This window comes from Melioribacteraceae bacterium 4301-Me (assembly GCA_041538185.1).
Taxonomy (GTDB): domain Bacteria; phylum Bacteroidota; class Ignavibacteria; order Ignavibacteriales; family Melioribacteraceae; genus Pyranulibacter; species Pyranulibacter aquaticus.
The window spans coordinates 1-50,472 of the sequence record JBGORM010000012.1 but is presented as its reverse complement, the minus strand read 5'-3'; the positions used below and the strand labels follow the sequence as shown (position 1 = coordinate 50,472).

The 50,472-nt window shown below is 34.4% G+C and carries 39 protein-coding genes; 12 read left to right on the top strand and 27 right to left on the bottom strand.

The features are described 5' to 3' along the window. Positions 1-135: 135 nt before the first annotated feature. From ABRY23_14045 to ABRY23_14000, 10 genes are all read right to left on the bottom strand, one after another. Entirely contained in the window at positions 136-1,599 is a 1,464-nt protein-coding gene (locus ABRY23_14045; protein MFA3784177.1) for a kelch repeat-containing protein, read from the bottom strand. Positions 1,600-2,013: 414 nt separating this feature from the next. Further along, complete coding sequence (locus ABRY23_14040) at positions 2,014-4,002, bottom strand: T9SS type A sorting domain-containing protein (GenBank protein MFA3784176.1); 1,989 nt, start codon at positions 4,000-4,002, stop codon at positions 2,014-2,016. 12 nt (positions 4,003-4,014) lie between these two features. Further along, positions 4,015-4,986 carry a T9SS type A sorting domain-containing protein gene (locus ABRY23_14035; protein ID MFA3784175.1) on the bottom strand — a complete coding sequence of 324 codons (972 nt, stop codon included), beginning with the start codon at positions 4,984-4,986 and terminating at the stop codon, positions 4,015-4,017. A gap of 686 nt (positions 4,987-5,672) precedes the next feature. Continuing rightward, positions 5,673-5,954: a T9SS type A sorting domain-containing protein gene (locus tag ABRY23_14030; GenBank protein MFA3784174.1), complete on the bottom strand. Its 282-nt coding sequence runs from the start codon at positions 5,952-5,954 to the stop codon at positions 5,673-5,675. Continuing rightward, positions 5,863-6,723, bottom strand: a complete 861-nt coding sequence (locus ABRY23_14025; protein ID MFA3784173.1) for a hypothetical protein — start codon at positions 6,721-6,723, stop codon at positions 5,863-5,865. Before ABRY23_14025 ends, ABRY23_14030 begins: the two co-directional genes overlap by 92 nt. Beyond that, positions 6,692-6,955, bottom strand: coding sequence for a hypothetical protein (locus tag ABRY23_14020; protein ID MFA3784172.1), 264 nt, complete (start codon positions 6,953-6,955; stop codon positions 6,692-6,694). Before ABRY23_14020 ends, ABRY23_14025 begins: the two co-directional genes overlap by 32 nt. Positions 6,956-7,032: 77 nt before the next feature. After that, positions 7,033-7,656: a hypothetical protein gene (locus tag ABRY23_14015; GenBank protein ID MFA3784171.1), complete on the bottom strand. Its 624-nt coding sequence runs from the start codon at positions 7,654-7,656 to the stop codon at positions 7,033-7,035. A gap of 12 nt (positions 7,657-7,668) precedes the next feature. Then, positions 7,669-8,649: a T9SS type A sorting domain-containing protein gene (locus ABRY23_14010; GenBank protein MFA3784170.1), complete on the bottom strand. Its 981-nt coding sequence runs from the start codon at positions 8,647-8,649 to the stop codon at positions 7,669-7,671. 14 nt (positions 8,650-8,663) lie between these two features. Continuing rightward, positions 8,664-8,972 (bottom strand): hypothetical protein, encoded by a 309-nt coding sequence (locus tag ABRY23_14005; protein ID MFA3784169.1) that lies wholly within the window; start codon positions 8,970-8,972, stop codon positions 8,664-8,666. 38 nt (positions 8,973-9,010) lie between these two features. Beyond that, the gene (locus tag ABRY23_14000; protein MFA3784168.1) at positions 9,011-9,913 is read right to left on the bottom strand and encodes a T9SS type A sorting domain-containing protein; all 903 of its coding nucleotides are present in this window, start codon (positions 9,911-9,913) and stop codon (positions 9,011-9,013) included. Between the two features lie 358 nt (positions 9,914-10,271). Here ABRY23_14000 and ABRY23_13995 point away from each other — a divergent pair, with 358 nt between their 5' ends. The 6 genes from ABRY23_13995 (at position 10,272) to ABRY23_13970 (ending at position 18,599) form a co-directional block, all read left to right on the top strand. Next, positions 10,272-11,009 carry an AAA family ATPase gene (locus ABRY23_13995; protein ID MFA3784167.1) on the top strand — a complete coding sequence of 246 codons (738 nt, stop codon included), beginning with the start codon at positions 10,272-10,274 and terminating at the stop codon, positions 11,007-11,009. 18 nt (positions 11,010-11,027) lie between these two features. Next, complete coding sequence (locus ABRY23_13990) at positions 11,028-11,576, top strand: YbhB/YbcL family Raf kinase inhibitor-like protein (protein ID MFA3784166.1); 549 nt, start codon at positions 11,028-11,030, stop codon at positions 11,574-11,576. A 303-nt stretch (positions 11,577-11,879) separates the two neighbouring features. After that, positions 11,880-12,002, top strand: coding sequence for a hypothetical protein (locus ABRY23_13985; protein MFA3784165.1), 123 nt, complete (start codon positions 11,880-11,882; stop codon positions 12,000-12,002). A gap of 246 nt (positions 12,003-12,248) precedes the next feature. Beyond that, complete coding sequence (locus ABRY23_13980; GenBank protein MFA3784164.1) at positions 12,249-13,313, top strand: efflux RND transporter periplasmic adaptor subunit; 1,065 nt, start codon at positions 12,249-12,251, stop codon at positions 13,311-13,313. A 36-nt stretch (positions 13,314-13,349) separates the two neighbouring features. Beyond that, positions 13,350-16,457, top strand: a complete 3,108-nt coding sequence (locus ABRY23_13975) for an efflux RND transporter permease subunit (protein MFA3784163.1) — start codon at positions 13,350-13,352, stop codon at positions 16,455-16,457. Positions 16,458-16,820: 363 nt separating this feature from the next. Further along, entirely contained in the window at positions 16,821-18,599 is a 1,779-nt protein-coding gene (locus tag ABRY23_13970) for a peptidase (GenBank protein ID MFA3784162.1), read from the top strand. A 425-nt stretch (positions 18,600-19,024) separates the two neighbouring features. Here the strand turns inward: ABRY23_13970 and ABRY23_13965 are convergent, their stop codons facing one another. The 8 genes from ABRY23_13965 to ABRY23_13930 form a co-directional block, all read right to left on the bottom strand. Continuing rightward, positions 19,025-19,852 (bottom strand): M23 family metallopeptidase, encoded by an 828-nt coding sequence (locus ABRY23_13965; GenBank protein ID MFA3784161.1) that lies wholly within the window; start codon positions 19,850-19,852, stop codon positions 19,025-19,027. A 30-nt stretch (positions 19,853-19,882) separates the two neighbouring features. Next, positions 19,883-22,783, bottom strand: coding sequence for a tetratricopeptide repeat protein (locus ABRY23_13960; GenBank protein MFA3784160.1), 2,901 nt, complete (start codon positions 22,781-22,783; stop codon positions 19,883-19,885). A gap of 167 nt (positions 22,784-22,950) precedes the next feature. Next, on the bottom strand, positions 22,951-24,453 hold the full coding sequence (locus tag ABRY23_13955; GenBank protein MFA3784159.1) for an MBOAT family protein: 1,503 nt from the start codon (positions 24,451-24,453) through the stop codon (positions 22,951-22,953). Then, complete coding sequence (locus ABRY23_13950) at positions 24,450-24,686, bottom strand: acyl carrier protein (GenBank protein MFA3784158.1); 237 nt, start codon at positions 24,684-24,686, stop codon at positions 24,450-24,452. The genes ABRY23_13955 and ABRY23_13950 overlap by 4 nt, the downstream gene beginning before the upstream one ends. Next, positions 24,687-26,408: an AMP-binding protein gene (locus tag ABRY23_13945; protein MFA3784157.1), complete on the bottom strand. Its 1,722-nt coding sequence runs from the start codon at positions 26,406-26,408 to the stop codon at positions 24,687-24,689. 7 nt (positions 26,409-26,415) lie between these two features. Continuing rightward, positions 26,416-27,870, bottom strand: coding sequence for a hypothetical protein (locus tag ABRY23_13940; GenBank protein MFA3784156.1), 1,455 nt, complete (start codon positions 27,868-27,870; stop codon positions 26,416-26,418). A gap of 26 nt (positions 27,871-27,896) precedes the next feature. Next, positions 27,897-28,625, bottom strand: a complete 729-nt coding sequence (locus tag ABRY23_13935) for a GDSL-type esterase/lipase family protein (protein MFA3784155.1) — start codon at positions 28,623-28,625, stop codon at positions 27,897-27,899. A 53-nt stretch (positions 28,626-28,678) separates the two neighbouring features. Further along, positions 28,679-30,376 (bottom strand): hypothetical protein, encoded by a 1,698-nt coding sequence (locus ABRY23_13930; GenBank protein ID MFA3784154.1) that lies wholly within the window; start codon positions 30,374-30,376, stop codon positions 28,679-28,681. Between the two features lie 576 nt (positions 30,377-30,952). Between ABRY23_13930 and ABRY23_13925 the strand changes: the two genes are divergently transcribed. After that, entirely contained in the window at positions 30,953-31,366 is a 414-nt protein-coding gene (locus ABRY23_13925; GenBank protein MFA3784153.1) for a nucleotidyltransferase domain-containing protein, read from the top strand. 1 nt (position 31,367) lies between these two features. Further along, on the top strand, positions 31,368-31,787 hold the full coding sequence (locus tag ABRY23_13920; GenBank protein MFA3784152.1) for a DUF86 domain-containing protein: 420 nt from the start codon (positions 31,368-31,370) through the stop codon (positions 31,785-31,787). Positions 31,788-31,966: 179 nt separating this feature from the next. Here ABRY23_13920 and rfbA read toward each other — a convergent pair whose 3' ends face one another. After that, positions 31,967-32,830, bottom strand: a complete 864-nt coding sequence (gene rfbA, locus ABRY23_13915; GenBank protein ID MFA3784151.1) for a glucose-1-phosphate thymidylyltransferase RfbA — start codon at positions 32,828-32,830, stop codon at positions 31,967-31,969. A 12-nt stretch (positions 32,831-32,842) separates the two neighbouring features. Continuing rightward, complete coding sequence (locus ABRY23_13910) at positions 32,843-33,610, bottom strand: hypothetical protein (GenBank protein MFA3784150.1); 768 nt, start codon at positions 33,608-33,610, stop codon at positions 32,843-32,845. A gap of 224 nt (positions 33,611-33,834) precedes the next feature. On the opposite strand from ABRY23_13910, the gene ABRY23_13905 reads away from it, so the two are divergent. Then, the gene (locus ABRY23_13905; protein ID MFA3784149.1) at positions 33,835-35,109 is read left to right on the top strand and encodes a DNA polymerase; all 1,275 of its coding nucleotides are present in this window, start codon (positions 33,835-33,837) and stop codon (positions 35,107-35,109) included. Positions 35,110-35,323: 214 nt separating this feature from the next. Here the strand turns inward: ABRY23_13905 and ABRY23_13900 are convergent, their stop codons facing one another. The 4 genes from ABRY23_13900 to ABRY23_13885 all read right to left on the bottom strand — a co-directional run bounded on the left by ABRY23_13900 (position 35,324) and on the right by ABRY23_13885 (position 42,849). After that, positions 35,324-36,553: a T9SS type A sorting domain-containing protein gene (locus tag ABRY23_13900; GenBank protein MFA3784148.1), complete on the bottom strand. Its 1,230-nt coding sequence runs from the start codon at positions 36,551-36,553 to the stop codon at positions 35,324-35,326. A 113-nt stretch (positions 36,554-36,666) separates the two neighbouring features. Further along, positions 36,667-37,980, bottom strand: a complete 1,314-nt coding sequence (locus ABRY23_13895) for a T9SS type A sorting domain-containing protein (protein ID MFA3784147.1) — start codon at positions 37,978-37,980, stop codon at positions 36,667-36,669. Positions 37,981-37,982: 2 nt separating this feature from the next. Then, positions 37,983-40,649 carry a glycoside hydrolase family 9 protein gene (locus ABRY23_13890; GenBank protein MFA3784146.1) on the bottom strand — a complete coding sequence of 889 codons (2,667 nt, stop codon included), beginning with the start codon at positions 40,647-40,649 and terminating at the stop codon, positions 37,983-37,985. A gap of 70 nt (positions 40,650-40,719) precedes the next feature. Beyond that, entirely contained in the window at positions 40,720-42,849 is a 2,130-nt protein-coding gene (locus tag ABRY23_13885) for a T9SS type A sorting domain-containing protein (GenBank protein MFA3784145.1), read from the bottom strand. Positions 42,850-43,120: 271 nt separating this feature from the next. On the opposite strand from ABRY23_13885, the gene ABRY23_13880 reads away from it, so the two are divergent. Further along, positions 43,121-43,612 (top strand): DUF6790 family protein, encoded by a 492-nt coding sequence (locus ABRY23_13880; GenBank protein MFA3784144.1) that lies wholly within the window; start codon positions 43,121-43,123, stop codon positions 43,610-43,612. Between the two features lie 144 nt (positions 43,613-43,756). On the opposite strand, the gene ABRY23_13875 is transcribed toward ABRY23_13880, so the two are convergent. From ABRY23_13875 to ABRY23_13865, 3 genes are all read right to left on the bottom strand, one after another. Beyond that, positions 43,757-47,014: a PDZ domain-containing protein gene (locus tag ABRY23_13875; protein ID MFA3784143.1), complete on the bottom strand. Its 3,258-nt coding sequence runs from the start codon at positions 47,012-47,014 to the stop codon at positions 43,757-43,759. 302 nt (positions 47,015-47,316) lie between these two features. Beyond that, positions 47,317-48,273 carry a thioredoxin-disulfide reductase gene (gene trxB / locus ABRY23_13870; protein MFA3784142.1) on the bottom strand — a complete coding sequence of 319 codons (957 nt, stop codon included), beginning with the start codon at positions 48,271-48,273 and terminating at the stop codon, positions 47,317-47,319. Between the two features lie 81 nt (positions 48,274-48,354). After that, positions 48,355-48,723: a thioredoxin family protein gene (locus ABRY23_13865; GenBank protein MFA3784141.1), complete on the bottom strand. Its 369-nt coding sequence runs from the start codon at positions 48,721-48,723 to the stop codon at positions 48,355-48,357. A 201-nt stretch (positions 48,724-48,924) separates the two neighbouring features. On the opposite strand from ABRY23_13865, the gene ABRY23_13860 reads away from it, so the two are divergent. Next, positions 48,925-49,422 carry a cupin domain-containing protein gene (locus ABRY23_13860; GenBank protein ID MFA3784140.1) on the top strand — a complete coding sequence of 166 codons (498 nt, stop codon included), beginning with the start codon at positions 48,925-48,927 and terminating at the stop codon, positions 49,420-49,422. 100 nt (positions 49,423-49,522) lie between these two features. Further along, positions 49,523-49,987, top strand: coding sequence for a hypothetical protein (locus tag ABRY23_13855; GenBank protein ID MFA3784139.1), 465 nt, complete (start codon positions 49,523-49,525; stop codon positions 49,985-49,987). The last annotated feature ends 485 nt before the right edge of the window (positions 49,988-50,472 follow it).

Below are 50,472 nucleotides of genomic sequence, written 5' to 3'. Positions count from 1 at the left end.
CCCGGCGTTGATGTTTGTTGAGTATTCACCACTTCGTGGACAGTCTTAATTTTTCAAAGAACGTTTATCTGAACTGTTTGTGAATAACTTAATCTTTTATCTCTAAATTTTTCGCTTGACTCTTTATAGGATGTCTTATTTTATTAACAACATTTTTTTTACATCAATATAATTACCTGAAACTATTTTGTAAAAGTATATGCCGCTTGACAGACTTGCGATACCTCTATCAAAGGAGGATACATCTTCAGCGGAAAATTCAACTTCATGATATCCCCGGTTTTCAAATTCATCCACCAACACCCGGACTATTCGACCGAGAACATCATATACCTCTATTCGTACACCAGCGTCTTGAGGCAGATAATATCTAATAGTAGTTATTGGGTTAAAAGGATTCGGGTAATTCTGGTATAATACATAATCTTGAGAGATTGGCGACTGGTTCTCCACAGAAGTAACTATATCAAATATATAGCAACTTTTTGACGGCCTTGTAGTAGGAATATTATCAACTATATCAAAATCTTCCCCACCTATAAGAACTATCCTTCCATCGCTTAATCTTCTTGAATTTTTTTCATAAAGTTTTTTTATTGGAAATATTCCTTTTTCGATTGGCAATAAGTTAACGGCGTCGTATGTTTCCCACGTATCTTCTACTGTACTCTGAAATGCAGCACCTCCAAATACCAATAGTTGATTTGATTGATAAAGATAGTAGATGTCATGACCTGAACGTCTATCTATCATGTCCGCAACGTACCTCCATTTTCCATCAGTTACATTATATACTTCAGCACTCCTTTTTACCGGAATAATTCCCACACCAACCGAATCGCCACCAGAAACAAATACATTCCCGTTTTGTAACAATACGGATGCTGGATCAGACCTAGACTCATTCATTGAGGCAATAACAGACCAGCTATTTTCTACAGGGTCATAGATTTCACTAGAACGTGTTGTACCAACTGTCTCAGCAGTACCTCCAGCAACTAGAACCCTACCATCATTTAACAAAACAGCGGTATGATCGTATCTTCCTCTATTAAGCTGTGCAGCCGTTTCCCATTTTTCAATATCCGGGTCATAAATTTCACAATTTCTTAAATATTCAAAATTCGACAAATTATCTGTAACTCTATAACCACCCGCAACAAGTATATTTCCATTATTAAGTAATGTTACAGTTTGTCCGTCAAAACGAAATGTTGGAATAGAATCTGTCATAGTCCAAGTTTCTTCTTCTGGATCAAAAATTTCACAGCTTCTTTCTTTATATCCACCTATCGCAAGCACTTTGCCTGTTTTCATTAATACCAAATCATGACTTACTCGTGGTACATTCATTGGTGTTGTATAGCGCCATTTGCCGGTATTTAACTCATAAATTTCACTACTTATTTTTATGCTATTTTCATACCCACCTTCACCACCACTTACAAGAATATTCCCGTTCGGTAAAACAACCACTGCATGGCCGGTTCTTGCTTCTTTTAACGAATCAATCTGCTGCCATGGCGAATTGTTTTGTGCATTGGCAGAAGAATTGGTAACTATTATAAATAGGATTAACATTACACTGATACTTTTCATTTCCCGCCTCATTATTAAGTTTGATTTCTACTCTACTATATTTTAATATAAAATAAATTAGTAGGAATTAAAATGATTTTGGTATACTTTTTTGTTATCTCATATCAACCTCTCTTTTGTTTTTATTCTTTCCCCCAAGTAACTGCTTCTATTCAGACCTCGGGTATTTTGTTATGAACATTCTGCTCGGTTTTGAGAGACAAAATAGTAGCAGGGGCTTTAAAACACAATGGTACAAGTGACATTTCTGCATGTCATTTGTACTATATTTTTACTCACAGGCTTAAAATTGCTCTATTTGAGGAAGAATTATGAGAAATCATTGGGGAAAGTCTGATTCAGTTGTTTTATCTTTTATTTCCAAAGCAAGTTTCATAAGTAGAGTGGGGGTTACCTCGACCCTGTTACAAAAGCTCACTTAATTAGTAACATCTTTCTTACGGAACTCATTTTCCCCACTGTAAGTTTATAGACGTACATTCCGCTCGATAATTTACTCCCGTTGAACAGTACCCTGTAATCTCCTTTCTCTTTATAGTCTTTTATCAGCTCTTCTACTTCATTCCCTAAAATGTCGTAGACTTTTAAAGTAACAAATGATTTCTCCGGTATGCTGAATGAAATGTTGGTCGTTGGGTTAAAAGGGTTTGGATAATTACCGATTAATTCAAAATTGTAAGAGGGCTCTTCATAAATAGTTGCGGTAGAATTATCATTTGAAATAATTAACGGCGGCACATTCATCTGACCTGTTGTTTCGACCTGGTTGCTTGGGACAGATTCTTTAACTGTGTTGTCTACTGCTGTAACATAATATATTACAGATTTTTCCCAAATTGGTTTTGTGTAGTCAACCCAGGTATCGACATATGTGTTGTTGGGGTGGGAAACAGTTGCAGCATAATAAAAAGGAGAATTATCATAGCTGCGGTAAACCTTATAAGAATAAATATCTGGCTCGGTGTTCAAATCCCATTGAAGTGTAGGATGATTATTAACCGGAGTAATAAGATGAAGATTTTGGGGTTTGGAAGGAGAACCAGCAAATTCGTCGCCATTTCCATCACCATCAAAATAAAAAGTAATTTGATCTGTACCCGTAACTTCAATACTGAACTCTAATGAAGATGTATTACGCGGATTGCTGGCTGGTGAAAATACGTTATTAAACACTTGATCAAATGCATCTTCTGCATCTCCCCATGCTGAATTTTCGTTATAAACTGGTGTGTAACATGCGTATGTTATTCCATTTATATTTCGATAGAAACTCATTTCATCTTCACCATTTACATTGGGGTTTGTTCTGGTAAGCGTTTGTGTTGAAGTATTAATACTAAAATCCCAATTACCGTCAGCACATAAAACATCAATGGCTGGTGGAAATGATGTTGCATTTGTAACTCTGTAGAAATAAAAACCTATATCCCCTGCTTTATCATGAGGACTTAATTTTTTTCTGTTTTCAATAAGAAAATACTCAGAATTACTTACAGGAATACGGTATACATCATCCTGTGTTATATAATCATACATTGTAACTGTACCATCTGTTGTTTTATCTGTGTAGCTTATCCATCCTAATTTTTGTCTTTCCCAAGAACACATACCACGACTTGCGTTCCAAACCGGGCCGCCAGTCATCAATGCTAAATTAGACACTCCGTTAATATGACCTCCACCAAATAAGTAATGTCCCATTTCATGGGCTGATACATATAATGTATAATCCCTTCCGTTATATCCACCTCTTTGTTGTACACCTGAACCGATACCGCTTAAACCAGACCCCCCGCTAACAATTTGAACACCATCAGTGTTTATCGTACTGCTTAACTCTATATGAGCAATTGCTGTGTAACTATATCCACCGTAGCTAAATAAAGAAGAAGCAGAGTTCCTATAAATTATATATATAAAATCAACTTTCCCGTCAGTTCCTGGACTACTGCCATTCAAATTGTCATACTCAGCAAAATTTACATATGGATCAACTTTCAGTATTACCTCTCTGTTAACCTGCCCAATGCTTGAATAATAGCTTTCATTATTATCAGTAATAACTAATGAATCATAAACATCCCCTATAACCTGAAATGTCCCATTCGACATTTCATTAAAATAGTGAGATAAATTATACCATGGATAGCTTTCCCCAGTTGAAGCATTTACAAATGTATTCGCCCAATTGGGATAACTGTTTCTTGCCCAGCCATAATTATCTGTATTTAGATCGTCTTTGAATTGAGCAAAGATAACAAACACTTTTATTGTACCACTTGTCGGTATATAGGGTGCAGAACTACCGGAATTAGTTCCACAAACTCCTTCGCTACTTGCTACTAACACAGAGTTAAATAAAAGGAAAAGTGTTACTAATGAAAAAATAGCCCTCATTTTCATTTTTTTACCTCCTTATTTAATTAAAACCATTGATTTTGTAATTATTGTAGAACCTGAGATTAATGAGTAGTAGTAAACACCGCTGGGAAGACCTTTTGCATTAAAAACTACACTGTAGTTACCGGATGGTTTAGCCTCGTTAACTAGAAGAGCAACTTCTCTTCCGAGAGGATCATAAACTATCAGTCTTACATGGAAATATGAATTACCGTTTTTGTTTTGAGGAACGGAATAATTAATAGTAGTTGTGGGATTAAACGGATTTGGATAATTATTTTCAAGAATAAATTCACTAGGCATAGAAAACTCAATATCATTATTCTCAACACTTACTATTGTCCCGTATTTCTTTCCGCCGATGATTGCCCCAGTTAAGCATATAAGTGGTGATTCTGTTTGATAACATATTAAACCGTAATTATCTGCAATAATCTCGGTTGTAAATACATCCAAATATTCTACTGTTCTAAACAAAACAGTATCTTCACTTACTTTTATCCAGCCGGTATCTTTTATAAGAGCTGTAACTACAGGATATCCCCATGATTCAAAAAAAAATTTATAAGATTGGTATCTTGAAAAAACTCCTGCATCAAGACTATCAACTAAAAATTCTTCACTTTTATTACCGTCATTATCATAATCATATATATCAAATGTATATGTACTTTTTGTTAAAGTATCATATCTTTCCCATAAAAGTAAACTATCTTTTGGAAGTCCAGTGTCTATCAAGTTAATCCTTAGAAAATATCTTCTATTGCTAATAAGTGTATCACTTACTATCATCTGAGTTGCATAACGTTTATCCTCGGAGATATAGTACTGCCAAACATTTCCAACTTGCAACGGATTGCAAATACGTTTTTGGCTGTAATACTTTTCCTTAAATTCTGCCGATACATCATTGAGGTATTCTATATTAATTTGTGCAAGGCAGATGTTGCTAAGAAAAAGTAATATCATCATGCTTATCGTTTTCATAATAACTCCACTAAAAATTCCTGATGGACATGTAACTTCATTTTGCTCTCACTTTAAGTTCAAGTGGAATATCCCTCCAAGTTACTGTATACGGCTTACCAGCCGTAATTAAACATTCATAAACTCTCATCCTTATTTGATTAATATCATGGATTTTATTATTAAACTGGAGTAAAAGATTAATGAGTAATAACAGATCTCAAACCTGTAACAATTTATTCGTTCGAACTTTTTAATTAATGGATACCTTCTGTTTTTTAAGCTCTCGAGAAAAGTCATTTTAGCCCTCTAATTTAAAAACAACTTTTTCTTTGGGAGGAAGATAATAAATGGGGGGGGGGGTATGTCAAGAAAAAATTTCTAAATTAAAAAAATTTGGGTGATTATTTTTAGATTCCTGCTTTCGCGGGAATGACACTATTCTCAGTTGTGCAACACTTTCCGGGCATCTCGCAGAATTCGGCAAAAAAGTCAGTTGAGTGTTATGTTATCCGCTTTCATTAATAATTTTTACTCATAATAACTCATCAGTTCGTGTCCTAAAAATTTTACCACGGCTGTAATTACTCATAGATAACTAAACTTTAAATACATATTAAATATGCTTGGATAAAATAAAGCCGGAAAGCATCATTAAAAATTTTGTCTTGCTCTCCGGCTATTTCTTATTAATCAATAGTCAATCTTTATTTCATCAATGTCATTTTGCCGACTGCGGAATATTTACCTGTGGTTAGTTTGTAAATATATGTACCGCTCGGCAAATTACTTCCGTTAAATTCAACTTCATATTCTCCCGATGGTTTAACTTCATTTATTAATTCTTTTACTTCTCTGCCAAGTATATCGTATACTTTTAATGTAACAAAATCTGCCTCAGGTAATGTAAATCTGATTTTTTGTAGTAGGATTAAATGGATTTGGATAATTTTTATACAAACTAAAATTATACTTCTTACTATGCTCATTAAAATAATTATTCGCAATTAACTTCGGTAATGGATCCTGCATAATACCTGCGGTTTCAACCTGATTACTTGGCACTGATGTTAAATTAGTATTATCCACTGCTACAACATAATATTTGACTGATTTTTCCCATATCGGCTTTGTATAACTTATTTCATAATCAATAAATGTGTTTGTGGGATGAGATACTACACCAGCTAAATAAAAAGATGAATTATCATAACTTCGGTAAATTTTATAACTTGATATGTCTGGTTCTGTATTTAAATCCCAGGCTAACGATGGATGGTAGGGATTTGAGTATGTTAAGTGTAAATTTTGTGGTTTTGAAGGCGAACCTGCAAATTCGTCACCGTTTCCATCCCCATCAAAATAGAAAGTAATTTGATCTGTGCCTATAACTTCAATACTGAACTGTAACGAAGAAGTATTACGCGGATTGCTGGCTGGTGAAAATACGTTATTAAACACTTGATCAAATGCATCTTCTGCATCTCCCCATGCTGAATTTTCGTTATAAACTGGTGTGTAACATGCGTATGTTATTCCATTTATATTTCGATAGAAACTCATTTCATCTTCACCATTTACATTTGGTGTTGTTCTGATAAGCGTTTGTGTTGAAGTGTTAATACTAAAATCCCAATTACCGTCAGCACATAAAACATCAATGGCTGGTGGAAATGATGTTGCATTTGTAACTCTGTAGAAATAAAAACCTATATCCCCTGCTTTATCATGAGGACTTAATTTTTTTTCTGTTTTCAATAAGAAAATACTCAGAATTACTTACAGGAATACGGTATACATCATCCTGTGTTATATAATCATACATTGTAACTGTACCATCTGTTGTTTTATCTGTGTAGCTAATCCATCCTAATTTTTGTCTTTCCCATAAATGCATACCGCGACTTGCATTCCAAACCGGACCGCCAGTCATCAATGCTAAATTAGACACTCCATCAATATGACCTCCACCAAATAAGTAATGTCCCATTTCATGGGCTGATACATATAATGTATAATCCCTTCCGTTATATCCACCTCTTTGTTGTACACCTGAACCGATACCGCTTAAACCAGACCCCCCGCTAACAATTTGAACACATCAGTGTTTATCGTACTGCTTAACTCTATATGAGCAATTGCTGTGTAACTATATCCACCGTAGCTAAATAAAGAAGAAGCAGAGTTCCTATAAATTATATATATAAAATCAACTTTCCCGTCAGTTCCAGGGCTACTGCCATTTAAATTATCATATTCAGAAAAATCTACATAAGGATCAACTTCCAAAATAATCTCTCTATTTACTTCACCTATTGTAGAATAATGACTTTCATCATAATCTGTAATTACTAAATCATCATAAACGTCTCCTATAACCTGAAATGTCCCATTCGACATTTCATTAAAATAGTGGGATAAATTATACCAGGGATAGTTTTCTCCAGTTGAAGCATTTACAAATGTATTCGCCCAATCGGGATAACTGTTTCTTGCCCAGCCATAATTATCTGTATTTAGATCGTCTTTGAATTGAGCAAAGATAACAAACACTTTTATTGTACCGCTTGTTGGTATATAGGGTGCAGAGCTACCGGAATTAGTTCCACAAACTCCTTCGCTACTTGCTACTAACACAGAGTTAAATAAAAGGAAAAGTGTTACTAATGAAAAAATAACTTTCGTTTTCATTTTTTTACCTCCTTATTTAATTAAAACCATTGATTTTGTAATTATTGTAGTGCTTGAAATTAATGAGTAGTAGTAAACTCCACTGGGAAGATTCTGTGCATTAAATACAACACTGTAGTTACCGGGTGGTTTTGATTCATTAACCAAGACAGCAACTTCTCTTCCGAGAGGATCATAAACTATCAGCCTTACATGTAAATATGAATTACCGTGTTTGTTTTGAGGAACGGAATAATTAATAGTAGTTCTTGGATTAAATGGGTTAGGATAATTATTACTCAGATAAAATTCTGAAAGCAGAGATTGATTTTTATTATCCTCAACGCTTACAATCGTTCCATATTTACGCCCATTAATAATAGCTCCGGTACAGTAGCTAAGCGGAGATTCAAGACTAAAAGAAAATATCCCGAAACTCTCTATTATTTCTTCCCACCAGAATAACTCCAGTATTTCAAATCTACGGCTAATCACTGTATCTCCCTCTAATATTACCCAATTTGTATCTTTAACAAGTGTAGATTTTTGACCAGGGTAAAATGAGAAAGGGTTCGGAACGGTAAACGAGTATTTGTAAGTTATATAACGTGACCAGAAGGGATTTTCCAGACTATCAACGGGTAATTCTTCGAGATAATCCCCGTTCCCATTTACATCCTCAAAATCGAGCATAAAGGTTACACCACTTACAGTGTCATTTCTCTCCCAGCAGACAAGGTCGTTATTTCGCGGACTAATTTTATAGTATATTTTCTTAAAATATCTTCTACCATTAATTATGCTATCCTCCACTACACACGTTGTTATATAACTCTTGTCTTCAGGAGCATAATACTGCCAAACATTTCCAACTTGCAACGGATTGTAATTACGTTTTTGGCTGTAATACTTTTCTTTGAATTCTGCCGGGACATCATTAAGATATTCTATATGTATTTGTGCAATGCATGTATTGCTAAGTAGAAAAAACAATATAATTATGATATTTTTCATAATTACCAGTTGAATCAAAATACATTAAAGTAATGAGTAAGCGAACCTTGAGTTGGATTTGATGACCATGTTTGGTCCACCCAATTGTTCATATTCTGCGGGGCACTGCCTTTTACCCATCTTGAATTGTAAATATCATAATTATCATCGGAAAATTCTGCAAAAACGATCAGCACATTTATTGTGCCTTCCGAAGGGAGCCATCTGCCTCTTGATTGTGCTGGCACTTCTTGAATCGATGCCGTTATACAATTAAATTCTTGCCCAAAAAGCTGAAAAGAAATAACCATAGAAAATATCACAAAGTACTTTAGAGTTTTCATTTGTAGCTCCATTTTTATTTAACAATATTTTTTTGATGTTACTTCTGTAAGAGCATCTTCATTGTTTTTGTTGTTTTGTCTGTTATTAACTGATAGAAGTATATTCCGCTAGGAAGATTACCGGCATTGAATTCTACTGAATGTTTGCCGGCAATGAAATAATCACTTACTATTTTTTTGACTTCTCTGCCAAGAATATCAAACACTTTGATAACCACGTAAGAATACTCGGGTAATGAAAAAGATGTTGTGGTAGACGGATTAAATGGATTTGGATAGTTTTGATAAAGTACATATTCCGAAGGAATAATTGGGTTTTCTTCTACACCTACTAAAGTTCCATAATTAACACCGTTTATTCTGCAGCCAACTAAGTAATCGGGTTCTTCTGCTCCATTTTCCCAGGAAAGCACCCCAAAGCCGTATGCTAACCTCTCCCAATAGTCTGATATTGAATATTCTGTAATTACTGTATCTCCGCGTGTGAGTATATAATAATCAATAGTCTTTATCGTGGTTAACTTTCCGAAGACATACCCGGGAGAAATATCCCGTACTTTGGCTGCTATATTAGAATATTCAGGATTTAATCTCCATGAGTCGCCAACCTTAGCATCTAATTTGTACATAAGCCACCCCCCTCCATCATTAGGAGCGAAAAAAACATTATAGTTTTTGTCTATTTTGTAATATGCGCCATCAGGGGAAGGATTAATGTACCTGCTGCTATCTTGCAAATCGATTGAATCTTTACTAACTGACCAACTACCCAGCCCATGATTACCCCCTTCATATACCCAGCGGTTACCTACGTAAGCCGGAAAGTACTGGTAAGGATCTATATTTGTAGTATCTTGTGCATATAATTTTAAGCCTAAAGGCAAGACAGTCAATTCTAATAAACACAATATTGCTGCTACAGTTAATAATATCTTCTTCATAACCGCTTCTCTTTTTTTAATAAAATGCTATTAATTGTAATACTTCTTAAATAAATTTCTTTTCGAAAAAATATCAGCAACAATTATACCTCTTCAGTAAACTGCAATTTCGGTGGAAAAATCCAACATTAGTAAGAAGCAATAAGCAAAAAAGAAAACAGCACCGTAACAATTGCATGTATAAGATAACAGATATATTATCTTAAACACACTATGTGTTGTACAAAATAATTTTTCAGAATAATAAATTCCAAACAATTTGAGAATTCACCCGCTTGATAATTCCAAAATGTTACTTTAGTTTACGATTGAGTCCTTTCCCCATTTTATTAATAATAAACATTCAGGGGAGGCTGTGATGAAAATCCTCAGCGCATACGAAAAAGCTCGCATTTATATTGAGCAGCATACTCAAGAAACAGACCCTACTAAAAAAAGAAAAGGCGGACCAATAATAACTTTATCTAGAGAAACAGGGATAGGCGCTTCATCAATTTGTCAGTCATTAGTTGAATATCTTAACTCTCATGCTATAGAGGAATATTCCGATTGGGCTTATTTCGATAGAGAGTTGATAGAAAAAATTATGGAGGACCCAAAGCTTCCTCAGCATTTCAGAAACATGATTGATGAAGATAAACCCATGAAAATGGATTCTTGGTTTTCGGAATTACTCGGGTTAAGTCCTTCTAAGCTTTCATTAATAAAACGTATTTCAAAGACAATTATGAGTTTAGCCGAGATTGGAAATTTAATAATTGTAGGAAGAGGTGCAAATATTATAACTGCTAATCTTAAAAATACTTTTCATCTGAGGTTAATAGCACCATTAGATTTTAGAATTGAAAACGCCATGAAATTATACAAGCTTGATAGAAAAAAAGCGGAGGCCTTCATAAAAAAAGAAGATGAAGCGAGAAGAAATTTCATCAAGACTTATTTTCACAAAAACATTGAAGACCCATTTCTTTATCATGCAATAATCAATACAAACCTATTAAAGTCAGATGAAATTGCTGAAATGATTGGGCATTGCGTTATTAAAAGGTTCCCTGAATATTTTAAAACTCATTTTTCTCATCAATTTAAAAACTAACTTAAAGGATGATACATAATGAAAAAATATTTTCTCTTTGTTTTATCAATTATAATAATTTCTCAAGACTGCATTGCACAACAAATAAAAAAGGAAAAGAAAATGAAATTTCAAATCACAAGTACAGCTTTTAAATACGGAGAATTAATTCCGGTTAAGTACACATGCGATGGAATTAATATTTCTCCGCCCCTTAAATGGGAAGGTGTTCCTACAGGAACAAAATCGTTAGCATTAATTTGTGATGACCCGGATGCACCAATCGGCGATTGGGTCCATTGGGTTATTTATTTTATCTCACCAACCTTAACTGAACTAAGAGAAGGTATTCCAAAAGGTAAAGAACCCATCGAAGGTATAAAGCAAGGCACCACTGATTTTCATTATGTTGGATATGGTGGTCCATGTCCACCTTCCGGTACTCATCGTTACTTCTTTAAATTGTACGCTCTGGATACAATTCTTAATTTAGATTCATCTACCACAAAAAAAACTCTATTGGAAGCAATGAAAAACCACATTATAGACAAAGCAGAACTAATGGGTACATACAAAAGGACAAAATAAGCCATTTTACAAGGCATAGTTCTAATCATATTTATATTATTTTGAACTTATCGGTAAAGTACCCCTATCTTTTTTGTTAATGGAAGATGTTAGGAAACTTTTTGTGTTTCTACAAAAAAAATGTTTATGTTAATTTACAAAACTCACTTTGAGTTTTATTTAGACCCACCATTAACTGTAAACCGTTTAGCATATAAAAATGTTTGAATGTAACTTCTCTTTTAGCTATGTTCACTCAATTTAATTTTAGCACTTGTTTTCGTCATAAACAATAAGGTCATAATAAATATGAAGGAGAATAACTTGAACACTGGCGGATATATTTTTATGGGCGTTGCTTGGACTGCAATAATAGGCTTAACTTTTTATTGCATGTTCAAAATATTTACAATAGAAAAGAAAGACTCCAATGGAACACAAGATTAATTTCACATCTAAATTGACTTTTTCTATTCACCCACCGCCAAACAAAAAATTACTACCTACTAATTCTACTTTATAAAAAAACTTAGGTGTTGAACGGTTAATTTATTTTCTCTTAACCAAATAAAACAGCTTTCAATTTGTAGCTAAATTTCAGGACAGGGCAATTAAACCAATTTATTTTAATTTTGTCTAAAGAGTTATAATATTAGTTGCCAAAGAACTTAGCTATTAACTAAAAGGAACCCCATGAAAAATAAAAAAAGAATTGTCATTTACACCTTATTTTTAATTATTATTCTAATATTACTGCTTCCTAAATTGAACCTGTTGAACAGCAATAAAAAAACAACATCGGACCCTGCTGAAATTTCAGCTGTTCCTGTAGAAGTGCAAGTCTTAAAACCTAAACCTGTCGATGATAAGATATATACAAATGGCACTATTATTGGTAACGAAGAAGTTGAGTTAAGAAGTGAGATATCAGGTAAAATAACCCAAATTTTATTTGAAGAAGGAAAAAGAGTAAAAAAGGGTGAATTACTTATTAAAATTAACGATGCAGATTTACAGGCAACACTTGCAAAAAATAATTCCAGATTAGATTTGGCAAAAGACAAAGAATTTCGTCTTCGTCAAATGCTCGAAAAAAATCTTACCAGTCAACAAGAATATGATGCTGCTTTAAGCGAACTAAAAGGCGTCCAAGCAGATATAGATTACACAAAAGCATTAATTGACAAAACAGAAATTAAAGCCCCATTTGACGGAATAATAGGTTTGCGCTCAGTTAGTATTGGCAGTTATATTTCACCGCAGACAAAAATTGCGTCCATCCAAAGTCTTAATCCAATAAAAATTGAATTCTCCGTCCCACAGAAATATTATTCAGAAATAAAAGAAGGTAAATTAATTGAATTCAAGCTGCAGACTACAGGTAAAAGTTATACGGGGAAAATTTATGCTATTGAACCTAAAATTGACCAGAACACTCGCACTCTTTTAGTACGAGCCGTTGCCAATAACAATGATTATGAACTACTGCCAGGTGCTTACGTTGAAGTGACTGTCATACTTAATCAAATAAAAAATGCTTTAATGATACCTACCCAAGCTTTAGTTCCTGACATTCAAGGTGAAAAAGTATATCTCTATAAAAACGGTAAAGCTCTGTCACACACAGTTACAAGTGGTATCAGAACCGATAAAGAAGTTCAACTTATAAGCGGTGTTTCTGCAGGAGATACCGTGATTACTTCCGGTATAATTCAATTACGCCCCGAAATTCCTGTTAAAATAACTGCAATAAATTAATTAGAGAATTTAAGTAGTAGAAAAAAGAGGGTTTTTATGAGTTTATCATCAATAAGCATAAGGCGACCAGTACTCGCAATTGTAATGTCGCTTGCAATAATATTATTTGGTGCTATAGGCTTCACATTTCTGGGCGTAAGAGAATATCCAAGCATAGACCCGCCTATCATTACTGTATCGACAAATTATACTGGCGCCAATGCCGATGTGATAGAATCTCAAATTACCGAACCATTAGAAGAACAAATAAACGGAATTGCTGGCATCAGGTCATTAACTTCTGTAAGTAGAGACGGCAGAAGTACAATCACAGTTGAATTTGATGTTTCAGTAGACCTTGAAGCAGCAGCCAATGATGTAAGGGACCGTGTTTCAAGAGCTGGTTCTAATTTGCCTCCCGATGCCGACCCGCCTGTTGTTTCTAAAGCAGATGCAGATGCCGTGCCAATAATTTTTCTTAACGTCAAAAGCGGGAAAAGAGATTTACTCGCTTTAACTGACATTGCCAATAATATTTTTAAAGAACGACTTCAAACAATACCCGGTGTGAGTCAAATACAGATCTGGGGCGAACGAAAATATTCAATGCGAATTTGGATGGACCCCAACAAATTAGGCGCATATAAAATTACTCCTTTAGATATACGAAATGCTCTAAACAGAGAAAATGTTGAACTGCCTTCTGGAAGAATCGAAGGGAAAAATACAGAGCTAACTGTAAGAACAATGGGAAGGTTGACTACAGTCGATGATTTTAACAACCTGATTATTAAAGAAGCTAACGGTTCTTTAGTAAGAGTAAAGGATATAGGCTATGCTGAACTTTATCCGGAAAACGATAAGACTATTCTAAAACGAGATGGCGTACCTATGGTTGGTGTTACAATAATTCCCCAACCAGGCGCAAATTACATTAAAATTGCTGATGAGTTCTACAGACGAATTGACCAAATAAAAAAAGATTTACCTCCTGATATTGGATTAGGAATAGGATTTGATGTGACCAAGTACATACGCCAATCAATTGCTGAAGTCGAAGAAACAATTCTTCTTGCTTTCGCATTGGTTATTTTAATAATTTTCTTCTTCTTAAGAGACTGGCGAACAACATTCATACCCATCATTGTAATTCCTATTTGTCTAATTGGTGCTTTCTTTATAATGTATATTGTAAACTTTTCCATCAACGTGCTTACTTTACTTGGACTCGTATTAGCCATCGGGATTGTAGTTGACGATGCAATTGTAGTCTTAGAAAACATTTTTAAGAAAATTGAAGCTGGCATGAATTCTTTTGAAGCAAGTATTAAAGGGACTTCTGAAATTTTCTTTGCTGTTATTTCCACTACAATTACATTAGCTGCCGTTTTCCTGCCGCTTATGTTCTTAAAAGGAATTACAGGACGTTTATTTGTAGAATTTGGAGTTGTAATTGCGGGCGCAGTCCTAATATCTGCATTCGTTGCTTTAACACTTACTCCAATGCTGGCATCTAAAATTTTACGAAAAAAAGAAAAACACGGCAAGCTTTATATTCTAACTGAACCTTTTTTTAAATGGCTGGAATCGTATTATAGAAATAAACTAAACGCCTTTATGTCGAAACGGTGGCTGGCTTTTACTATAATGGGCATTGCATTTATTTTGATAATTGTTTTTGGTTTAATTTTACCTCAAGAACTTGCACCTTTAGAAGATAGAAGTCAAATAAGAATTTCTTCTACAGCGCCTGAAGGTTCTTCCTACGATTTTATGGATAGTTATATGAACAACTTAATTAAAGTATTGCAAGATTCAGTAAAAGGAACTGATGCATTAATTTCTGTTACTTCACCCGGCTATGGGTCTTCAAGTTCTACCAACACGGGCTTTGTAAGAGTAATATTAAAAGACCCAGACCAAAGGTCAGAAACTCAACAACAAATTGCAGACCATATAACAAAACTTGTTCATAGATTAAGTGACGCTAAAACATTCGTTGTACAGGACCAATCAATTGGAACGAGAAGAGGTGGACTACCAGTTCAATATGTAATTCAAGCGCCAAATTTTGAAAAACTAAGAGACATAATTCCAAAATTTTTAGACGAAGCAAGAAAAGACCCAACATTCGCATTAGTAGATGTTAATCTAAAATTTAACAAGCCCGAACTATTAGTACAAATAAATAGAACCAAAGCAAGAGACCTTGGCGTTTCTACTCTCGATATCGCACAAACTCTGCAACTCGCCTACAGCGGTCAACGATTCGGTTTCTTTATTATGAATGGTAAACAATATCAGGTAATTGGACAAGTATTAAAACAAAATAGAAATAAACCGATTGATCTTGCCTCTCTTTTCGTTAGAAATAATAAAGGGGACTTAATTCAGCTTGATAATTTGATTACATTAAAAGAAAGAAGCACACCTCCACAACTTTACAGGTTCAATAGATACGTTAGCGCTACTGTTTCAGCAACACTTGCACCAGGAAAAACTATAGGCGATGGAATTAAAGCTATGGATAATATAGCCGCTAAAGTATTAGATGATACTTTTACTACGGCATTAGATGGCGCTTCTAAAGATTTTGTTGAAAGCTCATCAAGTTTACTTTTCACTTTCTTGCTCGCCCTCGTTTTGATATACTTAACTCTGGCAGCACAATTTGAAAGTTTTCGCGATCCATTCATCATAATGTTCACTGTGCCATTAGCTATTGCTGGTGCGTTATTCTCACTTTGGTACTTCAACCAAACAATAAACATATTTAGTCAAATAGGAATGATTATGTTAATTGGTCTCGTTACAAAAAATGGCATACTTATAGTTGAATTTGCTAACCAGAAAAAAGCACAGGGATTAAAAATAATTGATGCAGTCAAGGAAGCTGCTGTTTTAAGATTTAGACCGATTTTAATGACAAGTCTTTCCACTATCCTCGGTACACTCCCTATTGCACTTGCAATAGGTGCAGGCTCACAAAGCCGCGTTTCAATGGGTATTGCTGTGATAGGGGGATTAATTTTTTCTACATTGCTTACCCTTTTTGTAATTCCAGTTGTTTATTCTGTGTTCTCAGATAAAAAGAAAGAAGTAAGTAATGTAACATTAGGCGAAACCGAAAAAGAAATACTCCATGAAACTGCTGTATCTAAATAAAATTATTTAGAGAGATTATTACAAAATTTCTCCAATTGCCTTTGGACAGTATTAATTAAAGCAAGGTTATATTTCTAAGTTAAAATTAAGATTGCCTGTTGTCGAGTATGTTGCAGAACTTTGGATTCGTGCTCTTGGCGAAATAAAGAAATTTACCGTAGAATAAGAAATTACTATTATTACAAGAGTGCCCTTGAGTTTTTCATAAAGACAACCGATGTATCTCTACTACAACTCATTACTATCATGCTCCCTTTTATAAAAATAAACCGAAAATTTGGGATTAATAAATTCTATATATATTTTATACAACATGGTGAAAAATAATACGTCTAAACTTCTGATAAAAATAAAGGTGTTGCAATGAAAAATTTTAAAAGAATATTTTACACACCATTGATTCTAATACTTCTCACCCTATCTCAAGTTTTAGCTCAACATAAATTCATAATCAATCTTAACGACCGTAGTGAAAAAGTTTTTAATGTAATTCTTTATCCCAAAGATTTAAAAGCCAACAACAGCATCTTCCAATTTGCTTCAACTGCACCGGGCACTTATCAAACAATGGATATAGGAAGATTTGTAAAATCATTTAATGCATATGACAAAAACGGCAAAGAAATTCCGGTTAAAAATATTTCGACAAATCAATGGGAAATTGAAAAACCAGAAAATGTAAAGAAAATAACTTACAAAATAGCAGATACTTGGCATACTAAAGTTAGTACACATCCTGTTTATGCGATGAGCGGAACAACAATAGAGGATGATAATGTTGTTATAAACGGTCAATGCGTTTTTGGATATTTTCATGGAATGCAAGACTACCCGATTTATGTTAAACTTGAGTACCCTAATAATTGGTCAATTGGTACAGCACTACAAAAAAATGACGAGGGTTATTATTATGCACCAACTTATGATTACATTGTAGATTCGCCAATTATGCTTGGAAATTTAACCCAGGCGCAAACTACAGTTGAAAAAACCAATGTAAAAATTTACACTTACTCTAAAACTGGATTAATAAAATCCGAAAACCTGCTTAATTTACTCCAAGACATGCTGTATGCAACAAATGAATTTTTAAAAGGATTGCCTGTAGACCATTACACTTTTTTATTTCATTTTTCGGATTTTTCCGCTGGTGCATGGGAACATTCCTATAGTTCATTTTACGTTTATAAAGAAGATACATTGAATGAAAAATATGCTGAGAGTTTACTTTCTACTTCAGCACATGAATTTTTTCACATTGTTACTCCATTGAACATTCACAGCGAGCTAGTAGAAAACTTTAATTACGAGAAGCCCACCATGTCCCAACATTTATGGTTGTACGAAGGAATTACTGAATGGGCAGCAAATATCCTCCAATTAAGAAATGGATTAATGACACTCGATAAATACTTAGATATTACCTCAAACAAACTAAATATTAATGACAATTTTAATCCCACTATCTCCCTTACTACACTTGGTAAAGAAGCTACTGAGCTGCCCGACCAATATTACAATATTTACAATAAAGGGGCAGTATTAGGGACCTTATTGGATATCAAATTATTGGAGCTTTCTGGAGGCAAAAAGGGTTTAAGAGAGTTAATAATAGATTTAATACATGATTATGGTAAATCAAAGCCGTTTAGCGAGGAACATTTTTTTGACGAACTAGTTAATCGAACTTATCCACAGATTAAAGAGTTTATTGACAAGTACATTAAAGGCACTGAACCTTTTCCTGTAAAAGATTATTTCGAAAAACTCGGTATTAATTATCAAGAAACTGCCGGAATAGACAGCACCAAACCATCTATTGGAATGGGCATTAGTATAAAAGATACTAATTTAATAATTACAAGGGTCGACCCAGAACTTCAAAAGAAAGGCATAATGGTCGGTGATATTCTTTATAAACTAGATAATACTCCTGTAAGCTTATCGAACATTCAGGCTGTTGCACCAAAATTTATGTCAATAAAAGTCGGCGACGTGTTTAATATTACACTCAAACGCGGTGAAAAAGAAATACCATTGCAGTTAATTATTAAACCCAAAGAAGTTAGGCATAAGTTTGAAGTAATGAAAAACCCAACAAATGAACAATTGAAGCTACGTCAAGCGTGGCTAAAAAATTAAACCCAAATTTTTCGCCAACCTGCTGGCAGGCTAAAAAAATTGCCATCAGGCCGACAAGCTGTAACTAATGTAGATTAAACAAGTAATTTAAAAAGTTAAGCCTTCTATTAGTAATTATAAATTTAATGTCATGTAAAACATGTTTAGCTTGTCTGGATTAACCTTGATAGCCTCACAACAGTGTCATATTAGGCTGCAGCAGCAGGCCAGTCATACTTGCTGTGCTAAAGGATTTTGAAGCCGTGTTTTTGTGCGACAAAAAAACTCAATAACAGAATAAGAAACTGCTGTTACCGTTCCCCCGCAATGATAGTATTTAAGTTGTGCAACAGGCTACTTCTAACCACAACGTGGTGAATTCACATAAATTTTTTAAGTTAAATACTGAGTTACTTCTCCCAAATGGAGATTTTATGCTGCACAAATTATTGTAGAAACCCTAAATTCAATAAATTCATTGGATCGATTCTTTTATTGAACCATTGAGCACCCCAGTGTAGGTGCGGACCCGTAGCCCTGCCGGTTGAGCCAACCAAACCAATTACTTGCCCTTTTTTTACTCTATCATCTGTCTTAACATTTAGCTTACTCATATGCAAATACACAGTACTTAAACCCTGTCCATGGTCAAGTAAAACAAAATTTCCATTGAAATAAAAATTATCACCTGCAATTGCTACTATGCCGTCAGCAGCCGCGTGGACAGGTGTACCCTCATCTGCTGCAAAGTCTATTCCATTGTGCGGTTTTTTAGGAATACCATTCAAAATTCTTTGGCTACCGAACACACTACTTATACTTGCATTTTCAACTGGACTAATAAATCCACTAACATAAAAAGCACTATCTATTAAACCAATTTTTTCCCTTGCTTCTTTCATCATTGTCATCTCTTCTTCAATTCTCGATAATTCTGAATCAGGAGGCACTACATACTTCTCTGCTAATTTTAATCTCTGAACAATGTATTTACGTTTGGGTAGTTTAATTTTTTTGATCTCGGATTTCCCATTCTTAAAAATAGCTTTAATTGTATGAGTTCCCTTCGCATCCCTGTCAAAACCTATTAGAAAATAACCACGTTCGTCAAAACCGATTTTATGACCATCAAATAAAACAGTTTTAATATTTTTTGCCTCGCCTATCAGAACCCCGCCAGGTTCTGCTTTACCAATCAGCTTGATTTTTTGAGAATAAACCAAGGAAAAAGTTAAAAAGAATAAAATGTACAGGAATGAAAATTTATATTTCATGAATGCATTATTGTTTTGTTTACAAAATTATTAAAAGATTGTCCAATAAGCGCTAAACTGTCCAGAAAAATATCTGTAACTAGAATCATACCTTGAAGTACTTCCTATACCAATTCTCCCGCTAAAAGTAAGGTTTCTAATCGGTTGATAAAATGCTTCCACATGTCCTTCTAAAGCAACAAAGTTATTTTGTGGAATAAATCCTAACTTGCCACCTATTGTTACTCTCAGCTCTTTTCTCTTTTCCAATTCGTTATCTACAAAAATACTATGTGATTCAAAATTTCTTGGAGAATAGTAAAAAGACGACTTAAATTTATAATTAGTGTAGTAGTATTCGTAGCCAATAATCAAGTTCTTATAAAAATATCTACCAATTCTCAAGTAAAAATCGTTGCCCTCGTTATTATCGGTAACGGAGATATATTGAAACGACCCTTCTAATTTTAGTCCTTCTCTGTGAATAAAATAACCAGCAACTCTATACAAAGTTGCATAATAACGCACATCAGTTAAATAAGGAGAATAGAGGATTAAAGCGCCATCCGAGTTTTGATAGTTAAAAGTAAGTGAGGCAGTATCTTTTTTTTCGAATCTAAAAAAAGCATCTTTATCGTCTCGCAGAATAAACCCTTCTGAATTTGCCGTTCCAACTCCAACACCAGCTGTGATATAAGAAGAAAATTTGAAGAATATATGCCCCTTGAATGTGTTAAAACGTCTATTGCCGGTATAAACAATTGAGCTAATTACGTTTTGATCTAGTACATCAGGGTTTGCTTTAATATAGGTCTTTATAAACGAAACTCCTAATGATATAAAATTCGTTAAGCCGAGTTCCAATCTTCCGCCAAAGTTATTCAGTCGCAGACTTTCATTATCAGCGTAAGTTTGTGAAATTGGAGCAAAGCCGACGTAATTTGGGAAAGTATCGAAAATTGCTGCCAAGCCAGTTACTGGAAGCCAGCCTTTGCGAAGAGTAATCATTTTAACTTGAGTGGAGTCTAGTTTCCAAGTATCGAGCATATTATTGTAAATTGTTCTTGCTGAATCATATTCACCTGCTTTCGCATACGAATCAGCTAAATAAAGATTAGCATCGAAGTTGGATGAATCTTCTTTTACTAAGTTTTTGAATTCACGTACAGCATTTAGCGAGTCGCCCATTGCATAATATAATTTAGCGCGCTGCATCGCTGCATCGAAATTATATCCTTGTGAAAGAACATTATTATAAACATCGAGAGCTTTTTTATATTGTTTAGCACAGAAAAGAACGTCGCCATATTCTTTCTGAATTAAAACATTTGGTTCTGCTTTTGAGAGATATTCTTCGTAATAAGGAAGAGCTGCTTCACAATTATGGTCTAAAACTTTTCTCCTCCCTTCTTCCAAAATTGAATAAAGTTTTTCTTCTTCAGCACGTAATTTTTGCCAATCTATATTGGATTGCAGCTTAGCAACATCATTATTGTTAGGTGCTATTGCTTTTGCTTTATTTGCATAATCTTGTGCAGCGTTAAAATCTCTTTGAATAAGTTTCAAAGAACCCATAGCGATAAGTGCATCCAAGTTATTTGGCTGTTTTTTTATTATTTCGGATAATAGTTTGTTTGCAAGATCTATATCTTGACCTGTCCAAACAGAAACTTGAGCGCGAAGCAACTGATAATCTGCATTTGTAGGGTAATCTTGCAAAAGCTTATCAATTACTTTAAGCGATTCATCGAAATCTCGGTTCCACGCTAATACTCTTGCATACCTATATCTAAGCTCAGGATCTTTTTCATCGGGGTATTTTTCAAAGTATTTGTTCAAATAATTCAGTGCATCCTCATATTGCTGAAGTTCGTCATAATATATTGCTATTTGGTTTAAAGCTTTTTTATCATCAGGATTTTCCTGCAATATTTTTTTGTATTCATTTATCTTATCTTGAATATACTGATTACGAAGTTTAGTCACTTTCTCATAGGTCTCTTGATATTTGGGGTCATTGCTATTAGTAATTCCTATCAGATTAATTTGCTGATATGCTTCTTGCAGTCTGTTCGCTTTAATAAGTTCATCAATCAGTTTGTACCTAATCTTTATATCATCTGGTTTCTTTTTTAAAATGCTATAGTAACGGTCAATAGGATAAACTTTTTCGAAGGAACGAGGATTTTGAAGTGTTACATAAGCTTCTCTATTTACAATATCTAATCCATCTTGTGCTTCTTGAAAAAAAGGCTTAAAACTCAGTGCAGTCTCAAACGCTTTTTTTGCAATCTGATACTTAGCCAACCAAAGTGTAAAATAACCGTACCTGCTCCACAGTCTCCAATCATCAGGATATTTTTCTACATACTGTTTTAAAATTTTCTCACCTTTTTGGATGTGGCCAGTTTTAGCTAAAATTTCGGTGTAACGAATGATTTCATCTGGAGAAGCATTATTATCTTTTTCCAAATATTTATCATACCATTCTTCTGCTTTATCCCATACTTCCATATTTCTGTAAGCTTTGCCTATTTCGAGGTAATTAAACGGATTGTTTGGATTTATAGCGATTTCGCGAAGGTATCCCTCAATCTTTTTTTGTAAAAGTGAATACCAGACTTCTTGAACGCGGCGAAGATTATTCTCGTATTCAGATTTTCTACCGGCTTCGGTAGAAAGTGCAATAGCTCTTCTATAATCCAGCACAGCATTTTCATATTGTGATCTTTTTTCATAGCATTGCGCTCTTAAATTATATCCTTCAGCCTCACGAGGTCTGGCAGAAATATATTTATTTAATTGGTCAATTGCCTCGCCATATCTTCCCGCCTGCATGTGCTGCAAAGCATTTTTTTTAAAGCCTTCTATTTCACTTTGCTGCTGCGCAAAAGAGACTGAAAATAGAAAAAGTAAGATGAGTAATTGCAGACCCAAAAGAATTTTTGACATTATGTTTAACTATTTTTTCAAGAAAATAAAACAGCTTTTAAAATTTATTTTAGATGAACGCAAATCTTATTACTATACTTTTTCAACGAGCGGTTTCAATTTATTAAAAATTCATCAAAAAATAACTGTATTAGCACTAAAGTTTTATAATGAAAACTGATTCCTTTTTAAAATTGGAAGTAGATAAATGGTTGAATATCAGCCGACTTAAATTGTGCTGCAATCCAAATGACAACTGCTAAAATTAAAGCTTTTCCGAACCATGGAGTTACAGCAATAAGTTTCTTTATCTTATTTTCAAGCGAGAGAGGAATAAAGTGGAATAAGTAACCAACTAAGATGAGAGTGAAAATTAATGGCAGCTTTTCAATAAATTGAGTAATAATTTCACCATGAAAGAAGGTAAATATTTGCGAAATAACCTGTCCAACTAAGGAAATATTATTAGCTCGAAAAACAAGAAATGAAAACGCAACGAGATGAAATGTTATGATAACTTGGAAGAACTTTAAAAACCTTGTATTCTTGATACGGAGTTTAGTATAAAAAGCATTTTTAGGTTTTTGAATTAGCAGAGCAAAGGACATAAAGAATCCATGCAGAGCACCCCAAAGAATAAAATTCCAGCCGGCACCGTGCCAAAGTCCACACAATAAAAAAGTTATAAATAATGCTATCATATTTCCGTAAAGATGGAGATTCCTGAATTTAAATTGGATTGGTCTGAAAAGATAATCGAGAAGCCATTTTGAAAGAGAAATATGCCAGCGTCTCCAAAAATCAGCAATACTGGTAGCTTTAAAAGGAGAATTAAAGTTATCCATTAATTTAAAACCGAGCAAAATAGCAATGCCAATTGCCATATCGGAGTAGCCTGAAAAATCACAATAAATTTGCAGTGCATATCCATATACTGCAATTAAATTTTCCAGTCCAGTATAACGAATTGGAAAATCAAATATGCGGTCAACATAGTTTAGGCTAATGTAATCTGCAATAACCACCTTTTTTAACAATCCGGCTGATATCAAAAAGATTGCTTTTCCTAAATCCTCTTTTGAGATAAATGGTTCTTTATCTATCTGCGGTAGAAATTCGGAAGCTCTATCTATTGGACCAGCCAATAGATTTGGAAAGAAAAATAAGAACACACAAAAATCGCTTAAATTTTTTGCTGGCTTTAAAGTATCAAGATATACATCAAAAACATAATTAAGTGCCTTAAAAGTATAAAATGAAATACCAATTGGAAGAAAGATAGCAAGCGGTTCAATATTTTTATTAGCAACATCGTTAATTATCTGCAGTATAAAATTAGTGTATTTGAAATATGCAAGAATTGCTAAGTTTAATACAATAATAAGGATAAGAACCCATCTTCTCTTCGTAAAATTCTCATAAGTACTCATCCATTTGGTGAGATAGAAATTTATAACCGCTGAAACAATAAGAATGATGAAGTAAAAGCCAACTACTTTATAATAAAAATAAAGCGAGAAAATTATAAGGAGAAATACTCTTATGTTCTTGTTCTTAGAAAAAAGATTATAAAAAATGAGTACAATAAAGAAGAAAAAGAGGAAAAGGATAGTTGAGAAAATAAGCGGGTCGTTCTGATTATACTTTAAGAGGTCCAGTATTTTATCGAGACTTAAATTTATGAGCATCATTTCTTGCCGGTTTTTGAGTCAACAAGTTTTTGAAGGTCACCGACGTTTTTAAGCCTAAGCACCTCATAGCTTTTAAACTTAATTTTAAAATACTCTTCAACAGCTAAAATTATATTTATGTGATTTAAGGAATCCCAACCCGGTACTTCTGGAGCGGTAGTCTCATCTTTAAGGTCAAAATCGTCTAAGTTGAGTTCCTTTAATATAACTTTTTTAAGTTCTGGTGAAATCATTTATCTACTCCAAACTTGTTTATCTTTACCTTCTGCTAATCTTTCTTTATTTGCTTTTCTGCTTGGTTTACCAGCAGAACTTTTTATAAGCCATCGAGGCGGTACAAGATACACTTTATGAATGTTTACGTCTATAGACATGCCTGCTTTTAATATTGCAAGTCGAATTTTATTTTTTTCTTCTTCAGTTTCAGCTTTGGTTTCAGCCACAATACTTACTTGTTCAGTACCAAGCGATTCATCTTCTTCTCCAAAGGCTATAACTCTACCAGGGATAACTCCATCAACTTGATTAACTGTATCCTCAACATCCTCTGGATAAATATTTTTGCCTGCAACAATAATAATATCTTTTTTTCTGCCAATAATAAAATATTCACCATCGTATTCAAAGCCGTAATCTCCAGAAAAATACCACCCATCTTCTACAACTTCTGCAGTTTTTTCTGGATAATTTCTGTAACCGTCAAACATAGAAACAGATTTTACAGCAACTTCACCAACAAACCCGAAGGGCAAATCTTTCCTTTTTTCATCAACAATTCGAATCTCACAACCGGGTATTAACTTGCCCGAAGAAACACAAACTCTTTTCACCACATTATCATCGGCTAATTTAACAATTCCTTTTGACAGTTCATTCCTATCGACTACTACTTCCTTAATTGGCTTACCTGGTTCAGTCTGAACAACTGCTAATGTCATTTCAGCCATTCCATACATTCCAGAGAGCGCGTTTGGATTTAATCCATAGTTCTTGTACTTATTTATAAATTTCAAATGACTATCGTGTCTAATAGGTTCACTTGCATTAATAAGAATGCGTAGACTTTCCAATGAAATATCTTTAAGCTCATCATCATGTATTTTATCTGCAAATATGTTATAAGCAAAATTAGGCAGAAAAGTCATTGTGGCTTTTTCTTTAGTAATAACTTCAAGCAGAATTATAGGAGCCAGAACCCACTGAAAAGGATCAATTTGAATTGAGGGAATTCCATAAGCTAAAGGAATGTGATAAGCACCAATTAATCCCATGTCATGATACAATGGAAGCCAAGAAGCTACTTTATCGTTTTCTGTAACCTTTAATGCAGAGCCATAATTGACTACATGTTGTAAAACTGCTTTATGGGAAAGCACAACAGGTTTTTGTAAGCCAGTGGTTCCAGACGAATGTTGAAGCAAAAAAGGTTCTTCTGGTTTAATAGTACTCTGTTCTTTTTCAATCTGCTCATCAATTTTTTCATCATACTCTTTTTCTACATCCCACTCAAGTGGAAAGTAAACGGCTTTAATTGTACTGCCAGGTTTCTCAATTAAAGGACGAATTATTGGTTCGAGTTCCCTTTCTGTTAAAATATAATCCAAGCCGGATCTTTGAGACATTCCCTCGAGACCCTGTCTAAATTTATCAGGATGTAATCTAGGATTTGGATAAGCCAAAACAGCAGGCAAAGCAGTAGCACGAGATATACCGAGATATAATGGATAAAAATTTTTATTATGTCTAATTATAATAGCACAAACATCGCCTTTTCGAATACCTACTTTTTTTAGTATAACAGAATATTTTTTAGCTGCTTCTATCAGGCTTTTAAATGTCCATCTATACGGTTCTTCACCCGCATTCCAATGAATTATAGCTTTTCTATCGGGGGTTCTCTCTGCATTAAATTTCCATCGTTCCCAAAGTGTAGTTGAGGTATTTATATTAATCATAGAATTACTATCTAAATTTATTATATTCTTTTATAAGTGCATCTGTTAATAATGTTGCTACCTTTTTAGCGCCTTGTTCGTTAAAATGAATATAATCTTTAAATGCCATAGGCGGATTAGCATTTACCCAGGCAGACATGGAATTTTCGCCGCCCATTGCTTCAAAGAGGCTCCAGTATGCTATGTTTGTTTCTTTAGCAATATTTTTTTGTGCGTCTAATAATCTTAAAATAGTTGGGTCGGTTACAAAAGATGAGCCTTTTTTCATTGCTTTATCATGAACGCCAATTAATAAGAAACTTGCCTGTGGAAAGGCAGTTTTGAAATTATTAATTACCTTGACCATTTCCCTGTTATACCAAGAATAATCTGTTCTGCTGGTCCCGGCTATATTCATCCCAAATTCAAAAATGATTAATTTATAATCCAAGTATTTCCCAAATTGTTTAAGAACATTAACATCAATTTTTTGAAGATCAACTCCAGAATTTCCTCTCAAAGGAAAATTATCTACGTAAACTCCAGGATTATTTTCCAAGCTTACACCGTATAAGTAAGCCTGGTCTTTAATAGGAAATTCAAATTTAACTAAGTGTGCATTTCTTTCTGGCTTAAGAATTAATTGCTGAATATCATCGCCAGGTTTAAGAACAGCTGTTTGTTTTGGTCCATTATCGAAAGAGTAATATATTTGTGAATTTTTTGCATGAGAATAAAAAAGTCTAACTTGATTAAAATCCTTCAAATTTCTTCTAAATCGAGTGGTTTCGTAACTAACCCAAGCATTACCTTTGGGTATATTACATTCTCCACTAATTCCTAATGGGAGTCCAAGTGGATTAGAAGTGTATAATGATGCCGATTCCCAATTATCAGAAAAGGTATGTTTAGTTGTCATTCTAAACGAAACATCTTGAGAAACAATTCCAAGCCAGCCGACAGCAGAACCTCCGAATTTACTTTGCAAAATCTCGCGTATATCGGCTGTTATTAAATCACCTTCTATAGCAGAATCACCAAAATGTGCAACTCGAACAATTTGACTATTTGAATTTTTTAACGCTCGGAAAAAATTGCTTAATTGTTGAACATTGCCGGTAATATCCTCTTCTTTGCCTTGAGGGTTATAAGAAATAAATAAAGCGTCTGTCTTTGTTTCAGGCGAGAAAAAATTAAATGCTGCATAGTTTATATTGTTGTTCAATGATTGGTCAATTTTGTTCGATGCTAACAAATCTTTCGCAAGTTTATTATTTTCTGGTGGTGAATTTAATTTATTTTGGAAATCGATTTGGGGTTCTTCCCACGAAGTGGTCAATTCCGATTTTATATCGGAAAAAATATCTACATTTTTAAGCTGAATTCCCCAAAATTGAAAATCAATTTTTATAAAAGAAGCTAAGTACAATAAAATTATAGTTAGTGCTAATATGTAAATTGGCTCTCTAAATTTATTTTCCATAATCACCTTTCAATATTTTTTTAAAATTACAAATTGTATTTTTCTAGAACCCTTTCAACCTCATTTCCCCAAATCTTAAAACCCTCAGCGTTAAAGTGGACGCCATCCCATGTTAATTCGGGTCTTAAAAAATGGTCGCTTGTCGACATTTTAGAGTTGAGGTCAATATAATCAATATTATTTTTACGAGCATATTCCAATAGAAGATTGTTAAGTTTATCAACTTCTAAATTTCTATTTCGATTATTTTCTGGCGTTAGACCCCAATCCTTTCCCCAATTTTTACCTGCATAGACTGTTGATTGAATGACAGGTTTTATGCCAGCTTTTTTAAGTCCATTTATAATCCTAACATAGTTAAAATAAATCCTTTCAACAGGAGTCCAATTATAAATATCATTAATGCCTCCCAAAATGAAACAAATTTTTGGTTTCAGTCTATAAATGTAACTCATTCTTGCTAAAAAACCATCTAGTACGTCGCTTGGAATTCCTCTTTCGACAACGTTAGACCGGCCTAATAATTCATTCCAATTTACACCATGTGTAAGGGAGTTTCCCAACATAACAATATCTGCCTGCTTTGTTTTATAAATGTCATATAACCGAAGTTGCAATTGATAATTAGGATTGAGCTTATAGCGAGTTGAATCTACTTGAACTTGCGTTTTGCTTTGATTCTGTGTTTTGAGTGATAAAGAAAAACTGCTTATAGCAATAACTGAAACGAGAATTATCGTAAATTTATTTTTCATAATTGTTTTTTATTTAGTGTAGAATTAATTTTTTATGTGATAAATAAGAATCATTATTTAGCATCTTTATTTTTACTTTCAACTTTATTTTGCTTATCACCAGTCTGGCTTAATTTGTGCTCCAAAGTTGAGATACTGTTTTTCAAGTTTTTTTCTATGGTGATTAACTCTGACAGCTTTGCGGTATGCTCTTCTTTTTCTTTTTCTGCATTTGCAATTTCAAGACGGAGATTACGCAAACTATTCTGGGCATCAGTTATTTGATTAGATAACTCTTCCAATTTTTTATTCTTCTCAATAATCTCATTAGCTGCTATTTGCTTTCTTTCTTCTAATTCAGAAAAGTTGTTGCCAATCTGTAAGATAAGCTGTTTCAATTCTTTTTCAAGAAGTGATTTTTTTACATCGAGGTTTTCTGTTTGAGTTTTAGTATCGTGAAGATATAATTTCTGTTTATACAAACTGTCTTTTAATGCAGATACTGCATCATTAAGTTCACGTTGTTCCTCTTTTAGGTTAGAAATTATTTGTTCTATTACATTACGCTCTTTCTGCAAAATTTTTGTTAGGCCTGTATACTCGGCAATTTGTGCTGCTTTCTCATTTAGTTGTTTTTCCTTAAGAGCAAGTTCTTTTTCCTTTTCGAGTATTTCACTTTTGATTGCAGTAACTTTCTCTTTTGCAGCGTTCAGTTCATCTGTATATTTTTTTATTGAATCTGAAAAGGTCTTTTCCAAAGATAAATGGCTTTCTTCAATTTCAAATTTTCTCTTCTGAAGAGCTTCAAGTGCTTCTTCTTGTAATCGAATATTTTCCAAAAGGTGTTCTTCTTCCTTTTTCAAACTCAAAACCTTAGTTTGTAGCCCGTCTTTAACACTCTCAAATTTTCTAATTTCGTCATCTAAATCATTTTTCTTTTCATTCAAAGCATTTACTTCTGCCTCTAATTTTTGTAACGATTCTTTCTCAAAATTAAACTTAGCAGAAAGTTCATCGTAATTTTTTTGCATGTTTCTAATCGATTCTAAAATAGATTCTTTATCTGCAGCGTATTCAGTATATGCTCTTTCTTTTTCGGCAATTTGATTAATTAGCACGGCTACTGCTGACTCAAGATTTGCTTTGATTTCTTCGCTAAGAGAAATTTTCTCATTGAGATCTTTAAGTTTTTCCTCGCGGCTGTTTAGTTCTTTCTTTAGCTCATCTATTTCTGCTTGGTATTGTTTTACAGTTGATTCGTACTCAGCAGCTTTTTTCAATTCTTTCTGAATTCTTTCTTCTTCCTCTTGCAAAACCTTCATTTTCTGTTTCAAGTCCAAATAATCAACACTAACGGCTTCATACTTACTATTGACTTCATTAAATCTTTCTTCCAATAAAGCGAGCTCTGCTTTCCTAGCTTTTAATTCTTCCGACTTGACTTCGTATTGTTTTGATTCCTCTAAATAATTATTAACAATTTTCTCAAGTTCGTTTTTTTGCTCAGAAAGTTTTTCTACTTCTGATTTTAACTGATTAAGCTTCTCCTCTTTGTCCTTATACTCATCTTCTGAATCTTTAATCGATTTTCTTATTTGCTCTAAACTCTTGGTAACAATAGATAGTTCTTTTTTAGATTCCTCCAGCTTGTTAGAAAGCTCCTCAAAACTTGTGTGCTTTTGGAGAACAGCATGAAGTTTATTTTTTAGTTCGTTATTTTCTTCTTTAAGTTTGTCGATTTCGGATTTTGACTTGGAGGTTAATAATCCCATTACATTTTCTCTCTACATACTTTAATAAAAATAATAAACTTTATTGAAAGTTTATAACATAATTTAATGCAATACTAAAAATATATAATTAGATACTTGTTTCTTAGCATTCAGATAATTTGCAATATAAATTTTACTAACGAACACCACAGCTTATAAAAAAGCCCGTTTTTTTAAGCAGCTTTTGAATTTCATCTAAAAGTCCGTGAAAACCCACCTTTGCAGGCAAGTTCCGTGTAATCTGTGTTGTCCGTGTTCTATTATCCCGCCTTTTTGACGGGAAAGAATTATTATACGTTCCTAAATACTTTTTTCAACTAAAGCTGAACCCAGTATAACAACTGAAAATTTTATTCGAGCATCAGCGACGATTTTTTATAAAAAATTTCTTGAGTTAACTCATCCCCATGAGGCTTGTCTAAAAATAATATTTCCTTGAAAAACAGAACACGGATAACACGGATTTTAACAGATTTTCACAGATATTATAATTGAAAAATTACTTTTCGGACAGTCTCTGGATTGTATGAAGTAAATACAATATTTATTTATATTAATAAAGAGGAATTATCTATTATGACATCAGAGAAAAAAAATATTGAGGATAAAATTTCACAATACCTTTTCAAAAGAGATGAAATTTTGTTTGCCTACTTATTTGGATCGTTTGTGAGGCAAGAAAATTATCATGATATTGATATTGCAATCTACTTAAAGGAAAATTTTGATAAAGATAATTACAAGAGTTTCCCTTACGGATACGAAAGCCATATTATTGGCGAACTAAATTTATTAGTCAAAAAAAATATAGATTTAGTTGTAACAAATAATGCAAATGTTCTTATTCAAAAAAGAATAATAACTCAAGGGAAATTACTTTTTAGCAAAGATGAAAAGAAACGAATATATTATGAAAATAATGTGAGAAAACTTTTTATCGATACCGAAAACTTAAGAAAAATCAGACGATACTATTTATCTAAAATATAATATGCCTGATAAAGAAATAATAGAAAAACGCATTTCAACTTTTATTGCTGATCTTGAAAATCTTAAGAAGCATAGAAATGTTACGTTAGAAGAAGTAAGACAAAGCAGAGATTTAGTTTGGATGCTTGAGAGGGGGATTTATTTATTAATACAAAATTTATTTGATATGCTAACACATATAGTTGCTGCAGATTTCAAAGAAAATTGGGACTATTATACAGACATTCCAGAAATACTTGCAAAACATAAAATTATATCTAAAGAGGATAAACAATTATTAATCCAAATGGCTGGTTTTAGAAACAGACTTACACATGAATACCTATCATTAGACCCAAATATACTGGTTGATATAATGCATAATCATTTAGCTGATTTTTATAAGTTTTTACAACTAATCAAGAATTACTGTGAGCTCTGAAATCAGCATTTTCATTTCTAAATAAAATTTCTAATAGATCTTTTTGATAGAAGGCGGATAAAAAGTCCGTGAAAACCTACCCAACGTACAAGTAGTTTGAAAGGCAGGTCCGTGTAATCCGTGTTGTCCGTGTTCTATTGTTCACAACGAACAGCATTTTATGAAAGATTTGAATTAGCTTATTCATTAAGTACATTTTTAAGATACTCCTTATAAGGAGATTCAGGAAGACTTTCAATTAGGATTGAAAATTTAGTACGACTTATAAAACCTCTTTGAAAAGCAATTTCCTCTATACAGGCAACTTTTGTTCCCTGTCTATCTTCAATAACTCCAAAAAAGTTTGATGCTTGCAAAAGTGCTTCAGGGGTACCAGTATCAAGCCATGCAACACCTCTGCCAATTCTTTCAACATAAAGTTCGTTACGTTCAAGGTAATATTTGTTAACATCAGTGATTTCCAGTTCGCCTCGTTCGGATGGTTTCAAAGTTTTAGCAATTTCTATTACTTTGTTGTCGTAAACATAAAGTCCAGGTACAGCGTAGTTGGATTTAGGTTTTTTAGGTTTCTCCTCTATTGAGACCGCCTTACCATTTTTGTCAAATTCAACAACACCGTATCGTTGTGGGTCTTTAACTTGATAAGCAAAAATTGTTGCACCTTTTTTGTTGGAACTAACTGCTTTGTAAAAAAAGTCGAGTTTACCATAAAATATATTATCCCCTAAAATTAAAGAAACAGAATCGTTGCCAATAAATTTTTCCCCTATTATAAATGCTTCGGCAATTCCATTTGGTGCTTTTTGAATTGCGTATTGAATCTGCATTCCAATTGATGAGCCGTCACCAAATAATTTTCTATAAAGCGGAATTGTTTCTTGATTTGAAATTATTAATACTTCTTTTATTCCACCTAGCATAAGCACAGATAGTGGATAATAAATTAAAGGCTTATCGTAAATAATAGTTAATTGTTTACTGTAAACTTTTGTGATGGGATAAAGCCGTGTGCCAGAACCACCTGCTAAAATTATTCCTTTCATTGAATACCAATTTTATTTGATAATTGTAATATATGCTGATTTAATTAATATTTCCTTTTCATTAAAGAGAATAAATTTGTAGTCACCAGTATTTTCAAGATTAAAATCAAAGAAAGTATACTTCCAATCTTTATTGACAAAATACCTTTTTGTAGTTACATATTCATCATACTCAACCGAATTATTTTTTTTGAGCCATACTTGTATTATTACAAGATTTGTATTAAGCGGTTTATTGTTTTCTAAAAAAATAAAAAAATTACTTCCATCCTTTGAAATCGAACGTAAATTAAAAGGCTCTATCGGCTTTTCTAAAAAAACTTTTTTACAAAAGATAACTTTGGCATTGGCATAATAAAAAGATTCAGCAAACGTAGATTCAAAATCTGATTTGCTTGCTTCCCATATTGTAATTACAATTGATGCTAGTTCTTTTCGATTATCTGCAATATATATCTTGTACCTTCCAGCTTCTTTAAATGAATAATTATAAGCAATCCACGACTTGCCCTTTTCAGCAGTTATTACTTCGCTATCAAAAGCTATTAAATGCTCTCCATCTATTTTGTCAATAAAAAGAAACAACGATTCATTTTTACTAAAGGAATACGGATTTCTATAAAGTATATAATAACTGTTCATCTGATGTGGATAAATTGTAATTTGAGGCGAAGTCCCAATCGGCTCACCGTTTTCTGTAAAGGAAGAACAAACATAAATATTCTGCGGAAATACAGAAGAGATACAAATGAAAAAAATATAGGCAAATATTTTCCTCATCTACACCTTTGATAAATCTTAATAATCTTTCAATTTCTAATTCTTAATATATACAGCTACAAGAACTATCGAAAAAAGTTGCCGTCATTTAAATTACCTTAAGCACAAAACGAATTTAAACAATTCAACAATTTTCTTTTACCTGTTACCAGCTGCTCTTGATTTTAGGGATAATTTTTTATTATTTAGTAGTGAACATTTGTTCACTATAACAAAATGTCAAAATGTCACTAAATAACTTATTTATTGATTTTAATTCATATTTTGCTTCTGTAGAGCAACAGATTAAGCCTGAGCTTCGCAACAAGCCGGTTGGAGTAGTACCTGTAATGGCAGACACCACTTGCTGTATCGCTGCAAGTTACGAAGCTAAGGCTTATGGTGTAAAAACAGGCACAATGGTCTCAGAAGCAAGAAGATTATGCCCTGATATAAAGTTCGTCGAAGCGGACCACCGAACATATATTCAATATCATAATAGACTTGTTGATAAAGTTAACGAGTGCCTTCCCGTTGACCAGGTCCTTTCTATCGATGAAATGGTCTGTAGCCTTATCGGCAAGGAAAAAAATAGAGAAAATGCAATTGAAATAGCCCTTCGTATAAAAAGAAAAATTAAAGAGGATGTTGGCGAATATCTCCGATGTTCAATTGGCATAGCACCAAATCAATTCCTTGCAAAGACTGCAACAGATATGCAAAAACCGGATGGCTTAGTAGTTATTGATAATGAAGATCTTCCACATTGTCTTTATAAACTTAATATAAATGATCTCTGCGGAATAGGAAGAAGAATGGAAATTAGGCTTCACCGACATGGTATTTACACCGTTGAAGACCTTTGTAAGGCAGATAAGTCTCTTTTAAGGAAAGTTTGGGGTGGAATTGAAGGAGAAAGAATGTATGATCAATTAAGAGGGAAAATTGTAAAACGTCCTCCTACCCATCGTACAACAATTGGGCATTCGCATGTACTTCCGCCCAGTTTAAAAAATAATGAAAGTGCTTACGCTGTGCTTCATAGATTACTACAAAAAGCGGCTATGCGGCTACGCTATTTAGGCTATTATGCTAAAGCGCTTGGTGTAATTGTAAAATATAAAATTCTATTAGAACCAGATAATTCTAAAAAAATAAAATGGAAAGACTATATAACTTTCACTGCTACTCAAAACACACTCGAATTCCTAAAAGCTCTTGATATTATGTGGAACAGAAATCCTTTTTTAAATAATGAATTATCCACTTCTATTGGTAAAAGTATTCCTATAGCAGTAGGGGTTGTTTTGTTCAATCTTTTGCCCGAAAGCAATGCTACTCTTCCTATCTTTGAAAATTTTGAAAAGAATGAATCTCTTTACAAAGCAATTGATTTGCTTAACAGACGATACGGCTACGCCTCTGTTTACTTCGGAGGTTCACATACAGCAAGAAATTCTGCTCCAATGAGAATTGCATTCACACAAATTCCTAATCTCGAAATAGAAGATGATTTATAGCCTCGTAACTTTTTTAACCGGAGTTATTTTAACAAAATTATTATTCTTTATATGCTTTTTTAATTCCGCAACATTAATCTTTTTCATTCGCAGTATTGCTTGCATAACCCTTTTAGATTTCTCAGCATCCTTATCACTCAATAATTTATTTAAGATATTTAGAATTATTTGCCACAATACACCAAATTTATCTTTCAACACCGTAATTCGTGTCTTACTTTAGCACCATCATCTTTTTAACAAGATTTACTTTTTCAGCAGTCAATCTGTAGATATACATTCCACTTGGTAAGTTTTCTGCGTTAAATTTCTTTTCGTAGTAACCAGCTTCTTGTTTTTTATCTACCAATGTTGCCACTTCTCTGCCGAGAACATCAAACACCTTCAATGTCACATGCTCTCTTTGCGGAATTGAGAAGCGAATCGTGGTAGTTGGATTAAATGGGTTAGGATAATTCTGGTATAATCGAAATTCATTTGGAAAATCATTTCGATTGTCTTCAACCGAAGTTATTGGGTTGTAGACTGGAAGAAGAGAATCCCGCATGTATTCATACACCGAGATACCTTTGTATTTACCGGTTGGTGAGGTAATACGCTTTTTGCTATCCCAGAATGTTTGACCAATAGGAAAAACAAATGTATAACCCGTCTCCTTAGGATTACTTGGATCATAAGCCTGTAATCTAGCAAGTGTAGTTAATACATCAGCTTCTTCATCTGGCGAGAGATCTAGGAACTGTTGCATCATCCGTGGAAAATCTATATAAAGAATATAACGCTGTAAATGCTTATCAGTTTTCATCAGTGACAGCGCTACCGAATCGGGACGCCAGATTACTCTCTGAGTTACTGAGTCTATTGCGCAGACGAAGGAAGCAAATGTGGGAGCTACCGAATCTGGAATATTATTAGTCGCTGTAATTGAAGAATAAGAATGAATACCTATACCAGCCCACCCTTGAGCATAAAGCGTTGATAAGATTTTGATAGCTGTCTGTTTGCCATTGTTATGGCTCAAAATTGTTCCCCAATTATCAAGGTCAAGAAAACGCTTCTCTTTCGGTACTCCGAGAGAAATTGCATTATTGTACAAAGCTTGTGCTAACGCGTAAAATTCCGACTCATTTTGTGGGTCATAAAGTTCTGAACCTAACCGCGGATAATAAACCCTTCCCTTTATTGCTTGATAAAGCCATGAACCAATAGAGCCAGCCGGAAAACCTCCAGCACCTTCTGCTTCTTGCCAATTTACCATGTTACCGCTTCTATCACGGTATTGCAATGGGGCATTCAAATTCGAGATAGGATTATTATAAAGTCTATCAAGAACATCAGGATTGAGTTCTTTAATCATAATTAAAACACTATCTGGCGTTTCATACTCCCTGCCGTTTTGACCATCAAAGCCCCACGAAGGCGGTGAAGAACGCCCATCCAGCACTTGAACGCGTATAAATCGGTTGCCTGATGGTGCGATATGGAGATTCTGGGAAAAGAGACCGGATGCAACAAAAAACTGAGAAAACAATCCTGCAAAAACTATTACATATAACCTCATTTCACAACCTCCATTTTTCTTTGTTCAACAAAACTTCCTGCTTGCAAGCGGTAAAAATACACACCGCTGGGCAAGCTGCTGGCATCATAGACAACCGAATACTCACCCGCATTTAATTCCCCATCCACCAATGTCGCCACTTCTCTGCCGAGGATGTCAAAGACTTTTAACGTTACATGCTCACGTCGCGGAAGCGAGAAGCGAATCGTGGTGCTCGGATTGAAAGGGTTAGGATAGTTTTGCTGGAGAACAAACCCGGAAAATTTGGAAGTGCTTTCTTCCTGTACACTCGTCACTGTTGCGATGTAGTCTTTGTAGGCTGAGTAAATGGCTGTGGGTGAATAATCGGGTTTCCTGAATAATCCCCATACAGTAGAATCAGGACCCCATGCGGTAAAGTCCGAAAGATTAAACCAGAAGATCTTTTCAGAACCTAATGAGCGTAGGTAATTAAGCCACGGTCGTAGCGAATCAGCAGCTCGTTGCTCGGTATTGTTGGGCAAAAGAGAGCGCCAGTTGTTCGTCTCCGTGACCCAAATAGAAGCCAATTTTCCATATTGGTTAAGCACACTGCGAACCTTTTGGATAGGTGTATCCGCGTAGCGATAGAAATGCACGTTCATGATATCAAAATAATCTACTGCCCCTCGCGCCATCACACTATCAATGAAAAGACTTTTGGGAAGTTGTCCAACTTCTGATGTTAAACCCGCAAAAACGACTTTTGCCGAAGAATCTCGTTGTTTTATTGTACGATATGCTGTGCGAAGAAGTTCAACATATCGGATATGCTTTGTTCCAAACTGAGGGACATACATAAACCCACCATCAGGTTCGTTCCATATCTCCCAATGAGAGATATAATTTTTGAATTTGCTTACGGTAGAGTCAACATAGGTCATCCATTCCAGAGTATCTTTTGGGACATAATACGGAATAAGCTGAGGGTCTGTTCCCGGTGGTGCTGAAGATGCCCACTGTGGAACTTTGTAGAGCAAGCCAAGGATATTGATGTTGTAAGAACGCAGAATAGAAAGCCTCGCTTCCCAGTCTCCCCAGTTCCATTGACCTTTGCTCGATTCAACATCCATCCAAGGAATCACAATCCGTACCCATCGCACGCCTGCAGAGTCAAGCATTTTAGCCACACGATCAAGCGTGGGTAGCGAGACATTGGAAAGTTCACTGGCATGCACACCAAAGTTACTACTTTGTGCAAATGAATTACCAGTTGCAAGAATGACTGCGACGAGCCAAAGGAAATATCTCCTGAGTCTTTTCATTTCGCTATAGTCGCTGTCGAAATTCAATCTTATTTCACCACCACCATTTTGATTCTTTGAACTGCATTACCAGCTTTCATTTGTGCAAAATAAACACCGCTGGGAATCCCTTCGGCGTTGAAGTTTACAGAATGTTTGCCAGCGTTTAATTCTCTATCTACCAACGTTGCTACTTCTCTGCCAAGTACATCGAACACTTTCAGTGTTACATTCTCTCTTTGCGAGAGTGAGAATGGAATTGTGGTGGATGGGTTAAATGGGTTTGGGTAGTTTTGTTCAAGTCGAAATGTTTCGGTGAAGAAAATCGATTCTGAAATTCCAGTAGAAATAGATGGAACAAGTGAATATAGTGCATAAACCAATCTAGCATTAAAATCAATGGCTGGTTCATTTTGAAAAGGGTTGTATGGTAAATCTGCATACCTTTTAGGCCAAATAGTGCAAGGTTCGAAGTAAATCGAAAATAAATAATCTGGATCATTGGTATCGGTAGAATATAGAGGAATAGATTTGGCACCTATGGTTGAATTTCCCATAGGTCCGCCTACAAGAGCGCCTGGCATCACATCCATATAAGCATCGTTTTTGGTTTGCAGATGATTAATATTAACAGGAAATTTGCAGCCATATCCAGTAACAAATGAATAATCAACAATATTTTTTCCAAGAATGTAATCTACATTCTTAACGATGGTATTTAGATATCTTGAATCACCGGTTAATTCAAATGCTTTTTTTAAAATAGGAGCATTATTTAAAAAACTGGGACAATTATCCCACGTTCTTGGATTGAATGAGAAAAATTCTTTATTTGTACGAGAACGAATGGTATCTGCCTGACTAATAAGCCAGTTCATAAGTTGAGATTTAATTATATAATCCGGGTTAGCAGCTTCCAAGTAAGATAGGAATCCTATCCACACATTATGGCGATGGTACGGCATAGATGGGCAACTTCCATCCAGATGGTAATGTGAATAATATCCTGGGTCTAAGAATACATTATTGCAATATGTATAATTTGTCTCGAAAAAGTTTTTTGCGGAAATGTTATTAAATGTTCTGAACATTTCAGCCGCTGCCCACAATCTTTCATCTATATCCGGATACTGTTCATACTCTGCAGTTTTTATATATGAACCTTTAGGAGTGTTGACAAGGTCAAGTGTATATTGTGAGTGACTTTGCAGATAACCCCAAGCATTATTAGCAGCTACGGCAGTTTGCTGTGCAAGATTCTGATAGTAGGGAATTGTGCTAAACACTCTGTAGAGGTAGCACATTGCAGCTATAAAACCTGCTGTCGAAATGGTTGTAATTGGTGTTAGATACCTTGTTTGCAATTCTGTATGAGGCAATGAGTATACATTCCACTGTGCTGTACTAACTTTTGAATGAACTCCTCCAAATGAAGAACTATTAATATTGGTATCCTGCATTTTGAGTAGAAATTTGGTATTGTAAGCTAATTCATCCACAATATCAGGTATACCATTACCACTTTCAGAAATATCATTTTGGTCATCAAACGCTTCTGGATTTTCAAGATATGATTTGGCAAGAAAAGCTGTTGTAAGAGCATTATTAAACGTATATTTAACGTAGTCGCCTGCATCATGCCAGCCACCTAATACGTCTTTAAACCCTATTGGATTAAAAAGGGTATCTCTTACATCAGCATTAGCATCCTGCAAATGACAAGCAGGATGTGCAAGGTTGCCCGCGTATTGAGACATTGTTGCATGACCACAACGCTGGTAATAGAAAAATTTAAGTGCATCTTTCCGCAACTGATTATAAATATCGTTGCTAATGGTAAATGGATGTGATATATACCCCTTGTCAGTTAAAATATAATAATTTCCCGGGATGTTAAAATCACTAAAATCCAATCCCCATATTGTATCTCTCACACTGATACAAGGATTTCCAGGGAGCAAATCAGGATAGGGTCCAAATTCCAAACAATTACCTGTAAAAACAGTATTGCCAGTAGAAACATCTTTTACAGAAAACTGATTACATGGATCCACACTGCGAGCTTCTTTGGAATAACCTATTATATATCCTACTTGATTAGTTCTTATAAAATGTTCTTCTACATAACCTGCAGGCTCTCCAACATAGACATCATCGATCCAGATCTCTGTCCCATCAGTGACTTCACCAAAGAAAAAAGCCACTTCAATATTAGAGGTTGTTACATCATTGTAAAAATGAATTTTGCAGTATTGCTGCCATTGATTAGTAGCAACAATATCTAATTTGTTAAATGCAATTATCCAATTCCATTGTGGGGAGGCTTTACGTACAGCAGCCTCAAAATTTACCGGTTGGGTACTGTTTGTTCTTACGCGGAACGTCAATACGTAGGGACGCCCTTGTACTAAGCTGCCATTCATTGCACCACGAATAAAAGTTCTCCAATTGTATTGCTGTGTGCAAGAAAGGTAATTATTATTCACAGTTATTTTTATTGCATTACCGTTGTATGAAACTTTTGATAGGGAAGTATCTGAGCATGCATACGTTCCTTTCTGAAGCATCCAACCTTGTAGCCCAAAATTGAAATCTGAATTTATTACTAGATTAGTATTCTCCTTTAATGCACACTGAGCATAAATAATAGGAGCGCTTTGGGAAATTAATATTACCTGGGTTATGATGAGAATTATAGTTTTTATATTTGGTACCATTTTTATTATTCTCTATTTGTTTCTTATTACAGTAAATCAATAAAGACGATACCAAAACAAACTAATCTTTTCATTTCACCACCACCATTTTTCTTTGTTGAACATAACCTCCCGTTTGCAAGCGGTAAAAATACACACCGCTGGGCAAGCTGCTGGCATCAAAGACAACCGAATGCTCACCGGGGTTTAACTCACCATCTACCAATATTGCCACTTCTCTGCCGAGGATGTCAAAGACTTTTAACGTTACATGCTCACGTTGTGGAAGTGAGAAGCGAATGGTTGTTGATGGGTTAAACGGGTTTGGGTAATTCTGGTAAAGAGTAAAAAATTGAGGTATCTTTTCCTCGTCTTCATTTACACTTGTTACTTGTGAGAGAGAACGCCTCCAAACACCAGCATCTTCTGTCCCAACATAAAGATAAGCATTAGTATGAGCAAAAGTTCGAATATTTTGTGTGGTTAAACCAGCGCTGATATCGACCCATGTTCCACCATAATCAGTTGAGCTAAAAACACTGCCACCGAGACTCCCATAAGTACCAGCAAACAAGGTTGAATCAACAACATCTAATGTAAGAACAATTTTTTTCTGAAGTCCTGATAAAGTCCAAGTTACTCCATTGTCTGATGATCGATAGACACCATTATCAGTAGCAACAAAGATGTATTGTCCTAAAACAGCAAAAGACCAAATGTTTTTGTTGTCTAAGCCATTATTAGATTGCCACCAGGTATTGCCGTTATCGGTAGAACGGTATATTCCATTAGAGACTGTTCCCGCAAATACGATTGTTCCCACTGTCTTCAAAGCACGTACCTGATTGCCTGTTAACCCAGCATATTGCCAGGTATTACCCTTGTCTGAAGAACGATAGATTCCATGACTATAAGTGCCAACAAGTATATTTGAACCTGAGATTGTTAGGGATTGGGTATATAAATCGCCCAAACCATTGTTGACAGCGGTCCATGATAAAAGTCCGTAATCACTTCGAAAAACACCTTGACCAAAAGTTCCAGCAAATATGGTTGTATCAGAAGTAACAGCTAATGTTCTTACGTAAGATGTCGGAAGTCTGCTTAATCCCCCACTCCAGCCTTGAGAATATTCATAAAAAATATGAATGCCATTGCCCCATGTAGCAGTTACTAACTGAGTCCCCAGTACAGCTTGGGTATTAAGTGGCATCAAAGATAAAACATCTAACTTTTTCCCTAACCTTATCCAATTAGCTCCATTATCGTTGGAAAGGTAAACACCAGAGCCCCAGCCACCAGCGAATATATTTGTTCCATTAACAAAAAGAGCAGTAATATTAGAAGTCAATCCACTATTCACATTAACCCAATTTTGTCCGTTGTTAGTAGAAAGAAATACTCCTCCTCCGTAGGTGCCGGCAAAGAGGTTTAAGCCAGACACAGCTAAACATCTCACATCCCCATTTGTTAGATTGGCATTCACTGATGTCCATGTCAAACCATTATCGGTTGATCGGAAAACTCCGCCATTTGTACCAGCAAAAATATCTGTACCCAGAACAGCAAAAGACGACACAAGATGATTTGCAACACCAGCAAATGTCCAGCTTGTACCATTATTAGTCGAACGGTAAACACCTGCATTAGCACCTCCAGCACCAGCAAAAAGAATACCTTCTTTAACAATCAACGAGTAAATCAACAGGCTATTTAATCCAGTATTGACTTCAGCCCAGTTAACTCCATTATTAGTGGAACGAAAAACTCCTCCACCTGCAGTTCCTGCGTAGATATCACCGTTTGAAGTGCCCACAATTGTCCAAACGTTCAAGTTCGCCAACCCAGAATTGCTTTGCGTCCAACTCATTCCATTATCTGTAGAAACAAACACACCACTTGTGGTCGCAGCAAACAATCTTGTGCCCACTTGAACAATTGTGCGTGTTGAAGTATGCGGTCCATTATCAACAAAAATCCAACTGTTACCATTATCACTCGATTGCCAAATTCCATCTGTTGTACTGCATAATAGATTTGAACCACTAATAGTAAGTCCTTGAACATTTGCAGTAAAGAATGGTCCGTCAGTTTGAACCCATTGGGCGGTAACTGGAAATGAAATTATTAGTATAGTAAATACGAACAGCAAACACCATTGATTGAAGCCTCTTACTATTTCTACTGTTAAGTTATATGCACCACTATTTAATTTATTCATTTTAGAACCTCCATTTTTCTTTGTTGAATGGCGCTTTTTGCTCCACTAGTCTGTAATTAATAAAAACACATCTATCTATTATCATTTTTTTGCCAAGCATTTCAAAGACCTTTGGTATTATTTTATTATTTTCATTTGTTAGATTCAAGCAGTCTGCATGTTAAAAAAATCACAAGTTTACCGTAAAAAGGAATACTTAAAAAAGTGATAATTTTTAAAAAACTTTTTATTTTATAATGATAACTTCCAACCACAAAGAGGGATTAAGAAAATGACAATGTTCATCACTTTGATAGGTATCATCCTACCTATAGTACATTTATTCATCTCCAAAATTCCTAGAACGAAGGAGCGCGTTTTAACTGTATTGCTTCTTTATTCTTTTATTTTTCACGTTGGAGTTTTAGGTTTTCTTTTGGGCTTTATTCCGCATGTGTTTTTTGCAGATGCTACTGCTAAAAGTATTGGCTGGCAGCCGGGCAGCCCATTTCAGTTTGAAGTAGGTTTTCACGATGGCGCTTGGGGAATTCTTGGCTTCCTCTGTATATGGATAAGAGGAACTTTTTGGATCGCTACAGGCGTCGGCTGGTCATTTTTTATGTTGGGTGCAACCTATGGCCACATTAGAGAAACAGTTTTGCACGGTAATTATGCAACTTATAATTTCTTCATGATTTTTGTTGATGCATTTATAGCAATCTATCTATTATTACTTTTGTACTTATACTTTAGAACAAGAAAAGATTTGTTAAAAGCATCATAATATTTTCTTTGAGAAAATTCGCAAACAAACTTAAGAACATTTACTCTTAATCAATTTATTTAGATTGTTATTGTGAGAGGTTAACCAAAAAGTCTTAGAAATACTATAATTTTTGGCTAACCTCTTTTTTGTTTGATAAAAATTCTATCTTTTTTCGTAAGGAGGCTGCTTAGGATTAACAGGCGGATTTTCTTTCAACAGTTTAAGTATTTCTTGAATTGCCTTTTCAAGCTGAACATCAACTCCTCTCGAAAGCATTCCGGGATCTTCAGGTACTTCAATATCTGGGTCAACGCCGTGCCCTTCTTTAAACCATTTCCCATCTGGGTCGTACATTCTAAAAGTTGGGACTGTAATATTTCCGCCATCAATTAAAGTTGGAGCTCCTGTAATTCCAATCAATCCACCCCAAGTTCTGCTGCCAATAAGTGGACCAAGGTTAGCTTTTCTAAAATAATCTGGGAAAGCATCGCCGCCGGAGCCACTCCAGCCGTTTATTAACATTACCTTAGGACCAAAATTTGCAACTGGAGGCCACTGCCAATTTTTACCATCTCTTACAGCCCAAAATGCAAGTGGTTTTCTATTAAGCAACTCAATAAAACGATCCGGTATTTGACCACCATTATTAAATCGTTCGTCAATGATTAATCCTTGTTTGTTAAACTGGGCATAAAATTGCCTTATTAATTCATTCTGCCCATCAATGCCGGTACTCGGAACATAAATGTAACCGATTTTGCCTTCTGTAGCTTCATCTACTCTTCTACGATTAGATTCAATCCATTCAAGATTTCGCAACCTTGTTTCGCTATCCAGTGTTTTTACTATAATATTCCAAGCACCGTCAAGTGAAGGTTTATTGTTGATTGTAAGCTCTATTGTTTTATTGGCTAATCCTTCAAATGCTGCATAAGGGTCTTTACTTGTATCCAACGAAACACCGTTCACAGCCAAAATATAATCACCTTCTTTTACTTTTAATCCCGAAGACAAAAGTGGAGAGCGTACCTCTGTATCCCAAGGTGCACCATTTACAATTCTTTTGATTCTGTAGGCTCCATCTTTTAATTCCCAATCGATGCCAAGATAACCCACAGCTCTGTGCAACGGCTGCTCTTCATCACCGCCTGAGCGATAAGTATGAGAAGAGCTTAATTCAGCAATTAATTCTCCAATTATGAAATTAACATCTGTTCTTGTTACAGCATTTTCAATTAAAGCACCATATTGTTTTTTCATGGCGTTCCAATCCACACCGTGCATATTTTTATCATAAAAGAAATCTCTTTCTATTCTCCAGACATCATTAAAAATTTGTCTCCATTCTTTGCGAGGCACAACTGTCATTTCAAGCTGGTTTGTAGGAAGTTTCTTTTCGGCTTTTTGGTCAGGAGCTACATCTACAATTGAAAACGAATTCTGTTTGGCAAATAGAATTTTTTTGCCGTCTGCAGAAAGCTGGTAGGAATCAGCATCATTAATTATTGTTTTCTCTTCGCGTTTATCTAAATCGTAATACATTATTGGCTTCTTCTTTTCTTCAGAACCTTTATTTGGCATTTTGTGATAAATAATTTTTCCAGACACAGCTTGCAAATTTGAATAATTACCAGCTGATGGTGGAAGGATTACAACTCGCTGTTCAAATCCATCGAAATCAATCTTTGTTTCTTTTGATTTTTGCTCTTCTTTTTTGCCTTCTTTATTCTTTTCACTTTTCTTTTCATCACTTTTTTTCTCTTCATCTTTTTTTACCGAAACAGAATCATTTTTGGGAAAAGTTGGAGAAGGTATATCTTTTGTAAGTGTTACTGCTGCAATTTGTGTTGCATTCGGATAAATCCATGTGTTATCAAAATCGCTATAAACAGGGCTAAAATTTCTGTTTGTTAAAAAGAACAAATATTTTCCTTCGGGGTCGAAAGCGGGATTAGAATCATTATAGTAACCAGAGGTTACCTGGTAAGATTTTTCATCTTTTGTATCGTAGATTGCGATTGCTTCTGATCTATTATCTAGTTCTTTTGAGTAAGCAATGTAGCGACTATCGGGCGACCAACTGACAGCAAAGTTTTCTAAAGCTCCTTCGTACATCCATTTTTGTTTATCTACTTTTTGTGTTTTGTTTTTGTTTATATCATAAACATAAATTGTCATTGTCTGATCAATAAAGGCAAGTTGTTTACTGTTTGGCGACCAATAAATTTTATATCTAAATCCATTATCAAACGAAGTTAGGGTCTTTTCTTTAGTAGGATTTTCAACATCACGAATAGTTAACTGATATTCGCCGCTTTTGTCACTAAAATAAGCAATATATTTTCCGTCAGGTGACCATGATGGATACCTTTCAGCTGCGCCGGATGATTGAGTTAAATTTATAACTGGACCATTTTCTGCCGGCACAGAAAATATTTCTCCTCTTGCTTCAAATAATGCTCGGCTGCCATTATATGATATTGAATAATTTTCTATCAGTTTCTCCACATTTTCACTTCTTGCCATCAAAGTAGCCTCATCAGTTACAACATTTATTTTTACTTCATGATATTTTTCAGTTGATAAGTTAAGCAGATACAAAAGACCGCCAGCTTCAAATACAATTTCGTTATTCCCGATAGATGGGAAGTGAACATCAAAATCGGAAAAATCAGTAATTTGTTTCGTTTGCTTAGTAGAAATATCATAGCACCAAATGTTGTTTCTTTTATTTACACCACGATCAGAAAGAAAGTAAATTTTATTCCCAGACCACATTGGGATTTCGTCGTTAGCAGGATTATTAGTAATGTTTTCCGAAGTTTTTTTCTCCAAATCAAAAATATAAATATCTGCTGCCATTCCACCTTCGTATCTTTTCCAGGTTCTGAAAGCACGGGTGCGAATTGTAAAAGCAATTTTTTTTCCATCTGGCGAAAGTGAACCGAACTCTGCATAAGGCAAAGGTAACTTTTCGGGCAATCCTCCATCTTTAGAAACTTTATAAAATTGGTTAAATCGTTGCTTACCGCTTTCTCTTGACGATGCAAAAAGCAGACTTTTCCCATCAGGATACCAATCAATTAATCTATCTGCCATGCCGTGGTAAGTTATTCTTTTTGGCATTCCACCTAATGAAGAGATAACATAGACATCAACATTACCATCATAATTTCCACTAAATGCTAATTGAGAACCATCGGGAGAAAAGCGAGCAAATTCTTCATTCCCTTTAGCAGTAGTAATTCTTTGTGCTGTACCCCCTTCTTTAGGTACAATCCAAATGTCGCCGCCATAGGTAAATGCTATGTACCTTTGAGATACATCTGGATACTGAAACATTCGAGCACTTACTTGAGCGTTTGTTTCGTAAACGAATGAAAAAATTAAACAAAAAAAGATCCTTAAAAGTCTGTTCATTTTACTTTCCACCCTTTATTTATTAAAATTCTTTTGAGAAGTTAATAAAAATCTCTATCTGCTAAATAGAAAAAAATTATTGTGGATTGTAAAAAATTTATTAGCAGTGAACATATGAGTTAACTTAAATTAAACATAGGGCGAGTTAAAAGAGGGTTAACAACCTTTAAAAAATCCCCAAGAATCCTCCGTAAAATACACGGGGCAAGCTGTGTTGTCGGTATTCCATTAACACAGCGATAAAACTCTGATGGAACAGCGCAGATATCTCTTTTTTTTCATTATAAATGTCTGTCAAAGAGTCAGCTATCAGCTTCATCAGCAACCAATTCAGCCTTTTCGAATTTATTTAAGTACTCAGCGGCGCTCAAAGCTGCAATGGTTCCATCGCCCACTGCAGTAGTAACCTGTCGATAACGTTTTGCTATTGAATCACCAGCTGCAAAAACTCCTGGAATATTAGTAGCCAAGTTTTTATCGACAATAATTTCTTTATACTGATTTAATTCAAGAATTCCCTCAAACATTTCAGTGTTTGGCACATAACCAATAAAAATGAACACTCCATCAACATTTTTTTCTGAAACATCACCAGTTCTCTGATTTTGAATTTTCACACTACTAAGTTTTTCATCACCTATAAATTCGATAATTTTCGATTCCATTATAAAATTTATTTTAGGATTATTTTTTGCTTCTGTTACATAATGTTCAAATGCTTGGAAATGGTCGAACTGATGAACTATAGTAACTTTAGATGCATATTTTGTTAATGATACAGCTTCTTCCAAAGCTGAGTTACCGCCGCCCACTACAATTATTTCTTTATCCTGAAAGAAATCACCGTCACAAGTAGCACAATATGAAATTCCTTTTCCTTTAAACTCATCTTCTCCTGGAACGCCAAGTGCTCTAGGTCGACCGCCAGTAGCTATAATCACAACATCTGCAGAATAAATATTCTTATCATTAACAACGAAAGATTTGGGGGTTGAGTTTAAGTCAATTGAAGTAATTTTTATATTACTTTTAATTGAGCATCCAAACTTTAGTGCCTGCTGTTTCATATTTCTTGCAAGTTCATAGCCGCTTATGCTCTCGATGCCGGGATAATTTGCAATTTCGTGAGTAAGCACCATTTGACCGCCTACAGCACCTTCATTAAGAATTAATGTTTTAACTTTTGCTCTGGATAAATAAATTCCTGTAGTTAAACCCGCGGCGCCTGCACCAATAATAATAGCATCGTAATGATTCATTTTTTCATCCCTTAATTATAAACATAACAGAGCACTAATAATTCAGCATAGACAAATTTACTATTAGTGCTCACTTAAGATTTATTTCTCGGCTGTTTCGTTTACCTTTTTACCAAAATATTGATCTAAGATTGATGTTATTTGTTCACGATTTTGGATACTGCTTGTTGCCTTTACAACTTTACCATTTTTATAATAAACGACAAATGGAAGCCCGGCAAAATTTCTGCATTCAGGTAAATTTCTAATTACTCTTGCATCAGGAATATCAAACTCCATATCAGCAAATTTAACATGCGGATATTCAGTTTCTAATTCTTCCATTACCTCATAAACAGGTATGCACATTGGACCCATTCTTCCGCAGCATACCATTACATTTTCATTTTCCTGCAAAAGTTTAGTGTGTTCATTTTCAGAAAGAATATGAGTAAGATTTGTTCTAAGCATTTGCTTCTCCTTAATTTAATGAACCAATAATTAAACAACTTTTTGTACAAGTAAGATGAAAACAAACTAAGATTGGATTCAAAGAATAGCAGACAAAACTTTTTGTTTATTATCAGCAGTTAGTATTAGTAAAGTTTGGAAAGGAAATTTGAAGGTAATAATAAAAAATTCTTATTATTTAATAAAAGATTTAAGTTAATCATGCATCAGAAGTCAAGAGAGTACATTAGAGAACTAATGCTAGAAAGGCATGTAGAAGGCGGTTACTATCGGGAAACTTATCGTGGAGAAGAAATACTTTTCACTAAAAATACTCTATCAAAAAAATTAAAACGAAGAAGCACATCAACACTAATTTATTTCTTACTAGATGGTAATGACAAGTCACACTTTCACAAATTAAAATCTGATGAAATTTGGCATTTTTACGATGGATGCGATATAAAGCTTTATTCAATAGATAAAAAAGGAAATTTAAGCGAGCAAATACTTGGCAAGAAAAGCAAAAACTTTCAGGTAATAATCCCAAAAAACACTTGGTTTGCTGCAGAACTAACAAATAAAAAATTATTTGCTTTGGTAGGTTGTACAGTATCACCTGGATTTGATTACAAAGATTTTGAAATTGGCAAAAGGGAAGAACTTATTAATCAGTATCCAAATTACAAATCAATAATAAAAAAATTCACTAAGTGTTAAGAGATTTTATGATAAGTAATAGCCAACAAGTAAAATTTTTAGTATAGATTTACTTCATAGGAAAAGATTCCTAAAAAATAAAGGATAACTAAAGTTTTCTATGACACAGATTAATAAAGAGGAAGTTCTAAAAAAATTATTATCAAAAAAATATGGAGGAGAATATATGAAAGGAACAGCTTATGTAAAAAAAGCACTTAATAGCATATTAGATAGCTGGATACAAGGTGAAAATGGCGAAGGAATGTATAAATATTCTGGTGGTTATTGGGAAGTTTTATTACCCTTATTTAAAAAATATGTACCCGAGAAGTTGAAAAGTTATGAAAACATGTTATGTGAAGAATTTGATTATACGAATGAACGGGTAAGAAAATTATTAGACAGTGGGGACGAAGAACAAAACGTTCGTAATGCTATCAAGTATATAAACTATCGTATTGATAGCATGGCAGGTGCAAACGATTTTCATTACATCGAAGATGAAAATGGTGAAGATATACCATATATTCCTAATATGTACATAGACATTAACGACCATTTTGACAGGGAGTATGATTCATGAATAGCTGCAATTTGCCCTACTTTTGGCAGCAGATAGTCAAATTTTTTCCCTGTCCGCTTGAAATGTAATGTAGGCGGATTTGTCATATTGTAACCAAGTCTCCTGCTATGCGGGCACATAGCAGGAGGGAAAAAAGTGGGTGGTGCGGTAGGAGATATGGTGGGACAGTTATTTCATCAAAATCATTTTTTTTGTTTCTACATACGGCACAAGCTTAATAGGTATTGCAGTACTTACAAAAACGAAAAAATCATGTATATACTCTCCAGATGCTGAAAATGCTGCAAACTCATATTCATGCCCTGGCATTGAGTGGGTATTAATGCGGGGGGTTATTCAGAAACAGCTTTGTCAATTAAGAAAACTGCAAAATCGCTGTTTTCTAACAACGCTGCTCTTAAGACTTACTGCACTTAGGTTGTATTGCTAAATGGAATATGCAATAGATTGATTATACTGAAATTCACCTCCGCTGTTTAGGTTAT

Coding starts and splice junctions, on each gene's coding strand:
- ABRY23_14045 (MFA3784177.1), bottom strand. CDS start 1,599: ATGAAAAGTATCAGTGTAATGTTAATCCTATTTATAATAGTTACCAAT.
- ABRY23_14040 (MFA3784176.1), bottom strand. CDS start 4,002: ATGAAAATGAGGGCTATTTTTTCATTAGTAACACTTTTCCTTTTATTT.
- ABRY23_14035 (MFA3784175.1), bottom strand. CDS start 4,986: ATGAAAACGATAAGCATGATGATATTACTTTTTCTTAGCAACATCTGC.
- ABRY23_14030 (MFA3784174.1), bottom strand. CDS start 5,954: ATGAGCATAGTAAGAAGTATAATTTTAGTTTGTATAAAAATTATCCAA.
- ABRY23_14020 (MFA3784172.1), bottom strand. CDS start 6,955: ATGGGACATTACTTATTTGGTGGAGGTCATATTGATGGAGTGTCTAAT.
- ABRY23_14015 (MFA3784171.1), bottom strand. CDS start 7,656: ATGAAAACGAAAGTTATTTTTTCATTAGTAACACTTTTCCTTTTATTT.
- ABRY23_14010 (MFA3784170.1), bottom strand. CDS start 8,649: ATGAAAAATATCATAATTATATTGTTTTTTCTACTTAGCAATACATGC.
- ABRY23_14005 (MFA3784169.1), bottom strand. CDS start 8,972: ATGAAAACTCTAAAGTACTTTGTGATATTTTCTATGGTTATTTCTTTT.
- ABRY23_14000 (MFA3784168.1), bottom strand. CDS start 9,913: ATGAAGAAGATATTATTAACTGTAGCAGCAATATTGTGTTTATTAGAA.
- ABRY23_13995 (MFA3784167.1), top strand. CDS start 10,272: ATGAAAATCCTCAGCGCATACGAAAAAGCTCGCATTTATATTGAGCAG.
- ABRY23_13990 (MFA3784166.1), top strand. CDS start 11,028: ATGAAAAAATATTTTCTCTTTGTTTTATCAATTATAATAATTTCTCAA.
- ABRY23_13980 (MFA3784164.1), top strand. CDS start 12,249: ATGAAAAATAAAAAAAGAATTGTCATTTACACCTTATTTTTAATTATT.
- ABRY23_13975 (MFA3784163.1), top strand. CDS start 13,350: ATGAGTTTATCATCAATAAGCATAAGGCGACCAGTACTCGCAATTGTA.
- ABRY23_13970 (MFA3784162.1), top strand. CDS start 16,821: ATGAAAAATTTTAAAAGAATATTTTACACACCATTGATTCTAATACTT.
- ABRY23_13965 (MFA3784161.1), bottom strand. CDS start 19,852: ATGAAATATAAATTTTCATTCCTGTACATTTTATTCTTTTTAACTTTT.
- ABRY23_13960 (MFA3784160.1), bottom strand. CDS start 22,783: ATGTCAAAAATTCTTTTGGGTCTGCAATTACTCATCTTACTTTTTCTA.
- ABRY23_13955 (MFA3784159.1), bottom strand. CDS start 24,453: ATGATGCTCATAAATTTAAGTCTCGATAAAATACTGGACCTCTTAAAG.
- ABRY23_13950 (MFA3784158.1), bottom strand. CDS start 24,686: ATGATTTCACCAGAACTTAAAAAAGTTATATTAAAGGAACTCAACTTA.
- ABRY23_13945 (MFA3784157.1), bottom strand. CDS start 26,408: ATGATTAATATAAATACCTCAACTACACTTTGGGAACGATGGAAATTT.
- ABRY23_13940 (MFA3784156.1), bottom strand. CDS start 27,870: ATGGAAAATAAATTTAGAGAGCCAATTTACATATTAGCACTAACTATA.
- ABRY23_13935 (MFA3784155.1), bottom strand. CDS start 28,625: ATGAAAAATAAATTTACGATAATTCTCGTTTCAGTTATTGCTATAAGC.
- ABRY23_13930 (MFA3784154.1), bottom strand. CDS start 30,376: ATGGGATTATTAACCTCCAAGTCAAAATCCGAAATCGACAAACTTAAA.
- ABRY23_13925 (MFA3784153.1), top strand. CDS start 30,953: ATGACATCAGAGAAAAAAAATATTGAGGATAAAATTTCACAATACCTT.
- ABRY23_13920 (MFA3784152.1), top strand. CDS start 31,368: ATGCCTGATAAAGAAATAATAGAAAAACGCATTTCAACTTTTATTGCT.
- rfbA (MFA3784151.1), bottom strand. CDS start 32,830: ATGAAAGGAATAATTTTAGCAGGTGGTTCTGGCACACGGCTTTATCCC.
- ABRY23_13910 (MFA3784150.1), bottom strand. CDS start 33,610: ATGAGGAAAATATTTGCCTATATTTTTTTCATTTGTATCTCTTCTGTA.
- ABRY23_13905 (MFA3784149.1), top strand. CDS start 33,835: ATGTCACTAAATAACTTATTTATTGATTTTAATTCATATTTTGCTTCT.
- ABRY23_13890 (MFA3784146.1), bottom strand. CDS start 40,649: ATGGTACCAAATATAAAAACTATAATTCTCATCATAACCCAGGTAATA.
- ABRY23_13885 (MFA3784145.1), bottom strand. CDS start 42,849: ATGAATAAATTAAATAGTGGTGCATATAACTTAACAGTAGAAATAGTA.
- ABRY23_13880 (MFA3784144.1), top strand. CDS start 43,121: ATGACAATGTTCATCACTTTGATAGGTATCATCCTACCTATAGTACAT.
- ABRY23_13875 (MFA3784143.1), bottom strand. CDS start 47,014: ATGAACAGACTTTTAAGGATCTTTTTTTGTTTAATTTTTTCATTCGTT.
- trxB (MFA3784142.1), bottom strand. CDS start 48,273: ATGAATCATTACGATGCTATTATTATTGGTGCAGGCGCCGCGGGTTTA.
- ABRY23_13865 (MFA3784141.1), bottom strand. CDS start 48,723: ATGCTTAGAACAAATCTTACTCATATTCTTTCTGAAAATGAACACACT.
- ABRY23_13860 (MFA3784140.1), top strand. CDS start 48,925: ATGCATCAGAAGTCAAGAGAGTACATTAGAGAACTAATGCTAGAAAGG.
- ABRY23_13855 (MFA3784139.1), top strand. CDS start 49,523: ATGACACAGATTAATAAAGAGGAAGTTCTAAAAAAATTATTATCAAAA.